This is a genomic window from Litoreibacter ponti (genome assembly GCF_003054285.1).
Taxonomy (GTDB): Bacteria; Pseudomonadota; Alphaproteobacteria; order Rhodobacterales; family Rhodobacteraceae; genus Litoreibacter; species Litoreibacter ponti.
In genome coordinates, this window is record NZ_QBKS01000003.1 from 1 (window position 1) to 54,077 (window position 54,077).

Here is a 54,077-nt window from a genome sequence, read left to right on the forward strand (position 1 = left end):
TCGACAGCGTTGAACCATCCGCCTGCAGCGAATGTCCGGTAAGCGGGCTGCGACCGCAGTATCTCGAAGGAAGGTCGAAGGTCCGCTAAGGGCCGTCACGCACTACTGAAAGTTGGTCTGCCTGAGGAGATGCCGCGCCGCCTCGGACGACCGCAGAGAGCCCAAACCGTCGAATGCTGCAAAATGAACCAATGTCGGCTTCGACATTGGACGCCGTTACCTAGCCCATAACCAAGGCCTTGGCTCGGTGCTAGCCGACACTCTTTACCTGCAATTAAAACGTTGTCGTTACCCATGAGCGCAATGGCGACGTTCAATTACTCTGGATATGATGACGATCAGGTCACCTGGCCGGGCGGAAGCCCGTCCAACGGTGATACGATCACCTTTACCATCCCCACAGATCACACAATTTCGATAACAGACGATGATTCGAGCCTTCAGGACGGAACCGACGACCGGGATGATGAGGATTCTAACCAGACAGTGGTCGTCACCGACGAATTCGGCAATCCCGAAGCATCCGGTCAGGTTCAGCCGCGCGATCAGATCACCCTGACCGACGGCACCAATACCTACCGCATGACAGAAATCTTCATCGCGTCCAGCAACTCCTATTACTACATTTTCCATGATCCGGCTCCAGAACTGGGCGTTGAATATACGGTCACAAGTGTCACCACTCCGAATTCGACCAGCTACAGCAGCTTTTCCAACGAGGGCGTCGTTTGCTTTGCGGCGGGAACGCTGATCTTGACGCCACAGGGAGAGACACCCGTCGAAAACCTGCGTAAAGGCGATCTAGTCAACACGACGGCTCACGTTCCCAGCATTTCCGGACAAACACAAACCAATAGAAATCAAGGCTGCTACGCTGGGACAAGGCTGCCCGAAACGCACTCTGTGCGTTTCACCGCAACACCGTGTGCTTGTCGCCGATCCGGCGTTGACCAAGGCGTTGGGTTTGCCTGAAGCGCTTGTCGCCGCCAAAGGCCTTTTGAAATTGCGCGGTGTACGGCAAAGATTGGGGTGCCGAGACGTCGAATATACACACCTGGTTTTCGACCAGCATGAGATCATTTTTGCGGAAGGGTGCCCTACAGAGAGTTTTTTCCCGGGACCCGTCGCGGTGAACAGCGTCGACTTTGGCATACAGCAGGAATTACGAGAGATTTTCCCAAGACTTTCTGCGGCTTCTGACGCGAAGAAATTCGAAAATGCCCGCACTTGTGTTGGAGTTTCAAAAGGTCAAAGGCTCCTTCAACGCTCGAAGTTTTCGCCGAAGATCCCAAACTGAAAGCCGCCATTGGCGCAGCCGCAGCGAAATGGTGCTTCGTCCCGCAATTCTCCCATTCGTAGACTTCGAGACTTCGCGCTTACAGCGAATGACCGCTAGGCGGGCTGCGAGTGCAGTATCCTGATCGGTCGGCCAACGGCAGGTAAGGGCCGTGAAAAAACGCGTGTAGAATGGTTAAAACAGCAACAGCCACTTGAGATAGGAAAACGACTACGAGTATTTCTGAAGCAAATATGTGGTATTGGCTTACAATAGTAGCACGCCGGTGATTTGCGTGTGAAGCGCTACTCACGTAGCCTCTTTTGACGCATACGCCTTTATGGGCAAAGGATGATCAGCCTGCTTTCAAAGGCCTGCTTCTCGTTGAATTGGAAACACGCATCGTCGCGAATTAATTTCGGCGTACCGCGCACAACATGCACCCGGCCAGTGCTGTATGGATATTGATGTATGCAATCTCGTTGTTCGCCAGAATGCGCTCGATTTCGACGCCGACGTCCTCCCCGTTGGACAAGGTGTTCATCGCGTAGTCCATAAGCCCGTTCGCGTGAAAGGCGCGCAGGGCTACGAACCTGTTTCTTACTATTTCGGGCACGCTTTTCCCGCCGACGTGACGCGTGCAATCGCTCTTGCACAGGAACACAGCCGTTGGCTGGGCATAGACGCTGTCGGGCAGGGGGAGCCGGTAAGAAAAGAGCAAGGCACCATCCTCTTTACCCGCTTCTTTCAGGCAGTGGCGGCAGGGATACGAACCACCATCCTGAAAAATCAGAATTCTGTTTCCCATCTCATCTTGCCGGTTCTGGCGGTGCCAATTTGCCACCGACGATGGCATTGCTTCGAACTGGTAGCGCATCGAAGTCCTCCGTTCTTTGCCGAGAATAGAGTTCAAGGGCGTCTCGTTCGACCCGGTTCCTGCTGTTTGTGGTGTTGCCACGACGGGCGGCAAGATTTTACCCTAGGGGGGCTTCGTTCAGTCGATTGATTGCGACTTTGCCGGCCTCGACAATCTGCGTCGCTTCTGCGTCGGACTGAGCCAGCCGGGCAAGTGTTATCGTCCCCACCAAAAGCGCCAGGGTTGCAACGCCATCATCTGCGGTCTTGTCCTCTGTACTGTTGAGCATGGCAGAGATCCGCTTGATCGCATCTGATGCTTCCGACCGAACACAATCTCCGAGCCGTGTCACCTCTGATCCGTTCGCGGCGAACGGGCAGCCTTGCCCGGGGTCTGCCACATGACCGGTTGAGAGATATTTTGCGATGTAGTCTGCGCGCTTTTCACCTGCGGTCCCCCCTTCCGCCTTGTACAAAAGCTCATCGGCAGACCGCTCAAACGCTGCGGCGACAAGGTCTTCCTTCGAAGCGAAGTGGCGATAGAATCCGCCCTGCGTAAGTCCCGCTGCTTGCATTACGTCCGATACGCTGGTGGCGCTGATGCCGTTCTTCCGAAACAGCCGCGCTGCCGCATCTATGATCCGTTCATGGCTCTTTTGTTTTTCGGCTTCCGACATTCTCGGCATGCACCTGCCTCCCGGGGATTGACATTATAGAGGTCGTATAACATCTATAAATTAAGAGTACAATCATACGCTAAAATATGAGGATGAAAGAGATGACAGAGACGCAGCGCGCCGATCTTCAAGAAAAAGCGTGCGGCCTTGGACCACCGTAGGGGGCGGTGTCAGGGGTCCTGACAGTTCCACACAACGCGTCGGGCGTTTCCGGGGCATCCCAACATCCGCTCAACAGCGGTTCCAACTTCGACGTCAAACTTCGAATTTATCCACCACAACCTGAGAGAAGAGACATGACAGACTTTCTAATTTTCTACGTGCGCACCTTTGCTGTCGCACTGCCGCTGATTGCATTTGCAATCATGATGATCGGCGTAAGCCGGGCAAACCTCACGGCTGGGCAGACCGGTGTGACGGTCACAGTGGCGGCGTTCCTGTTCGGGCTTTGGTTCGCCATCGTGGTGCCGCCCTCTGAATCCAACGTGCTGAACGTACCGCCGACCCTTCAGGACCCGCCAATCGTGCTTGCGTTCCTGTTCGGTGGCGCTGTGATTGTCTGGGGGCTCGCTTGGATCACACCGCTGGGACGACGCATTACGATGGCCACGCCGATGGCCGCGCTCGCCGCCTTTCAAATCCCCCGCATCATGGGCGGCGTCTTTCTGATCGGGTGGCTCGGGGGAAGCATTCCGGCAGAATTCGCGCTGCCCGCAGGGCTGGGCGACATATGGGCCGGCCTCGCGGGATGGCAGGCCAGCAAAGCCTTGGCGAACGACGCACCGAACGCCAGAAAACTGCTGATGCGGGCTAACATCATCGGGATATTGGACTTCGTCTTCGCCGTGGCGCTTGGGATCATGACCTCGGAAGGCTTCGCCCATCTGCTGTCCCATGATGCGCCGAACATCGTCAACGACCATCCCCTGGCGCTGTTCCCGGCGTTCTTTGTCCCGATCTTTCTTGGGTTCCACTTCCTTTCGATCAGCAAACTCCGGGCGGAGCGGCGGTCCGAACGGATGACTGTGGCCTCACAGGTGTCCTGACCCGGGGCGGGCAGGGCCATCAGGCCGAAAACGCAGGTGCGCGCAAACGCGGGCACCTGCCAGCCGCTGACAATCTTCAAGTTGAACAAGCAGGAGGCTCAGATGTCCTTCGACCATCCTTTCGGACAATTCCACCAGCGCAAGCTTGTGGCCACGACATCGACCATCCTGCTTTTGGCTGGGATGGCCGCAGTCGGGCAGTTTGCATCCAACATCTACACGCCATCTTTGCCCAGCGTGGCCCATGACCTCGGGGTGTCGCCTGGCGCAAGTCAGGCGACGCTCGCGGTGTTCCTTTGCGCATTTGCCATTATGCAGCTAGTGATCGGTCCGCTGTCGGACCGATACGGGCGCAAGCCCATTTTGATGATTGGCCTGACCGTTTTTTTGCTCGGAACCTTCCTGTGCAATACTGCGGTCGATTACTCGAACCTGCTCATTGGCAGGATCGTGCAGGGATCTGGTGCCGCCGCGGGGATCGTGGTGTCCCGGGCCACAACGCGCGACAGTTTCGAAGGGGTCGAACTGGCCCGTGTCCTAGCGGCTGTCACGATTGCTTTCGCGCTGGTTCCCGGGCTCACGCCGCTGATAGGCGGTGTGGTCGAACAGATGCTCGGATGGCGGGCAGCGTTCTCGATCACCGGCGCGCTGGGTCTGGCTCTTGTGGTGATCGTCTCGCGGGCGCTGCCGGAAACCTTGGCGACCCGTCGGCATGTGGCACCGCGCTCGGAAGTTGCGGAATACGCCGCCATCCTGCGCGATCCTGTCTTCTGGCCAAACGCATTGGCCGTCGCCTGCGCTTTTGCTTCGATGTCAGCTTTCTTTTCGGGTGCCCCGGCGGTTTTGATCGGGACCTTGGGGATTTCTCCGATTGAGTTTGGCCTCTATTCGCCCATCGCTGTTTCAGGATTTGTCATCGGTGGGATCATAACAAGGAAAGTCGCCGCCACCGCTGAACCACGATCGATGTCTTTGCTCGGGATGAGCATCATGCTGGCAGGGGCTGTCCTGCTTTTCGCGCCGCCTGCGTTTGGGATGTTGAACAAGTTCCTGATCAACGGCGCGATGGTGGTACATGTCACGGGGCTGGGGATAATGTTGCCCGCATCCATCGCGGCCGCCCTCCAGCGGTTCCCGCAAAAGGCGGGCGTGGCGGCGGCGATGCAGGGGTTCCTGCAAATGTCGGGGGGTGCGCTCGGGGCGGCCAGCGCTGCTGGATTGGCAAGCATTCTGGCGGACCTGTCTTTCCCGACTGTCATGCTTTGCGCCACGATACTCAGCTGGCTGACCGCAGTACGGCTCATTCCCAATGTGCGCCAGATGTCGGCAGCTTCGCGATATGACTCAGCGACCTAACCCATATGATGAAGTTGTTCGCGGGCGTCGACCCTGCGTCATCTGTGCCCAAGCAGTTCATCAGGCAGCGTCTCGAGAAACCGTTCAAAGGGCCTCTGCGTCCCGGTCCCCCGCGACAAAACCAGACTGCCATGCAGCAGTATGACCGCGCGTTCGGCCCGGTCCCTTGCGTCGGCCTCCTCAAACTCCCGTTCCTCAGCGAGGGCGGCAAGCGCATCAATCAGGGCATCGAAGATCCTTTTGATCGGTTCCGCAAAGGGACTGTCATGATCGCGGGCAGAACTTAGCATGTTCAGAATGCAGGCTTGTTTGCCACTTGAGTAAAGCTCATCCAGCTTCCGGATCAGTGATTGCAAACGTTGATCTACCGAACCGTCGCACTTCAGCGGCTCAAAGATGTTTTCCCTCAGCCAGCTTTCGGTGGCGGCAAGGACTTCCTGTGCCATCTGCTCTTTCCCGCCGGGAAACCGATGGTAAAGGCTGGCGCGCTGAAGGCCGGTTTCCTGCGACAGGGATGACAGCGTCGCCCCTTCGTAGCCTGTGTCACGAAAGACGCGCGACAGGGCTTCAATCAGGTCCTTTTCCCCAATGCTTGATCGTCGTCCCACGTTCAGATCCTCCAGATCACCATGACGTTACCGAACGAACGGTAAAATATAGTTGCCAGCAATTCATGCCCTCGTTATCCAATTTTCGAACGATCGTTCGGTAAACACAAGCCAAAACTGGAATACCTCATGTCAAAAACTGCAATCGTTATCTATTCAGACCCAAAGGCAAACTCCGAAGAGGCGCTTGGCCGTGTCTTCAACGCGATGTTTCTGGCCTATGAACTCAAGGAAAAGAAACAGGACGTCGCCCTTATCTTTCAGGGCACCGGCGTGCGCTGGGTGCGCGAGCTGGTCACGCCCGACCACCCTGCCAACGCTCTCTACACTGCGGTCGCGGACACGGTAGTGGGGGCCTGCCAAGGATGCGCCGATGTCTTTGGTGCGACGGAAGACGTTCAATCCACAGACGTTGCCCTCGTCGCTGAAAAAGCGATCCCGGGAACCTCAGGCGTCATCGACCTGTCTCGCTATCTTGATGAAGGATACCGGCTCGTCACTTTTTGAGCACGCCAAAACCCCAGTGCACCGCCAGTCAGGCGGTGCACTGACCCATACTCACAAAGGGCAGGTGAAAGATGTTTCATTCTGGCGAACTGGCAATTCAGCAAACGGTTGGCGTCCGCGAGGTTGCTGCCGCAAATTCAAAATTGATATGGCCGTCGATCCCGGATCGCGTCACCCCCTTCGTCGCAGCACAGTCGTACTGCGTCGTCGGTGGCACCTCCGCTAGTGGCGATATCTGGGCGGAGTTTGTTGTGGGGACCGCTGGCTTCGCGACTGTCGGCCGGGGCGGTACATCGCTCACGTTACCCCTCGGCCAGGGTGGGCTGCTGGATCGGCAACTCGACCTGAGTATCGGAAACCACGTTGGTCTGCTTTTCATTGACCTTTCGACCCGCAAGCGGTTGCGGGTCAATGGCCGCATTGCCGCGACGTCGAGCCAAGAACTGACCTTGTCTGTCGACCAAGCCTATCCCAACTGCCCCAAATACATTCAGGCATGGCGTTTGACGACAACGGACGCGCCAACAGACCCGCACCGCGTTGAGACCGGTACAACTCTGCCGAAGTATGCTTGGGATTGGATCACCAAGGCCGACATGTTTTTCGTGGCCAGCACCGCGGCAGATGGGTCGGCGGATGTCTCTCATCGCGGTGGCAATCCCGGTTTCATCCGGACGCAGGGTCAGACACTTCTCATCCCGGACTACCACGGGAACTCGATGTTCAGCACGCTGGGAAACTTCCTGCTCCATTCAGGCGCGGGCCTCGTCTTCGTCGACTTCGAAACGAACCGGATGCTTCAACTGACCGGTGATGTCGAACTCGACCTGGATGCCAGGGGCGACATGCCAGCCTCGGTGGATACGGGCCGGTGGTGGACGTTCCGCCCCAGAAAATATGTGGTTTCATTAATGGGGTCATCCTTTTCAGCCGAATTCATCGACGCATCTCCCTTCAATCCAGCCGTCTTTGAAGCCCCCGTGAAATGAGGCTCTCAAGGGATGAAAGAAGACAAACCACCATATCAATTCGGGACAGCGACAAATGGGCTCCACTCACCAAACCATGCGGCGTGCGACAACAAGAAAGGTAGACAGATGACCAAACCTGAACAGCCTAGAATAACCGGCACCTGCCTGTGCGGAGCCGTCTCCTTCGAAGTCGCCAGCGCGTTCGACAAGCTGTTTTTTTGCAGCTGTGATCAGTGTCGCCAAATTACGGGATCGGCGTTTGCATCCAACCTGTTCGTTGGTGCCGAAGGGTTTGTCTGGCTCACCGGCACGGCAGAGATCGTCAGATATCAGGTGCCTGCGCGCGACATTTCCAAGTCGTTTTGCCGGGTCTGCGGGTCAGGTGTACCCTGGGCCAGCAGTGACGGGACCAAAATGATCGTGCCAGCCGGCATCCTGAAAGAACCTGCCCAAGTTGCCGAACGGATCAGAATATTCGCCTCTGAACTGCCAAAGTGGGCGTCGGATTTGGAGCACGTCCCGATGCATGCCAAGTTCCCGAGGCCTACAGGATCATAGTGTGCGGATAGAACCGGGTATCAACACGCGATCAACACCCATGCTCGGCCACAACGACCCCGATCCGCCCCATACATGCGCATGCGTTCTGCAGGTCAGGTTGCCTTGTCAGCCCATTGCGGTCCCTCAAAAAGGGCCCTGTCAGCGCGGGCACCTTCAATCATCGCATCGAACACGGCCCTGACACGCCGATTGCGCCGCATGTCATTGTGGCAAACGATCCATAGATCCCCGAGCGGGGCATCAAGCGGCCCGCCAACACGGCGCAGGCCCGGCCAGACTTCTCCCAGGATCATCGGCAGCGCAGCGGCGTGGCCCCCCTGTGCGCACATGGCTGCACGCAGGATCAGGGAACTTGCAAAAAATTGCGGACCCTCGGTGGCATTCGGGTCAAACGCGGTTGACCCGAAATGCTCCGCCAGGTGGGGATCGCCTGCGTGACCGATATATGTCCCAAGCTGAAGTTGTTCATCGCGACGGCTTTGGTCCGCGACATACGTCGCCCACCGGATCGTCGCAATCTTGCGCCCATAAAGCGCATTCGAACACAGCCTCTTGGGCCGGAGCGCGACGTCTGCCTCGTGGCGCGACAGGTCCAGCATCCTGTCACTGCTCACCACCTGCACTTTCAAATTCGGATGATCCTGCCCCATCGACATCACGTGACGTGCGACGAAAAATGACGACAGGACTTCGCTCGTCGTTATCTTGACAGACCCCGACAGGGTCTGACTTTTGCCGAAAAGCTGGCGGGCAAGAATGGCAGTCTCCTGCTCCATCTTCTCAGCAGCGTTCACGATTGCCGCACCTTCCTCTGTTGGGCTGTACTGCCCGCCATCCCGCTGAAATACGGGCATGTTGAGCTTGCCCTCAATGGCGGCCAGGCGGCGAAAGACGGTGGATGACGTCACCTTCAAATGTTGTGCCGCTTCGGGAATTCGCCCAAACCGAGCGACGTGCAGCAAGAGGTGGTACTCGTCCCAATCAAGCATCTGCATTCTCATTCTTGCGATTCAGAGTCACAAAAGTGATCGTGTACTCACGATAATGCAAGAGCTACCTCTGCGACCAGCAACAACAGGATAGCTTAACATGTCGAAAATCCTCATCGCTGGGGGCGGATTTGCCGGTCTCTGGGCCGCAATGGCCGCCGCTGCCACACGGTACCGCCAAAACGCAGACAACATCGCGATTACGCTCGTTTCGAAGGACCCGGACCTGTGCATCCGTCCGCGGCTCTATGAAGGGGCCCGACCCGAAATGCTGGTTCCCTTGCAGCCTCTGCTAGAGACGATCGGCGTCAGGTTCGAACACATCGGGATTGCCGACGTCACCCCCACCGCGGTGCGCACTGAACAGGCTGCCACTATGGATTTTGATCGATTGATCCTCGCGATGGGCAGCCATGTCGCGATCCCCCCCATACCCGGCGCGGCGGAATACGGGTTTAACGTGGATGCGTACCAGCAGACAGCGCGCCTGGATGCGCATGTGTCCAAGCTCGGCAAGACAGCGCCTGGCGCACCCACGCTTGTCGTCATCGGGGCGAGCTTCAGCGGCCTAGAAATCGCGACATCCCTGCGCGACCGGTTGGGATCTGACGCTGCGATCTATCTGATTGATCAACAAGACGTCGCAGGCCAATCGCTTGGGGCCAACCTGACCCAAGACATCAAGTCTGCGCTCGAAAAGGCCAACATTCAGTTCTTGGGCGGCGAGTCCGTGACCAACGTCTCTGCAGAACAGGTCGTACTGCGGTCAGGTCGGAAAATCGATGCACAAACCGCTATTTTCGCGACCGGCCTGCGGCCTTCCCCCTTGGCCAAGGACATTGGCATTCACGCAAGCGACGGACGGCTTCGGCTTGACCAAAATCTGCAGGTGATCGGTGAAACAGGTCTGTTTGCCGCTGGTGACATCGGGGTCGCCGCTGCGCATGACGCGCACAATACGCTGATGTCGTGCCAACATGCGATGCCCATGGGCATAGCGGCTGGCCAGAACGCCGTGCTCGATCTGCTTGGAAAAGACCTGCGGCCCTATGCGCAGCCCGACTACGCTACCTGTCTGAGCCTGGGCGCGTCAAACGCCCTGTTCACCCAAGACTGGGACAGGACCATCGCCATGTCGGGCGTGGAAGGTGCCGCCATGAAGGCGCAGATCAATGAATCATGGATCTACCCGCCCAGTCCCGATCTCGGACGCGACGCAATCTTTGAAGCGATTTTACCGACGCAGGCATGATGCCGAAGACAACCGCGACTTCCATCAATCAAACATCACTCAATGAGGTCTGACATGAAACATACACAAACAATTCTCATCACCGGCGCAAGTCGCGGAATCGGGCGCCTGACGTCGCTAGCGCTGGCTGCAAGCGGCCATAAGGTCTATGCCGGAATGCGTGACATTTCGGGCCGCAACGAAGACGCGGCGTCCAACATGCGGGCCAAGGCACAGATGGAGGGTCTCAATCTGATCCCGCTTGAACTCGACGTAACTGACGAGCAAGCCTGCCAAACAGCCATCGACGAGATCGAGGCGAATGGACCTCTTGATGTGCTGATCAATAATGCTGGCGTGATGCCTGTTGGTCTGACCGAGGCATTCACCATGGACCAGGCAAAGGATGTCTTTGACGTGAACGTCTATGGCATCATGCGATTGACGCGGGCCGCACTGCCAGGCATGCGCGCCAGGAAATCCGGTTTGGTGATCAACCTCAGCTCATCTGCAGGTCGATTCGGGATGCCTTATTTCGGTATCTACTGCGCCAGCAAGTGGGCAGTCGAGGCTTATGGCGAAGCGCTCCACAACGAGCTTGAGACCTTTGGCATCGACTGTGTTCTGATTGAGCCAAGCGGACACGGTACCGATCTGGTGAGCACGGCACCCGCGCCTCAGGATACTAAGCGTCTGGACGCCTATGGCGATCTTGCAGCAGGTCGGGACCGCCTTCTAGGCATGTTCGGGCATATGTTTGAAACAGATCTGAGCGGGACGGATGCCAACAACGTGGCAGCATCGATCAGCCGGTTGATCGAGATGTCGGGCGCCCGGCCGATACGCGTCCAGGTTGGACATGACATGGGAGTGAGCGCGGTCAACGAAGCTGTCGCCCCGATTCAGGCCAAGTTGATCGAGATGCTGAAACCAGTCTATCGCGGTGAGGCCGCAGGTGGGTGAAAGGGGGCGGCCTGTTTTTGTTCGCGACTATCAGACCAAAGCCGCAGCATCTCGACGAGGCACGCGCGGCACTCGACGACCTGATCCCCGATACTCCGGAGGAGCCACGCTGTCTTATGTTTGCTTCGTTCGAGAGTATCTCGGAAGACGGCGTCCTGCTTCTGTTTGAGAATTTCAGGGATCAAGCCGAATTGCGCGCGCATTATGCCCTCGAAGTATCTTTTCACTAACCCCAAGCTTGTGGCGTTGCAGCGAATGTCTAGTTCTGCGGATCGCACCGCAGCGATGGTAACACCGGCTGAACGGCAGGTCTGGGCCGTTTCGGTCACTGTGTTGCCAAGCCTTTTCCGGACCTTAGTGTTTGATCTGCGCGGGGCTGGAGGCGTTGATCAATTCTGCCTTGCGATAGCTGGCAGGCGTCGTGCCGAGCCATCGCTTGAAGGCACGTGTGAAGGAACTTTGCTCCGAAAAGCCGATGAGAAACGCAACCTCGGCCAGCGAATACTGCTCATCGCGCAGCAAGCCTTCGGCCAGCTCACGGCGGGTTTCCTCGGTGAGGGACTGGAAACTCAAACCGTGTTCCGAGAGGCGGCGATGGAAGGAGCGGGCGCTCATGCCAAGGCCTTTGGCAATGTCGGCCACCCGCGGCGTGCCCTCGCTCAGGGCCTGCGCAATCGCGTTTCTTGCCTCGCCAACAACCGTGGGTGGTGTCTTGATCCTCGTCAACTCGGTGTCGAGGTCTGACATCAGGTATCTTGAGATACCTTCGTCGCCGAGGATGTTTGGCCGCTCCATGGCCTCATGGGAGATCAGGACTGCATCAAGATCAGCCTCAAAATGGACCGGGCATCCAAACCACGCCTCATGGTAGGCCTTGGACCTGGGTCCCTTGTGCTGAATGAGAACTTCGATGGGGCTGAAAGGGACCGGACAGACCTGCCGCGACAACGAGACCGCGCTGGCGAGGGTCGCCTCGTTAGAAAGGCGCAGCCCCAAACGCCGTGCACCCTCTCTGTGCAGGATAAAGAGAATGCCGCGGGGTTCCTCTCGAAGCTCGTAGGTCACGACACCCGTCCAGACCCGGGCATAGCGTTCAATCCGTAAGCAGGACGCCTTCAGGAAAGGCGCTGCTTTCCATGCAAGGCCAAGCGCTCCGTAGTCATCGCATCGCATGGATGCGCCGACATGGACCGGAAGCTCGGTCACGTCGATCTCTTCCGCCATGGCTTCGAGCATCTCGTAATAGGTCGTTGCGGGGATCATGACTTTCGGGTCCCAAGGCGCGTCAGGGTCAATACCTGCGCGTTCCAGTGTCGCTCTCTGGTCGATGCCTGTCCCGGCGGCAGCGACCATCTTCCGCGCGAAGAGCGTGGTTACATAGGCCATGATCGGGGTCCGTGCGTTGCGCCAAAAATGTGCATGATCCGATGATAGCTTCCCCAAACCGGTATGTCACAGGACGCTGTTGGCACGATCGGTCAAAACCCTGGCAGCGGCGATCAATACTGCGACGCGTGGGGCCGACTACCCCTTGAGCATCGCATTCAAAGAGGAGTTACCCCATGCAATCCCAACCCATCCTTGTCGCAGGCGCCACTGGAAAGACCGGATCACGCGTCGTCGCGAAACTTGAAAAAATGGGCGTCCCTGTTCGGCGCGGTTCCCGCAACTCGGCAATCCCGTTTGATTGGGAAATCCCGGCCACTTGGGCGCCCGCCTTGAGCGGTGTGTCGAAGGCCTATGTCACATTTTTCCCCGACTTGGCCTTCCCGGGCGCTGTCGAGAAACTCGAAGCCTTCACCAAAGTGGCAGCGGCCAGCGGTCTTGAACACGTTGTGCTTCTCTCTGGCCGCGGTGAGCACCATGCGCGTCTCGGCGAAGAGGTCGTGCAGGGCTCTGGCATACCCTTCACCCTGGTGCGTTCCGCGTGGTTCGCGCAGAACTTCAGCGAAGGCTATCTGCGTGATCCGATCCTCGCAGGGATTCTGCCCATGCCAGGTGGCGATATCGCCGAGCCGATCATCGACATCGATGACATTGCAGATGTCGTTGTCGCTGCACTCACAGAGGACGGGCACACCGGTGAATTTTACGAGGTGACTGGTCCGCGCATGATGAGTTTCGCAGAGATGGCAAAGGTGCTGTCGGCCACAACAGGTCGCCCGATCCAGCATCTGCCGATCACGTTTGAAGAGTTCCACACCAATGTTGCCGCTTCGGGGGGTGACTTCGTCGCCGACGTCTTCACGGCGATTGCGCGCGAGACGCTCGATGGGCGCAACGCGCATGTGACCGATGGCGTGGAGCGCGCGCTTGGTCGCGCGCCGCGCGACTTTGTCGATTTCGCAGCTGCGGCCGCCGCCCTTGGGGTCTGGAACGCCGCGGCCTGATTGGCTCTCTCATCCGAAAGGAACCTATTATGTCCATCACTGTTCTCGAAAAAATCGCCCTCGGAGTCTCGGGTCTGACGGCTGTCGGCATCGGTGCCTTCATTCTGGCCGCGCCGCATGCGTTCTTTGCCAGCTACGGCATCACTGTCGGCGATGACGCGAGCCTCTTGAGCGAACTGCGCGCGCCAGCGGCAGGCCTCGCCTCATTCGGTGTCCTGATGTTGGCCGGGATCTGGCGCTCCGCGATGACACCCCTGGCCAAGGCTGCGGCATTGATCGTCTTCCTCGCCTTCCCGGCGGGCCGGATCATCGGGTTGGTCATCGACGGTTTGCCTTCGGGCCCCATCGTCGGTGCGCTCTTCTTCGAGTTGGCCGTTGCGGGGCTGTGCGTTGTCGCGTTCAGCCGTCGCGCGAACCCAGCACGCGGGCCACTTCCCGACATTTAAGCCTGACACTGAAGCTCGGCGGTGGCGCGTCATCAGTGCCTGCCACCGCCCTCACTTAAAAATAGGAGAAATATCATGTCATCCTTCGTTTTCGTTCTGCTGCAGCTTTCCATTCTCGCCTACGCGATCGTTGGTGGTGTGTTCCTGGCCTTTTCTGACTTCATCATGCGCTCGCTCTCCCGCACCGGCGGAAATGGTGGCGTTGAAGCCATGCAAGTCATCAATCGCGAGGTGTTTCGCTGGGTGTTCATGACGCTTTTTCTCGGTATGGCCGCCGTGTCGGTATTCGTCGTCGTCTACAGCGCGATGAACCTTGCCGGTGCACCGGGAACGCTCATCCTGCTCGGCGCACTGGTCTACCTGTTCGGGTGCTTCGCTGTTACGGTATTCTTTAATGTCCCGATGAACGAGGCGCTTGCAGGTATGGAGCTGTCGGCAGACGCGACCCGCGACTACTGGACCGGCACCTACCTGCCGCGCTGGACCATGTGGAACACGGTCCGCACGCTGGCCTGTGCATTGGCCGCCGCGATGATGCTCTTTGGGCTTGTCTGGCTTGCGCAGTCGCAAACGAAACTGGTGTGATGCGGGCGGTTGCTCCCATAGTGGGGCGACCGTTTGGATAGTTTGAACACTGGAGATCAGGTATGGCGCAAACGTCCCCCATGCTCCACATGGTCTGCGGAAAAATCGCGGCCGGGAAATCGACGCTGTGCGCAAAGCTTGGTGCGTCCGCTGGCCCGATTGTCATTTCTGAGGATGACTGGCTGGGTGCGTTGTTCGCCGACCAGATGAAGGACGGAGCCGACTTCATGCGATGCTCGGCCAAGTTGCGGACGGCAATGGTGCCGCACGTGTCGGCCTTGTTGACTGCAGGTCTAACGGTGGTTTTGGACTTCGCGGCCAACACTGTGGCGCAGCGGAAATGGATGCTGGATGTCGCGCGCGCCAGTCACGCGGGGCATCAATTGCACTACCTTGATGTGTCTGACGCCGTCTGTCTGGAACGCCTTCGCGCCCGCAATGCCGAGGGACATCATGCCTTCGCGGCGACCGAGGCACAATTCCGACGGTTCACGGCGCTCTTTGTGCCGCCAACTGAGGATGAGGGTCTCAACATCGTCCATCATTGAACGGACATTCCCGGTTTGATCCTTTGCAAGTAGGGCGGAGATTATGTCGAAGCCAACGGTAGCTTAGACCGGTTGCATCGCAGAATGGTGCAGCTCAATCGATTGCTAGGCGTGGGTCGTCAACGTCGAGGGCCGATGCCCCGGCTTGGCAGATGCTGGATAGCTTTATATGTCGGCTCTGAGCCCAACCTGCTCATTCGTCAGGTTGCAGCGAACGTCTGGTTCCGGGGCTTGTCATTCATCGCAGCTTGTGGATTGCTGCAAGCTTGAGAAATTTTGGAGAAAACAGAATGATCGATCCCACCGTACTGCTAACCTATTCGTTGATCGTTCTTGGCTTTGTTTTCATTCCCGGACCCGCGACTCTCTTGACGGTTGCGCGAGCGACCACCTCTGGAACGAAAGTCGGTATTGCAACGGGTGCTGGTATCACAGCAGGAGATTTCCTCCACACCATCATGGCGGTGGTCGGTATCTCCGCCATCATCGCAGCGTCTGCGACGCTTTTTACAATAGTGAAATTTCTTGGGGCCGCGTATCTGGTTTACCTTGGATTGAAGGCGATCTTTGAGAAAAATTCGGTCGATCTTGCCCAGGGTCGCGTTCCTATCACAGCACCTCACGCCTTCAGACAGGCGATTCTTGCCGAAGTACTGAACCCTAAGACCGCGCTGTTCTTCCTTGCGTTTCTGCCTCAGTTTGTCGCCCCTGAAAGAGGCTTTGTGGTCGCGCAGCTTACCGTTCTTGGGATCGTATTCGCGCTGATCGGCTTCTTCAGCACAATTGTCTACTCAGTCGCGGCAGGTGGCCTGGGCAACTTCCTCCGCCGCAATCCGACTGTTCTCAAGTGGCAGGGCAAGGTTGTTGGTAGCATCTTCTGCGCTCTTGGCGTTCGGCTCGCGCTTCAGGAACGATAACAGGCATTCCCGCTGCGGCAGTTTTGTACGCGATACCTGCAACCAAATCCGTAAGAATGTTACACCCGCAGCGGATCGCATCTTCAATGCTTACGAACAGTCACCCGAGTCCGGCCCGTCATAGCTCACTTGCAAAAACAGCAGCCGCGCGGACCCCGTCTATGAGGCGAATTCCGAACGGTTGTGGGCTTTTGTGCTTGATATCGACCATGCCGCCGCATCCAAGCACGACGGATTGCACGCCGTCTTCGCGTGCGGCCTTCCCAATCTCGGCGACGATCTGATCGGTGGCCCTATGGGCGTCTTGCTCCAGCGCGAGAACGGGGACGCCGCTGGCCCGCACCCTGCCAACTTGGCCTGCCAGACCATACGATCTGATATTCGCCTCAAGAACGGGCACGGAGATATCAAGTGTCGTGACGACGGAGAAGCGTTTGCCAGCAACGGCGGCAAGATGGTAGGCCGCTTGCCCGATGCCAATCACCGGGCATTTTGCAAGATCGCGCGCGGCATCAAGAGCCGTGTCGTCGAAGCATCCGATGATTATCGCCGACGCGCCCCGGTCCGAGGCTTTCACGACCAATTCCAGTAGCGGCGCTTCGGCCAGTTTGCCATCTTCTTCGCCTTGAATTGCCGGGGGGCCATCATGGGATGTCCAGCCTTCGAACTCAGCCGTCGGCACCGTTTCCCGGGCGGTGCGCAGCATGGCTTGCGTCATGGAAACCGTACTGTTCGGGTTGATTAGAACGATCATAGCATGCCCTTGCCTGCATCTGATCCTGCGCGCGCTTTGCGACGGGTGCTCCACAGAGCGAGGGATAGGAACAGGCCGATCATCAGCAATGAGAACACAGTCGTGAGAGTGCCCAAGGCATAGAGGACCGGTGTGGTGACGTTGGTCGTCATGCCGAAGATTTCCAGCGGCAGCGTGTTGTAGCTGCCTGCCGTGAGCAGGGTGCGTGCGAATTCGTCGTAGCTCAGCGTGAAGCCGAACAATGCGACGCCAATCAGGGACGGCCCGATGATCGGCAGCACCACATGGCGCAGCGTTTGCCAAGAGGTTGCGCCCAGATCGCGAGCGGCTTCCTCGTAGCTTTTATCAAAGCGATTAAAGACGGCGAACATGATCAAAAGGCCAAAGGGTAAGGTCCAAGTCAGCTGCGACCCGAAGCCGGACGTAGACCAGTGCACCTCCAGCCCCGATTGGGAGAAGATGAGCCCGACGCCCAGCGAGATCAGGATCGAGGGGATGACCAGCGAGGTGATGATCAAATAGAACAGGACACTGGAGCCTCTGAACTTCTTGCGGAACGCAAGCCCGCCCATCACGGATAGCACCACGGTCGTCACCATCACCATCAGCCCCAATGCGAAGCTGCGACGGAAGCTGCCCCAGATGTCACCGACGGCTTGTTGTTCGAAGAGGTCGCGGAACCAGTGCAATGAGGTGCCGCGCATGGGGAATGTCAGTCCGCCGCCGGGGCCTTGGAACGACAGGATCGCAATGGTGATCGTGGGGCCGTAAAGGAACAGCAAGAAAAGCGCAAAGAAGGCGCTGAGGACGTAGAAGGAGCGGGGGCGCGGCTCCATGCTATAGCTCCTTCCGGATGTCGACGAAGCGCAGCATGATGCCGATGACGATCAGTACCGTCAGCAACAGCACCACGGCCGTGGCGGACGCCGACGGATAGGCAAGCAGCGCGATGTCGTTTGAAATCAGACGCCCGACATTGGCCGATTGAGAGCCGGACATGAAGCGCACGGTGATGAAATCGCCCATCACCAGCGTGACCACGAAAATGGTGCCGATCATGATGCCGGGCTTGGTGAGCGGGATGATGACGTTCCACAAGATCTGCGCGCCGGAGGCCCCGGCATCCCGCGCCGCCTCGATCAGGGATTTGTCGATACGCATCATCGTGTTGAAGATCGGGACCACCATGAACAGCGTGTAAAGATGCACGAAGGCCAAGATTACGGCGAAGTCGGAAAACAGCAGCCAGTCCAGCGGCTCGTCAATCACGCCCCATGAGATCAGGGTTGAATTGGCGATGCCGTTTCGGCCCAGAAACGGGATCCAAGAGATCATCCGGATGATGTTGGAAGTCCAGAAGGGGATCGTGCACAGCAGGAACAGAACGATCTGCCATGTCAGGCTGCGCACATGGAAGGCTAGAAAGTAGGCAACAGTGAAGCCGATGCCGAGAGTGAAGACCCAAGTGATAAACGCGTATTTGAAGGTGTTGAAAAAGACGCGATAGGTGACGTTTGACCCGAACAGAAACTCGTAGTTCTCAAAGTCGAAAGCGGGAATGATGGAAAACTCGGTGGCTTGCCAGAAGCTGACCGTGACGATCATCACGATGGGCAGGACCAGAAAGAACACAAGCACCGCCATGATCGGCAGTGCCATGAGCCATCCAATAAAGGTTTTATTTTTCAGCACTTTAGGTCTTTTCAAGTCAGGTTTGGGGCAGGCGCTGAGGCGCCCGCCCCGTGGTCTTTAGGCCGCGATGAACTCGTTCCACTTGCGGACCATGTATTGGTTTTCGTCCATAACCGCGTTCCAACAGGCAACCGCGCCCATGCGGTCCTGGAAGGACCCGCCGTCGCGTGTCTCGCCGGCTTGCGCCAGGGCATCGCCCGTCGGAGAGGTGATGGTATCGGTGGCTGCTTTGCCCTCGAACCAGTAGCCCCATTCGTTTTCGGACATGTAGTTCTTGGAGGTTTCCGGCACGGCGGAATAGTAGCCCTGACGCATCAGGTAGCCGCCGACCCAGCCATCGAGATACCAGTTGATGTATTCGTAGGCCGCGTCACGCTCCAACCCGCTCAGCGACGCTGACAGGCCGATGCCGCCGCCCCAAGAGCGGTAGCCTTCCTCGAGCGGCTGGTAAACGCAAGGTACACCCTTGGACTTCACCGCCGTGATCGCGGGCGACCACATGGACTGGATCACCACCTCGCCAGACGCCATCAGGTTCACGCTCTCGTCGAAGGACTTCCAGAAGGCGCGGAACTGGCCGTTCTTCTTGGCCTCGGTGAAGATGGCCATGGTCAGGTCGATCTCTTCGCGGGTCATGTTGCCCTTGTCGGGGTATTTGTACTCGCCCATGGATTCGACGACCATCGCCATGTCCATGATACCGATCGACGAGATGTCCAAAATCGACGCCTTGCCCTTGAACTCGGGGTTCAGCAGCTCTGACCAGTTGTTGATCGGGCGGCCGATCAGGTCGGGGCGGATGCCCAGCGTGTCGGCGTTGTAGATCGTGGGGATCAGCGTCATCCAGCCGGATTCGTTGTCGACAAAGGTCTTGCCCTCGGGGCCTTCGGTGAAGCCCACGGTGTGCGGAGCCGTGCCTTGGGCGATGGTGCTTTCCGGCGTCAGCTTGCCATTGCGGAAGATGCCCACGATCTTGTCGTAGTTCTTGATCTTGGACGTATCCATCGCCTGCAGGTTGCCGGTCGGCCAGACCTTCTTGCAGATCCAGTATTCGATATCGGCAATGTCAAAGCTGTTGGGCTGCGTGGCCGCACGCTGGGTTACGCTGTCGGAATCGAGCGCCGTCATTTCCAGCGTGAAGCCAAGGTCTTCCTTCACCTTGTTGGCCACGTCATTGAGGTTCGACACGCCGGTGCCGAACTGGCGCAAAGTGACATCTTTGATGTTTTGCGCCCAGATCATCGGCGCGCCGAGCGTCGTTCCTGCGGCAAAGGCTGCGCCGCCCTTCAGAACATTCCGTCTTGAAACTTTGGTCATGTCTTTTCTCTCCATGTCAGATGACTTCTAGGCCGTAAGCTTGTGCAGATTTGCGTCGTCCCAGATCAGACCGACCTGATCGCCTGGGTTGAATGGGTTGTCGAAAAAGGTGCCTTCGGGGATCAGCGCGCTGATCTCCTGATCGCCAGCAATGCGGGCCGAAACGGATACATGCGCGCCCTGGTATTCTACCGCGGATATGTTGCCCTGCAGCTTGCCCGTCTCGCTTTGCAGCACGCCGACAGCGTCGGTTCGAATGGCATAGTGCCCTTCGGGCAGTGCAATCACGTTATGCCCGCCGATGAACTGAGCGACGAAAGCCGTTTTCGGCGCGTTGAACACATCCCGCGCCGTGCCGGCTTGTTCGATGATGGCGTTGTTCATCACGACAATCTCGTCTGCGAGTGCCAATGCCTCGTCCTGGCCGTGGGTCACATGCACAAAGCTGATGCCCAACTCGCGCTGCAGCTTTCGCAACTCCCCGCGCATGCGGATTCGCAGGAACGGGTCAAGGGCGGAAAGCGGCTCGTCCAGCAGCAGGACCTGTGGCCGCGTGATCAAGGCGCGCGCGAGGGCCACACGTTGCTGCTGGCCGCCGGACAGCTGATCCGGCAACCTGTCGCTGAGGGCGCTGAGGTCCACAAGCTCCAGCATTTCACCGGCCTTTTTCAGCCGGTCCGCCTTATCGTCGCCACGCATCTTGAGGCTGAAGGCAACATTGTCGGCAACACTCAGATGCGGAAACAGCGCGTAGTTCTGAAACATCATGGCCGTGCCACGCTTGGCAGGTGGCAGGTCGGAAATGTCAGCACCACCCAGCAGGATGGATCCCTCAGACACAATTTCATGGCCCGCGATCATCCGCAGGGTCGACGACTTCCCGCAGCCCGAAGGCCCCAGCAGGCACGCGTACCCTCCGGGTTGAAACCTGTGGTTTATTGCATCGACCGCAACCGTCGCGCCATACCGCTTGGTCACAGATACCAGCTCAAGTTCTTTGATCGGCGCGTTCATACTTCCCCCGATAGGTCATGCCACTGAAGTCAGCAGGCGGGCAGCAAAGCAATCTCGGCGGGCGTAAGTCAGAGAACCTTTGATGGCTCTGCTCAAAAATTTTGCGCTTCATTCCCCTTGCGGTGAAAAATTGAACACAAAATTGTATACAATACAAGAGTTGGTTGCGTACACATGTAAGGCTTGAGGCCCCTAAATGGCTCTGCCATGTGAGATGCGGAAGGAAGAATATGACCCGAACCGCAGATTCGACACCAGCACCACCCGCAACGAGCGACGGCATTTCGCAGGCGCTGTCTCTGGCCATCCACGAACATAGGATCGCACCGGGCACACGGCTGGGCGAAGACGAGCTGTCCGAGATTTATGGGGTGTCGCGCACGGTGGTGCGTGCGGCCTTGCAGACCCTGTCACATATCAAACTGGTTGATATCAGACGCAATAAAGGCGCTTCCGTTGCATCCCCCTCAATCACCGAAGCGCATGAGGTTTTCGAGGCACGCGAACTGCTTGAACCGCGCACGGCCCGCAGTGCGGCCAAACACGCGACATCGGCCGACATCACGATGCTCGAGCGCCACATCAACGACGAACATGCAGCGCTTGACGCAAATGATCCCGGGCGGGCGCTCTATCTGTCCGGTCTGTTCCACACGGAAATTGCCCGGATCGCCGGGCAAGCAACAATTACCGGGTTCATCGAGACCCTGATCGCGCGGTCCTCGCTGATCATCGCTCTGTATTGGCGCCGCGAAAGCGCCCTGTGTGAAAAACATGCGCACTATGCGCTGTTACAGGCGTTGGCCGATCACAATGAACAACAGGCAGAGGAGTTGATGCGGAGCCATCTGGTCGACCTGCATTCGGCCTTGGATCTGCGCGAACGCAACGCGCACACGCTTTCGCTCAAGGATGCGCTCTCCCCATGACGATCCGCGCGATGACCCTTGAAGATCTGCGGTTGGTTCTGGGCTGGGCAGCGGAGGAGGGGTGGAATCCCGGGCTGGACGATGCGGAGGCTATGCTTGCAGCCGATCCGCAAGGCTTTCTGATCAAAACAGTCGACGGCGAACCTGTCGCCGCGATTTCTGTCGTCAATCACGACCCCCGTTTTGCCTTTCTCGGTCTCTACCTGTGCAAGCCCGATCACCGCGGCCAAGGTCACGGTCTGGAGGTCTGGCGTGCTGGCATTGCACATGCCGGGACCCGCAGCATCGGTCTGGACGGCGTGCCTCAGCAGCAAGAGAATTATGAGAAGTCAGGCTTTGTGAAACATGGCAGCACCGTGCGGTATAAAGGATGGATCAGTACGGCACTGGACCCGAGTGTCCGGCCCGCTTCACCTGATGAGACCGAGGCACTGATCGTCTATGACGCCAGATGTTGCGGCATGGATCGCACTGCATTTTCGACGGCGTGGTTTAGCACCTCGCGAAATCGACAAACTATGGTTGTGACACACGGGGGTGAGATTTCTGGATATGCGACCTTCCGGCGTTGTGGTTTGGGGACCAAAATCGGACCGCTGAACGCGACCTCGCACGCTGATACTCAGGCCTTGCTGGCATCAAATCCATTTGCAAACGGTGACCAGCCGGTCTTTGTCGACGTGCAACAGCAAAGTTCACCGCTTTGCGCACTGCTCCAAGAACGTGGCTTCGAGCCGGTTTTTGAAACTGCCCGAATGTTCAATGGTGCGTGTCCTGAAGCTCATCCAGCAGCGTTCCACGCCATCGCGACCATGGAACTTGGGTAGCGCACCATGACCGTTTTTAGCTGAAGAAAGCAGACACTGGCGCAAGTGACGAGCCGCTTGCAGCGCGAACGCTGGAAAGCACAGCGCATCCAGACCCGATGCCTCTGGTGTGGGGATCAGCAGCTCTGACGCCAACCGACAGGTTCAGCGAGAAGCATGAATGCCCGCCCCATGCGCCCGTCGGAAATCAATGCTATATCGCCCTATTTCTGACCCGTTTGCCCCGTTTTCTAAGAGAACGCTATTCCACGGCAGAGGGCTTCATGCGCATTTCGGTACTTCTCCATCTCATCGTCTCGATCTCACTGCTGACATTGAGCTTCCTGCTGGTGACCGGAAAAGTGTCTACGAGCGGTCTCTACCGTGCATATCAACAGGTCTCTTCTGGTGTTGTCGGCCGCAGCGCGGTCCCGGACCACAGCGTCACGGCGACGGCAAGCATCAGTCCGCTCGAGGGATACACTTATGCGGGGCAACTCGATGCCCGGATCACCTTTACTGGTGCGAGCGGGGTCGAGACGGTTTTCGATCTTCACTATCCCTCCGACTACAATGCTTTTCACGACGGATTTGGTCCGCTTTGGCTGGCCAACTGGCGCTCCGATGCCCCGAACAATCCACAGGTGACCCCTGTTCTCGGCAACAGCTGCTTGCAGACCATAAATGGGGAAAATCTGGCGCCGAGCCTGCGATACCAGACTGGCTATAAGGAATACATCGTTTGCCGCGTGCTTGACGAGGAGGGTCAAGATGCACCGCGCGTGTATGATATCTCGAAGGCCACGCCTGCGGTCATCGGCGTGATCTGGGCCAACCGAAACCATCAACCGATCGACTATCCCCGCGAGCGTTGTGTCGCCGAAGCGCGCATTTGGTCTACAGAGGTGGCCAAGCCTGGCGATCGCTTCATGGCGTGTGTCTTCGTCGTTGACGAAGAGCCACAACAGATCGAGATTTTTGCCTTCGAGCTGACCGAACGCAGCATGGTCGAGGTTGGGGGAGACGGCGAGGCGTGGTCACGGGTGGCCGTGGCAACGCGTGAGGCTTCGCGCCTCGTGCAATATCGCTTGATGCAGGGATGGCTCGACGATCCGCAGGCCCATGATGCCGCGGTAGAGCGGGCCTATGCCCATATTGCTGCAAATCTCGATCAAGCGGTCCCGACACGCCTTTCCCGGTTCGAAAGTGTGGAACTGCGGGACGGTATCATTGATCTCACGTTCAGCGCAAAAAATTCTGCGGAGATGTTCCGCGTCCGAGACAATTCGCCCAATGGCGAGGAACGTCAGCTCTATCAAAACGTCCGAAACATGCTGTGCGGATCCGATGAACGCGCCGCGTTGCTCGCGTTTCAGGAAAATGAGATCACATTTGTCTACGAAGTGAATGGCAGCAACGGGCAGCCAATCACACCGTACGGTTGGTTTACAAACCTGCCCTGCTAGGGGCGCTATACTTCCTTCACCAACTCATGAAATGGCAGCCGTGCGCGTGGGCTCAAAAGACCGTCAGGCGTTCCTTTCCCCGCACCGATCACCATCGTGACTTCCGCAGATGAACTCAGGCCTAGCAAGGTGCTGATACCGGGCTTGTCGACCCCGCTCATCGGGCAGGATTCGTACCCATGCGCGGCCAGGGACAGCATCAGGTTCTCGGCGGCAAGGCTCGCTTGAATGTGGCCGTAAATGCGGTGGTCCGCCCGCGTGACCGGCTCGTGCACAACCGGCTCGCTGCGGCCCCGATACCAAAACATCAGCCTGCGTTTGAGATTGTGGAACCCAAAGCGATCCGTCTTCATCAGCATGGGAACGATGTTTTCATAGTAGTCCCGGACCGGCCCCTTGAAGGGCTTACGGCCACCGTCTGTCATGATGTCGGACATTTTCTTCAGGTGCGATTGCCATAGATCGACCCGCGAGACTACGACGATCAGCTCTCCTGCCGTCACTGCCCCCGGCTGATCAAGACAAAGCTCTGACAGGCGCGTTCTCTTTTGCGCATCCCGGACCCAATAGAACTCGTAGCACTGAAGATTTGAGGCGCTCGGGGCCAGGATCGCGTCATCGAAACAGTCTCGCATCACCTCATCGGGTATCGGTTCGCCATCGAATTTGCGAATGGCGCGACGACCCTGAACGGTCTTCTTGAATCCGGGGAGCGCGGTTGTCTTGAACGACGGGTTGGGCCGTTCGTCCTGCGCAACAACCACATGTTCGAGATTGCCCATTTCACTGAGCGGGTTCGGCGTGCCGGGCATTGAAATCCCTCCATCCAAATGGGCGGTTTAAGCCCGGATACCGCCTGACCACCGTGGAGGCATTGATCTTGCTCAATGGGAACGTCCCCCGGTCTGCTAGTCAAAGCCGGTCCTGAAGCAACGGAGACGAGGGGGCTATGGAGCATTCAGACGAATACCAATCAGCAAAGAACCGGGTTGAAGCCAAGATGAGTTTCTACACGCATTATTCGGTATATGCCGCGGTCATTTTGCTACTTGCGATCATCAATTTCATGACGTCCTCCGGCGCCATCTGGTTCCACTGGCCGATGCTGGGCTGGGGGATTGCCGTGGCCCTTCATGCCGCGTTCGTTTTCGTGTTCCCAAGGCGGTTCGCTGTCACAGAACAGATGATCCAAAAGGAGATCGGCAAGGCGCGAGAGCGGTCCTGAAAGCCGCGCCATCAGAAAAGATCGCCTTTCAATAGCCATCCGCAAAGAGAGCACCCGTTAGGGAGATCGCAAAATGACCGAACCAAAACGCAATCACTGGGACGCCATCGTAGTCGGCTCCGGCATGGGCGGTATGACGGCCGCGGCCGCGCTTTCAAAAATGGGGCACAAGGTTCTGCTTCTGGAGCAGTACAAGACCTTGGGCGGTCTCACGCACAGCTTCTCGCGTGATGGCTTCTCCTGGGACGCAGGCATCCACTATCTGGGCTGCCTTGCGCCGGACGACCGGGAGCGCGCGATGCTCGATTGGCTGACGGACGAGCCAATGGCCTTCGAACCGATGGGGACGGTCTATGACAACCTGCATCTTGGCGATGCCCCACCGCTTGCCCTGTCGCGCCCCTTCGAGGCACAGGAACGCGACCTGAAGGATCGTTTTCCCGAGGAGGCGGAAGCCATCGAGGCGTGGATCGAAGCACTTCGGGAAGGACGGGAAACGATGTACACACTGGCGTCCACGCGCGCCATGCCAGAGTTCGTCGGCGATATGATCGACTGGTGGAACCACCGGGCGATCGACACATGGTGCAAACGCACGACCAAGGAGGTCGCCGAAAGCCTCACACAAAACCCGGACCTCATCGCGGCCTTTACCGCACAATGGGGAGATTTCGGCGGGCGCCCCCACAAGGCAAGCTTTGCCATGCATGCCCTGATCCTTGGATGCTACTTGCAAAGCGGCGCGTGGTATCCGGAGGGCGGCGGCAAGGCGTTTGCCGACCACCTGATCCCGACAATCACCGATGCGGGTGGGGAGGCGCGTACCGGCGTGAGGGTCGAAACACTTCTGACCGAAGGCGACAAGGTTATCGGAGTGCGCACATCCGAGGGGGACGACATTCAATCCGACGTGGTTATCTCCAACATCGGCGCGCGCGAGACGGTCAACACATTGCTGCCGATAGGATTTGGCGACATGGACTGGATCGAAGAAATTCTGGAGCTGCCTCCCTCCATCGCCCATTTCAGCCTGTTCTTGGGATTTGAAGGCGACATCACGGGGGCGGGCGCCACACGGTCCAACCATTGGGTCTACCCGGGCCGTGAGGTAGACGCCATTTGGGACGACGCGCCAGACGGCGATCCGCCCGGGTTCTTTGTCTCATTCGCTTCCCTGAAGGACCCGATGCATGACCCGGGGCCAGACCAAAAACATGCGGGCGAAGTCATTGCCTGGACCGATTGGAGTGCCGTTGCGAAATGGGCCGGCTTGCCTTCAGGCGAGCGGGGTGCGGACTACCAAGCCTTCAAACAAAAGGTGGAAGACAAGATGTTCGCGCTATTTGCCGCGAAATTTCCCGATCTGGCCGAACTTGTCGTCCTGAAGGAGCTTTCGACGCCGTTGGCCACCGAAGCGATCACCGGTCATCACGAGGGCCGCTTTTATGGGCTGGACGGAACGCCGGAGCGGGTGTTGAGCGATGCGCTGCGGGCGAAGACCCCGATCGATGGGCTCTTTCTGTCCGGGCAGGATGTGGTCAGCCAGGGCATTCAGGGCGCGCTCTGGGGCGGCATCCTTTGTGCGGCCAGCGTCGACCCCAATGTGTTCAAGATGATGAGAGGGTAGGCTTATTCTGCCGGGAGTGGCCTTCCATCGCGCTTGGCCTTTTGGATTTCATCGTACCGCGTCTCGTATTGCTCAAGCTCGGTGCCCATGAACCTGTCCCAGAACCGGAAATGGACCCCGTAGTTCCCCCGGAACTTGGTGTGGTGCAGGTTGTGATAAGTGCTGGACGTCAGAAAGCGCAGAAGGCTTTTGTTCAGCCCGCGCGGGTAAACCTCGTAGCCCAGATGCGACTTGAGGTTGTCCAGAAATCCGTAGATCTGCAGCACTGCCAGCGCGGGCGCATAGAGTGGAAACACCAGCGAAACCGGCACAATCCAGAGCGTCAGCAGCACCGGCTCCGCCCAGTGAAACGACAGGGATGTCAGCGGGTTCACATCGAGGCTTTTGTGGTGCTCATGGTGAATGCGATGATAGAGGGCCGGGTGATGCAGGGCGCGGTGCACCCAGTAGAACCAGGCGTCGTCAAACAGCAGCAAGACGGGGAAGGTCAAAACCGCGACACTCCAATGGTGATCGGAAACATCAAGATAGATGCCGGTGAGCCCCTGCGTTCCGTAATAGGTCAGGACCGCCGCGAATACCGCGTTGACGAAGAGCACATAGAGGCTGTTTTTCAACTCACGGCGGAACTGGGCCGCGTTTGCGCGGCGAACCAGTTGGATGCGCCAGGCCTTCAGGCGATCGGCGAGCAGATACCAGAAGACGTAATATGCCAATGCGATCAGCGGCACATTGATGGCAACCGCCGCCAGAAAGCTTTCGGGCACGCGGGCAGCGATTTGGGAGAGCGTTTCAATTATCGGGTGCATGAGCTTGGACCTCGAGGCAGATCAACGGGTCAGGATCAGCACGGCGCCGTCAGCAGCCTGTGCGCGGTAGCCACCTTCGATGGGCTGGATCGCCATGCATCGCTCGCCGCTCCCGCGAAGCCCGTTGAGACACAGTGCACCGTCAACGTCGCGCCAGGAGACCTTGCGCGATCTCATTCCCATTTTCATCTGCCCGGTCCCGTCGGGGGCAAGTGTCATCTGCATGGACCGGCCCTGTCCGTTATTGGCGTTCCAGGGTTTGCCGTCCGCAATGCGCGCGACATCGGCATAGGCAGGTGCCGCGAGCGATATGCAAATGAAGGCAACGGCCAACTGTACTGTGAGGGAAGCTTTCATGTCGTGGTCCTTTCTGGTGGTTTCAGGGAGACACACTCACTCGTCAAAACATCAAAGCGCGCGTCGCGTAGACGCCGGACAGGAAGGCGATGATCAAAAGCGCAGCGATGACCCATCGCTCAGGCTTGCTCAGGCGCGGAGATGGAGGGCGCTCGTCGCTCAAGCCGGCGCGCCTTCGGGTGCGAAGGTCAACGTGGCTTTCAGACCGTTTGGAGCGTTCGCGGACAACTCAAGGGAGCCCGATTGACGGGTCATCAACTCGCCTGCGATCGCAAGGCCAAGCCCGAAACCGCCCTTGTCGGCGTTGTCCCCTGACGCGACCGCCGGAAGCCGATTGAACGGCTGCTGCACGAACGCCATGAGATCTTGCGGAATACCGGGGCCTTTGTCGGCGATGACTACTTTTGCCCGGCCAGATGCCACGTCGGTCCCGACAATTACCGTGGCTTCGCCCGCATGCTTGGCGGCGTTGCTGAGCAGGTTGTCGAGGACGCGCATGGTCAACGTGATGTCGCAGCAGACCACAACCCTGTCCGAGCGGAGCAGCGAGACGCGATGGCCCTGATCAAGGAACCCGTCCACCACGGTTTGACACAGAGCGGTCAGGTCGGTCCTTTCGAGCGACACCGTGTGGTGAGCGCTGCGCATGAAGCTCAGCGCATCGTCGATCATCTTCTCTAGCGTTGAAAGGTCCCGCTCGAACGCATGGCCCTCACCGGCGAGATCGATGGTTTCAAGGCGCAACCGCAACCGGGTCAGCGGCGTGCGCATATCGTGGCTGATGGAAGCAAGTGTTCGCGACCGGTCGTCGATGAGCTGACGCAATTCCTGCTGCATCTTGTTGAAGGCGATGATCGCCTGCCGCACCTCCAGCGCGCCTTCCTCCGGGATGCTTGGCGCGGAGATGTCGCGCGCGAAGGTGTTTGTCGCGGCCGACAGCCGCACAATGGGCGCGACCAGCCACCCGCCTGCCCAGATCGACAGAAGCATCAGGGGCAACGCCAGCAGGCTCAGAGCCAGCAGGCTGGCCACCCTGGGCATCGTGCGCGCGATCAGGTCGGGCTGCGGGGTGAAGACCAGCCAGCGACCATCCGCGAGCGGGCTGGCAAGACCAAAGGGCTGTACGCGCGGCGCGGGTGGCCAACCTGCATCTTCGGCCAGCGTGAAGGGGATCACTGTGTCCGCGATGCCGGTCGGAATTGTCTGCGCAATCAGGCGGTCGACCTCGGGCAGGGGGGCTCCGTCAGGGGCACTGGCGGCGAGGGAGAACCGGGGGTCGATCTGAACGAGCCTTTCAAAACCGGGCGCACCGTCATCCACCAATTGCAGGGCCACGAGCATCGGGTCCGACAAGTCGCGGATGACCTCTGACCGGCGATCCGGCTCGCTGGACAGATGGAGCATAAAGCCCAGCGTCACGGCATGAGCGAGCACCTGAGTGCCCACCAGAAGCACGATGATTTGCGTCCTGATCCCCAGGGACGCCCTGAAGCTGTGCAGTCGGCCGATCATCGTATGACCTCCTGCACCTTGAGCGCGAAGACATAGCCACCGTTGCGCACGGTCTTGATGATCTCGGGGCGCGCTGGATCATGTTCGATCTTTTGCCGGATGCGGCTGATCAGCGTGTCGATGCTGCGATCGTAGGGCTCGACCTGACGCTGCTGGGTGATCAAGACCAGTTTGTCGCGGCTTAGCACCTGACCCGCCTGTTCGCACAACACGCGCACCAGATCGAACTCGGCGCTGGTCAGCAAGACGAGGGAGCCGTTCGGGTCCACAAGCCGGCGCGACAAAGTATCAAGCTGCCAGCCGTCAAACTCCAAAAGGACGTCGCGGTTGTGCGTCGGGAACTGTTGGGCCCGGCGCAGCACCGCTTCGATCCGGGCCAGCAATTCCTGGGTGTTAAAGGGTTTGGCCAGATAGTCGTCAGCGCCCAGTTTCAAGGCGTTTACCTTGTCGCCGACCTCTGCCAGGGCGGTGAGCATGATGATTGGCATGCTATGCGTGGTGCGGACCTGATCGATGATATCAAAGCCGTTGTCGCCCGGCAGCATGACATCAAGCACGATAAGGTCGGGCGGCGCTGCGGCAAGTTGCGCGCGAACCGCATCGGAGGTCATCACGGCAGAGGCACAATAGCCCGCGGCCCCAAGGGCGTTGGTGACCATTTCGGCGATATCCTCGTCATCCTCGACGAGCAGGATCTGCTTTCGCTCAGAAGTCATAACCGGTTGATGTCCTGGTCCGGGAGCTCGTGTGGCTTTGTTCATTGGACCACACTCACTGCGTTCAATCACGAAGGGTTCTGTGACGAATTGTGGCTCTCGTTGCGGCGCGCATGCGGCTGCACCACAACGTCTGCGCCCCCGCGGCCATCGCTCTTACGGCTCGACAAGTTGCAGGGGCGACGACGACTGCATGACGTCCTTGACCACACGGCCTTCCTCCAGCGTGATGATCCGGTCTGCCAGTTCAAGGATGCGGTTGTCATGGGTCACCATGACAGTTGTCGTGTTGCGTTGAATGCCGAGCGCCTTGAGCATTTCGACCACGGTTCGCCCGGACTCCTTGTCGAGCGCCGCCGTCGGCTCGTCGGCAAAGATCACCTTGGGGTTCGAGACCAAAGCCCGCGCCACCGCAACCCGCTGCTTTTGCCCACCAGACAGATTGCCGGGCAAATAGTCGAGCCGGTCCGCCAGCCCAAGCAGCGACAGCATGTGATGCGCCGCGGCCAGTTGCTTGCCGGGGTCACCGCGGCCGTGCACCTGCAGGCCCATCAAGACATTTTGCGTGGCGGTCAGGCTTTCATGCAGATTATGGGCCTGAAAGATGAACCCCAGCTGGCGACGCAACGCCACGAACTGCGCCTCCGTCGCGCCGTTCAGCTCCGTTCCGAGCAGCCTGACGCTGCCATCGTGAACCTCTCGCAGGCAGCCCATAAGCGTCAGTACCGTGGTCTTGCCGGACCCGGACGGGCCCATCAACACGGTCAGCTTTCCCGGCGCGATTTCGAGGTTTACGTCCCAGATGGCCTGTTTGCGCGCTTCTCCTGTGCCAAAGAAGTGGTTGAGGCCGGATGCGATGATGGGTGATGTCTCGGCCATCAAAACAGGTCCGCTGGATCCGCGCCCGCCAGACGACGGGTCGCAATGGCGCCAGATAGGGAACAGGCCACGACGGTTCCCACGAACACGCTTATGATGCGCGCGCCGTCCATCTCCACCGGCAAGCCGGTGGCGGCGCTCATCCCCATATACAACAGGACCGAGACCGCCAGCCCGGGTACGAAGCCGAAGATCGCGAGCACCAGCGCCTCCTCGAAGACGATGCCCAGAAAGAAGGGCTGACCGTACCCCATCGCCTTGAATGTCGCGTATTCGCTGAGATGATCGGCGACATCGGTGGACAGCACCTGATAGACGATCACGATGCCCACGATGATGCCGATCAGCACCCCGAAGCCAAAGATGATACCTGTGGGCCGCTCTGTGGTCTGATAGGCGAGGTCGGCGCTTGCGGCGGCCTCCAGCGATTGGACCTTGACCGCATCTGCTGGCAGGACCTTGCGCAGGGATGCGACCACGTCTTCGACCGCCGCGCCCTCGCTGACGTTCAGCAATATGTGGTTGGGCGCGCCACTGCTGCGGTTTGGAAAGAAGCGCAGGAAGGTTTGGTCCGACACAAAAAGCGTCCCGTCCGCCGAAAAGCCGCCGCCCATCTCAAGCGTGCCGACGGCGGTCAGTGTCTGGCCTTTGATTTCGAACGGAAACGGGTTGCCTGCGCGCAAGCTGTCGAACGCCCCCTTCGACACCCCGCGCGTGGCGGTGTCGATCAGAGCGGTGTTTTCGGGGATCAGCAGGTCGAACTGTGCCGCGATGTCCGGTGTCACGAAGGCCGCGCCCTGGTTGGTCAGGCCGAACGTCTGCAGCGTCGCGGTGCTGCCGCCCGCGAGTTGGAACTCGAGATTTCCGATGTAGAGTTCGGTACCGGAGGCGACACCTGCCACACCAAGCGACTGGAACAGGCGGCTGCGGGCGACGTTGCTGCCATCAGTCAACGTATTTGCATCCTCGGAGGACACCATGATGTCCGCCTCGAAAAACCCGTAGGGTGCAATGGTCGAGCTGTTCAACGCGCCAAGGATGCCCAGCTGCATGAACACAAGCAGCGTGGCAAAAGCGACCCCGGCAATGGCGGCTGCAAAGCGGGTTTTGCTATGCGACAACTGCAGCCACCCGATGGGCAATCGCCCAAATAGACTTTGCAGCAGGCGGCTCATTGGGACCTGGTCGTATCGATCCGCACGATGGTCTCGAGGTTGGTGTAGCGCCGCGCCTTTTCCGACGAGGGCGCGTCGAGCCTAACGATCACATCGACGACCCGTGCGTCGGTATTGGCGGCCGGGTCGTCGGAGGTGATTGATTGCCGGCCAATCTCCAGCCCTATGGCTTGCACGGAGCCCGTCAGTGCGTCGCCGAGAGCCGCGGCGGTCACGGTTACAGGATCGCCAATGGAGACGCGGCCGATCAGGGTCTGATAGACTTCGGCCTCAACGGTCATTTGCCGGATGTCGCCAAGATCGAGGATGCCGTCATTGCCGGGCCGCTCGCCCACCTGCGCGTTGATGTCCAGCACGGTGCCGTCTTGCGGCGCGCGGACTATGCTGCGTTCGAGATCCCGCTCTGCCCGGGCCAGATCCACGCGCGCAGCCTCAAGATTGGCTTCTGCCACGGCAATGTCTGCCTGGACTGTGCCCGACAGCGCATTGTAGCGCGATAGTGTGGCTCGGTAGCGCTCGACGTCGCGGGCGGCCTCGGTGGCGCGGGCGACAACCTCGTCGAAGTCGGCGCGGGTCGTTACGCCGCGATCAAGCAGGGATGTTGCGCGGGCCAGCTCAATCTCGGTTTGATTGGCGGTTGCTTCGGCCCGCTCCAGATTGGCCGCGGCCTCGGCCCGGCTTGCCCGCACGGTTTCACGAGATTGCATCAAGGTGGCCTCCCGCACCTTGATGGTGGCCTCTGCCACCTCGATGGCACTTTCAAGTTCAATGCGATTGTCGAGAATGGCAAGTGTATCGCCCCGTTCGACCATGTCTCCGACACCGACCTCAAGCGCGTAGATCCTTGCGTCGCCCGCGCCGTATGGCGTCGCTATGTTGATCACGTCGCCCGCTGGAATGATGCGCCCCAATGCAACGATGTCGCCCTCGCTGACAACGGCGACTTCTTCTTGGGTGCGGACCTGCTCCAGCGCGACGGCGATAGGGGTCTCGGTGCCTGCGCCGGGCTCGAGCCCAGTTGTCGCGAAAAATGCCCGCAGGGCAGGGGGCTGAAAATACATCCCCAAAATCCCCCCGACAAACATCGAGAAAATCACCAATGGCACGATGCGAAAGCCCAGTTTGCGCAGCGTTGGTTTCGGGGATGCCGCTGGTGACGATGCCTCGAGCCCATTGTCAGCGAGTGGAAGGTCGGGGGATTGGGCTTGTTCGACAATAGCCATAGTATCAACCTGTGAGACTAGTTAATGACACATATGTCACTAACGTGGGTAGGTTTCAATGAGAGACACAAAATGACACAAACCAAGCGACGCCGTCGCAAGGACGCGCGTCCCAGCGATATCATAAATGCTGCAGTTCAGGAGTTCGGCGAAAAAGGCTATTCGGCGACGTCCGTTGGATCGATCGCGGCCCGCGCTCAGATCGCGCGTTCAACGTTCTATTTGTATTTCGACGATAAAGAGGCGTTGATCCAAGAGGCGTTTCGCGTTCGCGTGGGGGCGGTCGTGGCAGAAGCGCATTCCTCGACCCAAGCGGAAGATTTGCCCTTCGCGGAGCTCTTTTCGCAAGTCTTGACCTCGGTTTACGCCCGGTTGGTCGGCCAGGACACCGTCGTGCTGCTGCGTGTTCTGATCGCTGAAGGTCGTCAGTTTCCAGAGCTGACCCGGTTTTACCATGACACGATCTTGAGCGCCGCACAGACGATGCTGTCCCAGCTGATAGCGCGCGGCATCGCTCAGGGCGAGGTCCGCTCTGATGCGTTGGACTACGACGTCAAAATTCTCATGGCGCCGGTCATCATGGCCGCCATCTGGCGGCTCACCTTCGAAGATATCGAGACGTTGGACATGCCACGTTTCGTCGACGGCCACGTCAGCCTGCTGACATCTGGATTATTGGTTAGGTGAGGATACAGCTCGGGTTTTTCGTCGATCTCGAATAGGGAAAAGTAACTGCCCTTGACTGGACTGAGCAATTCGATCTGAAACCCAGACCCCAGGCGGTCGTATTCAGCAAATACCAGGATAAAACTCGTTTTTCCAGGCATACCTTGAGGTGATTTGCACCGACGCCGCGAAAATCAATTCGTCCTGTGGGATCAGACCGAAACTGTCAGGGCAGGGGCGCGTGCCAGACCGTTCGGTAATCTTGAAGAATACCAAAATCTGGTATAGATGGGTAACAGGAGGCGCGAGATGGCTAAGAATACGTCAATATCCCTTGGTGAACACTTCGCAGGTTTCATTGAAGGTCAGGTGGACAACGGGCGTTATGGCTCCGCAAGCGAAGTCGTAAGGGCCGGCCTGCGCCTTCTTGAAGAAAAGGAAGCGAGGATCGAGGCGCTGAAAGCGGCGCTTATTGAGGGAGAAAAATCGGGCGAACCGCGCGCATTTGACCGCGATGCGTTTCAGGCAAGGATGCGTCAGACGCATCAATCCTGATGACATCGCCTTATCTGCTCTCGCCGCGGGCGGAAAACGATCTCGAAGAGATCTGGTTGTACACGGCGAAAGAGTGGTCGCTGGCGCAAGCCGAAAAGTACACCGACGATATCATCAATGCTTTCGAAACCCTGGCAAGCGACGCCAAGTCGGGATTCCCGGTCGCGGTCCGAAAGGGCTATCTCAGAGCTCCTGTCGGTCGGCACATGATCTATGCCCAACGCCGATCCACCGGCCTCGTCATAGTTCGGATTCTTCACCAAAGCATGGACGTGGATCGCCATCTGTAGGGTCGATTAAACGCAACTTTGAAGGTGTCGGGGGCAGAGCCACGAGATTTCTCGTTCAATGCTCGGCATCTGCTTCGGCGCAGTGCAAAACACTGTTTTATCGACAGTTTACGCGATGAATGGGATGCGCCCTCTGCCCAGAAAAAAACGCGTCATAATCAACATTATGTAAAGCTTATAAGGGCTAGCCCGCAGCTTTGATACAGGTCAGTTGGGATAGGCAGATCCGTGTTTAGAGATGGTATTGGAAATCTCGCGAGGCACAGAGTCCCATGCAGTTCAGAAATCTCGTTATCGCAGGCATTGGCGCGGCGGTTCTCACCTCTTGCACGCAGGCGTCGACGAGGCGTGATGTTTCGATCTCGCGCGGGAAAACCGTCTATGCCAAGGAATGCGCGCAGTGCCATGGCGCGCGGGGCGAAGGCGGCGGGCCCGCATCACTGGGCCTAGGGCTCCCGCCGCCTGACCTAGTCGGATTGCGCGCTCGTAATGATGGGTATTTCCCGCGCGAGTTTGTGCGGCGCTTCGTTCTCGGACTGCTGGAAACCGACGATCCGATGGCCGCGATGCCCGAATTCGGCACGACCGGCTTTCGCCATGTCTATCCCGATGGCGGGTTCGAAGGCAAAGGAGTGGAGGCCGATCTCGAAGCTCTGCTCGATTACCTCGAGACTGTTCAGGAGTAGTCGGGATTTGTGTTTGCCACACCCGCAGGCTTTACCCGGCTTTCGCACATCGTTTGCAGAGCGGCGCGTAGGGGACGGCCTCGAGGCGCGCGTCCGAGATGGGCTCTTCGCAGCTTGCGCATATCCCGTAAGAGCCGTCGGCAATGCGCTTCAAAGCCAACCTGAGCAGCCCGATTTCCTTTTGCGCCGCAGCGCCAAGGCTTTCCAGAACCTCGTCATCTTCAAGGTCGATGGCCTGCTCGTTCAGATCCGCCGATTTCGGCTCGGCCAGTTCGTGATCGACCTCGTGCACACGCGCATCGAGCTCTTGAAGGCGATCCGTGATCAGCTTTTTGAAACGGGGAAGATCTGTCATCTGGGTCCTCAATCGGTTGCTGTTGGATAGGATAGCGGTCCACGCGGTCGGACGAATTGATCCCGGTCAAGACCGGCGCGTGCGCGTGGGGAAATTAAACGCCTCCACCAGAAATGCGGTGAACAGGCCGAATGTCAGCAAGCCATGGGTGGCTGTCATGCCCGCCAGCAATCGCCAACCGGGCTCCAGCACCACGTCGCCGTAGCCAACCGTCGTGAAGGACGCGATGGCGAAATAAAGCGCGGGCTCGAGACCGTCGAAAAGGTCAAGCGAGAGATAGAGCGCCGCCCATCCCCAAACCGACGAGGTCAGCACCAGCAAGATCCACAGCGCCGCGATCGTCAGATCGAAGAAGAGCGGCAGCCGCGCATAGCCGAACGCCTTGGTATGATCGAGCCAGCGCAACATGCGCGAGGCAACGCTGAACAGCGCGATCGAGATGCCCAGCGAGCCGATCATCATGGCCGACCCCACAAACAGAGCGAAAAACATGCGCGGGCTCTACCCGGCCGGTTGCGCGCGGAGCCGTGCCCGGTTCGTCACGAACCGCGTCAGAACCATGCCCGCGATCAGGGCCGCACAGAATATACTCACCCGGCTGTCCAGCGTGCCCAAGGCGGGCAGCGCGCCACCGGGACAGAAGCCCGCGATGCCCCAGCCCACGCCGAAAATACCGGCCCCCGTGAACAGTTTCGCGTCCAGCTGGCGGTTCGTGGGGATGTCGAAGACCGGCTCGTAAACCGGATTGGGCCTGCGCAGCACCAAGCGGTACCCAACATACGTGACGATGACGGCACCGCCCATCACGAAGGCAAGGCTGGGATCCCAGCTGCCCGCGATGTCGAAGAAGTTGATCACCTTGGCGGGGTTCGCCATGCCCGACATCGCGATGCCGGTGCCAAACAGCGCGCCGATCAGGAAGGTTACAAGGGTGCGCATGGCCTAGCCTCCCAATATATGGCGGACGAGGTAGACCGTCAGCCCGGTTGTCAGCATGAAGGTCGCGGTCGCCGCGAAAGAGCGGGGCGAGAGGCGCGCCATCCCGCAGACCCCGTGGCCCGAGGTGCAGCCGCTGCCCAGTGTGACGCCGATGCCTACGAGGACCCCGCCGACCACGAGAAGCGGCATAGAAGACGGGACCTCGATCGCGGGGAGCGTGCCGGTCAGCATCAGATAGACCCAAGGCCCGGTGAACATGCCCGCCAGCATCGCGATGCGCCATGTCCAGTCGTAGCGGCTGGCAGGCCAGATCGCGCCAGCAAGGATGCCCGTCGCCCCCAGTATCCGCCCGCGCAACAACATCAGGCAGACCGCAGCGAGGCCGATCAGAACGCCCCCCGCAAGGGACGAAAGCGGTGTGAAAGAGGTCTCCATGGCCTAGAGCTTGCAGGTTGACAAGCCGACGACGCGGTAGAGGGGACAGAACCCCAGAACCGCCGTTAGAGCCAGGATCAGGCCGATTGCCATGCTGCCGTAGGCCAGCGCGGCGCTGGACCAGATCGGCGGGATGTTGAGCAGGGGCAGGAAGATCAGCGCGATGCCAAGGATGGCTCTGATCAGGCGGTCGGGATTTCCGAGATTTGCAGTCATGTCCAGATCCTTTCTTCGGTTTTGGCGCGATGGTTCAGAGATCGTCGTCAGGGGGCGTCCGCCAAACGTCCGATGGCGGAGGCATCGCGCAGCTCGATATTGCCACGGCTGAGGGTCACCCATCCGCGGCGTTCAAATTCCTTCAACTGGCGCGAGATCACTTCGCGCGCGGTGCCAAGTTCCACCGCCAGTTGCTGATGCGTCAGGTGCAGCGTGCCTTGCGCGTCCTTCAACTCGAGAAGCTTTTGCGCCACGCGGATGTCCATCCGTTTGAACGCGATCTCCTCGATGACCATGAACAGGTCGGTGATCCGTTTCGAATACGCCTCGAACACGAAAGCGCGGAACTCCTTGGAGACAGACATCAATTCGTCGAACGCGTCGCGCGGGATCAGGATCGCTTCGACATCCGTTTCCGCGATGCCTTCGGCGGAATAGTCCTCGAACGCCAACAGGCAGGCCGTCGTCAGCACACAGCTTTCGCCCGCATGCACGCGGTAAAGCACGATCTCGCGCCCTGCTTCGGACAGCTGCTGCACCCGCACCGTTCCGGAAACGAGCAGCAACAGGTTTTCCGCCGGATTTCCGGGGCCGAAGATCACCGTCCCCTTCTTCACGGTCGCAGACACCGCGCTGCGATCAAGCAGGTCGGTGACGGCCGCGGACAGGCCCGCAAGCCCGGGGAATGTCTGCCGCCATGTGAGGTCTTTGAGCATGTTGTCTTCCTTGTCGAGCATGTCTTAGCGCGCGGGCCACGGGCGTTCCTTGATCTTTGTCAAAGAGACGGCATGCAATCGTCGCGCGGATTTGAGGAGGATCAATTCCCGCACCCTCGCCCGCCGTTAAGGAGGTGTCAGCAGGAGAACGCCGTGGCCGAAATCATCTTCAAAACCCAAGGCATCACCAAGGTCTACGACACCGGCGAGGTCAAGGTCTTTGCCCTCGCAGGCGTCGACCTGGAGCTTTTCAAAGGCGAGTTGACCGTGCTGCTGGGCCCGTCCGGTAGCGGGAAGTCGACACTTTTGAACATCCTGGGCGGTCTGGATCACTGCACGGACGGGCGGGTCTGGTTCGACGGGATCGAGCTGACAGATATGTCCGACAGGAGCCTTACGGCCTATCGCCGCGATCACGTGGGCTTCGTGTTCCAGTTCTACAATCTTGTGCCCAGCCTGACCGCGCGCGAGAACGTGCAGCTGGTCACCGACGTGGCGCCCGACCCTATGCCCGCGGAAGAGGCGCTTGAACTGGTGGGTCTGGGCAAGCGGATGGACCACTTCCCGTCAGAGCTGTCGGGCGGCGAGCAGCAGCGCGTAGCCATCGCGCGCGCCATCGCCAAACGTCCGGAGATTTTGCTGTGTGACGAGCCCACCGGCGCGCTCGACAGCACCACCGGGGTGCAGGTGCTCGAAGTGCTGCGCGATATCAATGAGCGATTCGGCACAACGACCGTAGTGATCACCCATAACGCTGAAATTCAGCGCATGGCGCATCGGGTGATCTTCTTTCAGGACGGCAAAATCAGTGAGACCCGCGTCAACGAAACGCGCCTCGCCCCGTCCGAGATCGTTTGGTGAGCGGGATGCAGGCAATCGACCGCAAACTTCTACGCGACTTCAAGCGGCTCTGGATACAGGCGGTGGCGATTGCGCTGGTGCTGGCCTGTGGTGTGGCGATCCTTTTGACCTCCGTGGGCATGTATAACGCGCTGTCAGAAACCCGCGCGGCCTACTATGAACGCAACCGTTTTGCCGATGTCTTTGCCACCGCGACGCGTGCGCCGCTGTCGCTGCTGTCCGAGATCGCTGACATCGAAGGCGTGCTGAGCGTCGAGGCGCGGATCTCAGGCGATGCGATCCTTGATATCCCGGGGCGGACCCGGACGTCGGTGGGTCACATCCTGTCCTATCCCGAAAACTCCGATCCGGTGCTGAATGTGCCGCTGCTGGTCTCTGGCCGCTTCCCCGATCCGCGCAGCACCAGCGAGGTCGTGGTGAATGCGCCGTTCGCCGAGGCCCATGGCTTCGTCGAGGGGGACCGGTTCAGCGCCAATCTGCGCGGCCACAAGCGCGAGCTGACGATTGTCGGCACCGTTCTATCGCCGGAATTCATCTACACCATCGGGCCCGGCGCCATGATGCCCGACAATGCCGCCTTCGGGATCATCTGGATGCCGGAACGCGCCGCCGCGGCCGCCTATGACATGACCGGGGCGTTCAACGATCTGTCGCTTTCCCTGACGGCGGGATTGCAGACCGCACCCGTGATCGACGCGCTCGACACGCTCCTCGAGCCGTTCGGCGGGCTTGGGGCCTACGATCGCACTACACACCAGTCGGACGCTTTCCTGGACGCCGAGATCAGTCAGCTGAGGGGCATGGCTGCGATCCTGCCGCCGATCTTCTTCGGGATTTCCGCCTTTCTGGTCAGCATGGTGATGGGCCGGATCATCGCGTTGGAGCGCAGCGAGATCGGCCTGCTCAAGGCCATCGGCTATTCAAATATCGAGGTCTGCCTGCACTACCTGATGCTCGCCGGGCTGATCGCGGTGGTGGGCGTCGCTGTCGGCTGGGTCGCTGGCACGATCCTCGCGCGCGATACTGCGACGCAATATGCGGGGTTCTTCAATTTCCCATACGTGATTTTCCGCGTGTCCTATTGGGTCTATGCCGCCGCCGGGTTGGCTGGGCTTTTGACCACCAGCCTTGGGGCCACCCAGACCGCCCTGAAGGCCGCACGGCTGGCGCCCGCCATCGCGATGCAGCCCCCTGCCCCGCCCCGCTTCAAGCGCTCTTTCATCGACGAGGCGATGGCACGCGCGCGGCTGGCGCAATCCACGGTAATGATCTTGCGCTCGCTGTTGCGCTGGCCAGTGCGAAGCTTTCTGACCTCGCTCGGGTTGGCATTCGCCGTGGCCTCCATCGTCGCGGCGACCTTCATCAACGACGCCCTCGACGAGATCGTCGATCTGGCGTTCTACCAGACCAACCGGCAGGACGCGATGCTGCTCTTTGCCCGGGACGTGCCGGAGGCGGCCGTCGAAGACGTGCGCCACCTGCCCGGCGTGCTGCAGGCCGAAAGTCAGCAATTTCACGTGGCCATCCTGCGCCATGGCCACCTGAGCAAGCGCGTGGCGGTCGAGTCGCGCAGGCCTGGCAATGATCTCAGCCGCGTGCTGGACGCCGACAGCCGCCTTCTGGACGTTCCCGCCGGGGGGATCGTGCTGTCGGAACGGCTGGCGGGGCATCTTGATGTGCAAGCCGGCGAGCGCATCGAGGTCGAGTTCCTCAGCGGACGGCGCGAGACGGTCGAGCTGAACGTGAGCGGCCTTGTGGAGCTGCATCTGGGTCTTGGGGCCTACATGGATTTTGAAACGATGAACGCGATGTTTCGGCAGGCTCCGCGCGTGTCGACCGTCAATGTCACGCTCGATACTCAGCAAAGCGAGGCGCTGCACGCGGCGATTAAGCAAACGCCGCAAATCACCGGCATCGTCGAGATGAACGAGAACCGCAAATCGTTCCAGGACACGATCGAGCGAAACATCGTCGTGATGAACACCCTCTATATCGGCATCGCCGTGCTGATCACCATCGGCGTGACCTACAACGCCGCGCGCATCCAGTTGTCCGAGCGCGCGCGCGAGCTGGCAAGCCTGCGCATCCTTGGGTTCGGGCGGGGCGAGGTGTCCTATATTCTGATGGGAGAAATGATGCTGATCGCCCTGCTCGCGCAGCCCATTGGGTGGCTGATCGGGGCGTGGATCGCGCAGCTGACGACCAACAGTTTCTCCAGCGATCTATACGCGATCCCGCTGGTCCTGAACCCCGCAACATTCGCACTCGCCAGCCTTGTCGTGCTGGTGGCCGCCTTCGTCTCCGTGATGATCGTGCGCCGCAGGCTCGACCGTCTTGATCTGGTGTCCGTCATGAAAACGAGGGAATGATACGATGTCCTATTCGACCCGCACGCTTGTTCTGTCCGGCCTTGGCGTAGCCATTCTGGCAGGGCTTTCCTATGTCAGCTTCCGCACCGATCCCGTGCCCGTCGATCTGGCCTTGGTCACGCAGGGCCCGATGGAGGTGACGATCAACGCCGATGGCCACAGCCAGGTGCGCGATCTGTTCGAGGTCGCAGCGCCGATCTCTGGCACCGCCCTGCGCTCTCCGGTCGCCGAAGGGGATTCGGTGCGGGCGGGCGAGACGGTCGTCGCGGTTGTGCGGCCCGCCTCCTCGGCGCTGCTGGATGCGCGCTCGCAATTGCAGGCGGAGGCGGCGCTGCACGAAGCGCTCGCCTCGCGCCATGTAGCCCAGGCCGACCTGAAGCAGGCCGAAGAAACGGCCCGCTTCGCGCAATCGCAGTTTGACCGAACACAGGCGCTGGTCACCCGCGGCGTCGCGTCGATGACGCGGCTGGAGGACGACACGCAGCGGCTCGCAGTCGCGCGCGCAAGCATCGAGGCCGCCAAGGCGCGGCTTGAGATGGCCGATGGCGCGATCGAGCGTGCCCGGGCGACGCTGCTTCAGCCCGACCGGACGGAGGAAGCCGCCGAAAGCTGCTGCATCGAGCTGAAGGCGCCCAGCGATGGGGTTGTCCTGTCGGTCGCCGCGATCAGCGAGCGGCCCGTCGCGATCGGCGCGCCGCTGGTCAGCATCGGCGATCCCACCAAGCTGGAGCTGGTCGCGGACATCTTGTCCAATGATGCGGTGCGCCTGCGCCCCGGCGCATTGGCCTATGTCGAACGCTGGGGCGGCTCCGAGGTGTTGCAGGCGAGGCTGGACCGGATCGACCCGAAAGCCCGCACCAAGGTCTCCGCGCTTGGGATCGAGGAGCAGCGGGTCGATGCCTATTTCGAGCTGGTCACGCCCGCGGGCGCGCGGCCCAACCTGAGCGATGGATTCTCGGTCTTTCTGCGCATTGTGGAGTGGGGCGCGGAAGATGCGCTGCAGATCCCCCTCAGTGCCCTGTTCCGCGTCGGAGAGGACTGGGCGGTCTTCGTCGCGGAGGATGGCTTGGCCGAGCAGCGGATCGTGACGATTGGTCAGCGCAATGACCGGATGGTCGAAATCCTGAGCGGTCTGACCCCCGGTGAACAGGTCGTGACCCACCCAAGCGACGAGATATCGAGCGGAGTATCCCTGATCGAAAGGTCTTCGATATGAGAAAGGATGGCAACGCCTCACCCGGCCTTGATGCGCAATGGCATGCGGCTTTGGGCCAGCTGACCGGCGGGCTCTCCCCGGCTGCGCTGGCGACGGCTTACATGGATTGGTGGCTGCATCTGATCGGCTCTCCGGAAAAGCAGGCCGAGCTGATGAAGCGCGCGTTGGATCGCCCGGACGCCGACGATCAGACAGACCCGCGGTTCGCCGATCCCGCGTGGCGCGCGTACCCGTTCAATGTCATGGCGCAGGGCTTTCTGGCGGCGCAGGACTGGTGGGATGCGGCGACGACCGATGTGCATGGAGTCGATCCGAAACACGCCAACATTGTCAATTTCGCGGCCCGCCAGTGGCTCGATATGCTTTCGCCCGCCAATTATGCCGCCACCAACCCGCAGGTCCGCGACCGCACGCGGGAAGAACGCGGGATGAACCTGCTGCGCGGCGCGCGCTACTGGATCGAGGATTTCAACCGCCTGCTGGCGCGGAAGCCGCGCACATCGCATCGTTATGCGGTCGGCACCGATCTGGCGCCCACGCCCGGCGACGTGGTGATGCGCAACAAGCTGGTGGAGCTGATCCGGTATCGCCCCACCACGGCCAAGGTCCATCCAGAGCCGATCCTGATCGTGCCCGCCTGGATCATGAAGTTCTACATCCTCGATCTGACGGCCCAACGCTCGCTGGTAGCCTACCTGCGCGATCAGGGGTTCGAGGTTTTCATCCTGTCGTGGAAAAACCCCGACGCATCGGACGCGGAGCTGTCCATTCAGGACTACATAGACCTAGGCGTGCGCGCGGCGGTCCAGCACATCAAGCAAAGCGGGCACCGCAAGCTGCACGCGGCGGGCTATTGCCTGGGCGGGACGCTGCTGTCGATTGCGTCTGCCGCGATGGCGCGTGACGGGGATGACTGCCTTGCCAGCGTCAGTCTTCTGGCCGCGCAGGTCGACTTCTCCGAGCCCGGCGAGCTGGGGCTATTCATCAACGAAAGCCAGGTCGCGTTTCTCGAGGATATCATGGCAACGCGCGGATATCTGAAGGCCGATCAGATGGCGGGGGCGTTCCAGCTGCTGCGCTCCAACGACCTGATCTGGAGCCGTGTGGTCCGCCATTATCTGCTGGGCGAACGGACCCCGGACAACCCGTTGCTGGCCTGGAATGCCGACGCGACGCGGATGCCCGCGCGCATGCACACGGAATACCTGCGGCAGCTGTTTCTGAAGAACGATCTGGCGAAGGGTCGCTTCAAGGTGGACGGGAAAGCCGTCGCGCTGAGCGACATTCGGCCCGATATCTACTGCGTCGCGACCGAGCAGGATCATGTCTCGCCCTGGACCTCGGTCTACCGGTTGGCGCTGTTGACCGACACGGATGTGACCTTTGTTCTGACGAATGGCGGGCATAACGGCGGGATCCTGTCGGAGCCGGGCCACAAGGGCAGGCATTTCCGCTGCGGTCACAAATCGGAGGGCGACGGGCATGTCACGGCGCCCGCATGGTTCGACCGTCATGCCCCGCAGGACGGGTCGTGGTGGCCCCACTGGGCGGAATGGCTCAAGCGCCACAGCAGCGCAAAAGTGAAAATCGCGGCCCCAGATGTCACTCTGGATGCCGCGCCGGGTCGCTATGTCTTGGGCTAGTCAGCCTTTTTAGGTGCAAAAGCGTCGCTGCCCATCTCGATGAGCTTGCCGGTCTCCGCCTGATACTGATCAATCGCTTTCTGGATGAAATCCGCCTGAATATGCTGCAAGTCGGTCACGTTCCGGCAATGCAGGATTTCGTGCTGGGTTTTCACGTCCTCCTTGATCCGCTCGGCCACGAAGTGGGCCAATTCGGCGCTCATGTCACTGACCGCCTCGATCCAGGCGGTGCCCACCCCCAGTATGTTGCCAAGCCCGGCCTCCTGTAGCTGGGCGGCCGCGTTGATGGACGCATCTTTGGCCTTTGATGTGTCCGCGCTCGTTGACTTCTCTGCCATCTCTGGTCCTCCGGTGTGTGCTGATATGCGCGGATGATAAATCACGTGACAGGGCTGTCTTTGACATGGCTCAATCCCTCGTGCCGCCAGTCGCTGATATCTGCAGATGAACCCCTCGCGCATAAGGTGCACCATGGCTGACACAAGTCTCCAAACGGGCCTGACGGCCACTGATGTCGCAGCCGCGCGCCGCACGCATGGCTGGAACGAGCTGCCCAAGGCCAAACAGGCCGGGCCGCTGCGCGTGTTGCTGCGCCAGTTCTCCAGCTTTCTTGTCCTAATCTTAATCATCGCCGCCGCCGTGGCGCTTGCCCTTGGCGAACGGATCGATGCGCTGACGATCGGTTTGGTCGTGCTGCTGAACGCAGGCCTCGGGTTCGTTCAGGAATGGAAGGCCGAAACCGCACTGAGCGCCCTGCGCGAGATGCTGTCGCCCCAGGCGCTTGTGTTGCGCGACGGGCGCGAACAGGTGATCGCGGCCAGAGACATTGTGCCAGGCGACATCCTGATCCTCGCACCGGGCACCAAGATCTCCGCCGATGCCACCCTGCGCCGCGCGGCGGAGCTTTCGGTCGACGAGAGCGTTCTGACCGGGGAATCCGTGCCGATTGCCAAGGAAGAAGAGATGGAGGTTTTCGCAGGCACCTCCGTCACATCAGGCCGTGCCGAGGCGCAGGTGACGGCGACGGGTGCGGCGACCGAGTTTGGCAAGATCGCGCATCTCACCGGGTCAGTCGGGACCAAGACAACCAATCTGCAAAACAAGCTGGGTCATCTTGCGCGCCAGCTCGGGATCGCCGCGCTTCTGGTGGCGGCGGGCGTTGCGGGGCTGGGTATTCTTTTGGGGCGAGATCTGAATGAGATGGTGATGACCGGGCTGTCCCTGTCGGTCGCCATGGTCCCCGAAGGACTGCCCGCCGTCGTGACAATCACGCTGGCGCTCGGTGCCACCGCGATGGTGCGCCAGAACGCACTGGCCCGGCGGCTGCAAGCGGTAGAGACGCTGGGCGCCGCGTCGGTGATCTGCACGGACAAGACCGGCACGCTCACCGAGAACAAGATGACGGCGACGCGGATCTGGACCCTTGATCGCCAGTATGAGGTGACCGGCACCGGGTACGATCCCGCCGGGCACATCGCGTGGCAGGGCCAGCGGGTGCGGGCTGCAGACGACGCGGTTCTCGGGGCGGTGCTGAAGACCGGGCTTTATTGTAGCCACGCGCATCTCACGCGCGACGGAGACACGTGGCACATGGTCGGCGCGCCGACCGAAGGGGCGCTGATCACGCTGGGCTACAAGGGTTGGTGCGACCTGCCAGAGGAGCGCAATCTGCTGGCGGAGCTTCCCTTCAGCAGCGCGCGCAAGCGGATGTCGGTGCTGTATCAATCCGAAACCACCGCCGAAATCCTGACCAAAGGTGCCCCGGAGCGGGTGCTGGAGGTCTGCACCCACATCATGACGCAGGACGGCATCCGCCCGCTCACGGATACGGAGCGCGGCAGCGTCGAAGACGCCTATACGCAGCTGGCCGAAAAAGGGCTGCGGGTCATGGGGTTTGCGAGCCGCTCCGCGACCGATCACCAGATTTCAGAGAAAGACATGACCTTTCTCGGGCTGGTCGGGCTCATCGATCCGCCGCGCGCCGAAGTGCGCGATGCGATTGCGATGGCAAGGTCCGCGGGCATCCGGGTCGTAATGATCACCGGCGACAGCCCGATCACCGCCAAGGCGATCGCCGGGCAGCTTTCGCTGAGTATCACGCAGCAATTGACCGGTGCGGAGCTTGATGCGCTGGACGAGGCACAGCTGGAGGCGGTTCTGCAGGGCGACATCCTGTTCGCGCGCACCAAGCCCGAACAGAAGATGCGTATCGTCTCGGCGCTTCAGGCGCAGGGGCAGATCGTGGCGATGACCGGCGACGGTGTGAACGACGCCCCTGCCCTGAAGCAGGCCGATATCGGTGTGTCCATGGGGATCAGGGGCACGGATGTGGCGCGGGATGCGTCCGATCTGGTGCTTCTCGACGACAACTTCGCCACCATCGTGCGCGCCATTGGCGAGGGGCGGCGGCAATTCGCCAATGTGCAGAAATTCGTGCGCTACCTTTTGTCCTCGAACGCGGGCGAGGTCATCGCGCTGGTGATCAACATCGCCGTTGGCGGCCCGTTGGTCTTTCTGGCCACGCAGATCCTCTGGATGAACCTCGTGACCGATGGCGTCACCGCCGTCGCACTGGGGCTGGAGAAATCCGAACCGGACCAGATGCAGGCGCCGCCGCGGGACAAGGAAACTCCGATCCTCGGGGTAAGCGGGATTGTGACCATCCTGGTGCTGGGCAGCTATACCGGGCTCGCCAGTCTTTGGATCTTTTTCCATCTGATGGATCAGGGCGTCGAGCTTGCCCGCACCACGGCCTTCACCGCCATGGTCGTCTTCGAGAAGGTCAGCGTCTTCGCGTTCCGGTCGCTGCACCTGACCTGTTGGCGCATCGGCTGGTTCAGCAATCCGTTTCTGCTGGGCGCGTTGGTCGTGACGCTTGGCGCGCAGGTGCTGGCGGTCTACTGGCCGCCCTTGCAGGTGTTGCTGCATACGGTTCCCATCGGCTTGAATGAATGGATGTTCATCGGTGCCTTTGCGCTGCCGATCCTCGTGGCGCCGGAGGTCCTGAAAGCCCTGCGCCCGGCCCCGCTACCGCGCGACGTAATAGGCGCCGAGGCTGCCTAGGAAGGTCAAGAGGACCAGTATGGAATCCAGCCCGAACTCTCCCAGGCGTGGCTTGCGGCGAACGATCAGGCCCGTGAGATAGATCGCCGTCACCGCCAGCCCGAAGGCCAAGGCGAGGCTGACGGTCCGTGATGTATCCTGCAGGATCGGCCCGGCCCGAAACAGAATGTCCGCCGGGAAGACGAGCACCAGCATGATCAGATTGCTGCCGAAGATATTGGAGATCGCCATCGTATAGGCCCCGATGCGCACGGCGGCGATGCTGGTGGTAAGCTCGGGCAAGGAGGTCGCGGCGGCCAGAAGCGTGACGCCGATGAACCCGGTGCCCAACCCCGATTGGTCCGCAATCCGCTGCGCAAACAGCACCAGCAGCAATCCGAACACCAAAATGGCAAGGCAGGCGGCACCAGCCTGCCAGATCAACGCGGCATTGCCAGAACGGCCGAGCCCTGTGGGCGCGGGAAAGGCCAGCGGGTCCGGGTCGGGCAGATCGACCGGCACCCAGTCGCTGCTGTCATCGTAGCGGCGCAGCAGCCAGATCGCGCCGCCATAGATCACCGCGATGGCTACGCTGCCCAGACCGACGCCCGCCACCACGAAGGTCTCGCCAAGATTGGTGATGATCAGGGTCACCGAGAGCAGCAGCACCAGCAGCGTCGCCTCCAAAGCGTGGTTGGCCTTGCGGGGGTAGTTCGTGATCGGGCCACGCGACCAGAAATCCGACATCGCCAGAATTGCGGTCTGCAGCGCGATGCCGCCGAAAAGGTTGTTCAAAACGAGATCGCGCGCTTGCTGCGCGGCGGCGCTGAGCGTCGTGGCCACTTCGGGCAATGACGTCGCCAGAGACAGTAAAAGCAGCCCCACCAGGGACTTCGCCAGCTTGTAGCGGTCCGCCAGTGCATCGGCGAGATAGGCCAGCCGCGCCCCTGCGATCCAGACAGAAAGGGCGCAGGCGGCGAAGACGATCAGGCTCTGAAAGAGTGTGGTAGAGGGAACGTCCATCGCCACGGCATAGCTGGAATGCGCTTTCGCGCTTTGACTTCGCTCAATTGGGCCCCGTGCCCTGCCGCTATTTTCGCGCCATGAGCATTGAACACGGGCACAGCCCAGAAGAGATCACCCGACGCCTGTCGGGCGGCCAGCCCTACAGCCCGCTGAAGGATATGATTTACGGCGGCATTGATGGGGCGGTTACGACCTTTGCCATCGTCGCAGGCGTCGAAGGTGCGGGGCTGTCGCACAGTATTATCGTGGCGCTTGGTCTGGCCAACATTCTGGCCGATGGGTTTTCTATGGCGGCGAGCAACTATTCCGGCACCAAGGCCGAGCTGGACGACCGCAGGCGCATCATCCAGATCGAGGAACGCCACATCGCCACCCATCCTGACGGCGAGCGCGAAGAGCTGCGGCAGATCCTTTCGATGCGCGGCCTGTCCGGCCCTGTGCTGGAGCAGGCGACCGAGGCGATCGCCCAGAACAAAGACAATTGGATCGGCTTGATGCTGACCGATGAATACGGTCTGACGCGGGACGACCCGAAGCCGCTCCGCGCCGCACTCGCGACATTCGCGGCCTTCCTGATGGCGGGCGCGGTGCCTTTGGTGCCTTTTGTCTTCGGATTGCCAAATCCGTTCGCGCTGTCGGTTTATGCCACGCTGCTGACCTTCTTTCTGATCGGCGCGGGCAAGAGCCGCTGGTCGCTGGCGAAATGGTGGCGATCCGGCGCGGAGACGCTTTTGATCGGCGGCACGGCGGCGCTTCTGGCCTACGGCGTCGGGGGCTTGTTCCATCCCGGCTGAGGGTATTTGAGGCAGGTCAATCGCACCCGCGCAGAGGCGGATAAGCTGGGCGCAAAGGTGGATACACTCATGTTCGCAAACTCCGTAAAGCTTTTCTCGATCAACGGTTTCGATATAAAGATCGACCCAAGCTGGCTGATCATCGCGGCGCTGGTCACCTGGAGCTTGTCTCAGCAGTATTTCCCGGACGCGCTGCCCGGCCATTCCGCAAGCGCCTACCTTGCGATGGCAGTGGCGGCGATGCTGGGGCTGTTTGGATCCTTGCTGCTGCATGAATTGGCGCATTCGGTCGTGGCGCGCTCTCTGGGTGTGCCGATCAAGTCGATCACCCTGTTTTTGTTCGGCGGCGTGGCAGAGCTGGAGGATGAGCCGAGCTCCGGCATGACGGAGCTGTGGATCGCCATTGCGGGCCCGCTGATGTCGTTTGTGCTGGCCTTCGGGTTCTGGGCTCTTGCCGATGCGGCCAGCCTGTTGGGGATCGCGCCCAGTACGGTGTCGGTGCTGTCTTATCTGGCGGTGATCAATCTGGTGCTGGCCGTGTTCAATATGGTTCCCGCCTTCCCGCTCGACGGGGGTCGCGTGCTGCGGGCGTATCTGTGGCACCGATCCGGCGACGTGCTGGCGGCGACCCGCACGGCGGCGCGCTCTGGCACCGTTGTGGGGTATTGCCTGATGGCGCTTGGCGTCGCGTCCTTGTTTCAGGGCGCCGTCGTCTCTGGCCTGTGGCAGGTGATGATCGGTGGTTTCGTCTTGATGGCCGCCCGGGCGGCCTACGCCGCGCAGCTTGCGAAATCGGTGTTCGAGGGACAAACCGTGGCGGCCTTGATGACCCGCGATCCGATCACGGTCGGGCCGGAGATGACCCTGTCCAATTTCGTCAACCAGATCATGCTGCGCCATCGGATCAGCTTCGTGCCGGTCATCGAAGGAAAAGTGCTTCTGGGCCATATCGACCAGTCCGTCCTGTCGGGAATTGACCGTGAAAACTGGGCCAACACCCGCGTCGGCGATGTGTATGTCGGCCTGCAGGACACCGCGATCGTGTCGCCTGAGACCCCGGTGCCGGATCTTCTGGCCCGGATCGGCGACACCGGCGATCGCAAGTTCATGGTCGTGACGGATCACAGCCTGAAGGGCGTAATCACCTTGTCCGATCTGACCCATTGCCTCAACACCAAGGCCGAGGCCCAGGACCTGATCCGGCAGACCGCGGGCCGGTAGCGGCACCAAGGCACACACCATTTCCGCCTTGCGCCGACGCGGGGGCATTTGGCAGGGTCAGCCCGGAGGGACATCAGCCATGGTCGATACCGCAACGGACAGCGCCATCCTGCACGCCATCATGGAGGCGGCGGTGGACGCCATGATCGTGTCCGATCAGTCGGGCACGATCCTGCGGGCCAATGCCGCCGCCGCGCGCATGTTCCAGTTCGACACCGACGAGATGGTCGGCCAAAGCGTCAACATGCTGATGCCCCAGGCGCTGGCCCGGCTGCATGACGGCTTCATGGCCCACCATGTCGAAACCGGCGAGAAGCGGATCATCGGCATCGGGCGCGACGTTGAAGGCCAGCGCAAGGACGGCTCGATCTTCCCGCTGCACTTGTCGGTCGGGCACTCTCAGGTCGGCGGCACCCGCATCTTTATCGGCATCTTGCACGATCTGACCAACCGAAAGGCAACCGAGGACGCGTTGGCGCGCTCGCAGCGGCTCGACGCGATCGGCGCGCTGACGGGTGGTATTGCGCATGATTTCAATAACCTGCTGACGGTGATCGTCGGCAATCTCGAGCTGCTGGAGATGCGCGGCGCTGATGATCGCCAGCTGCCGCTGATCAAGGACGCGCTGGAGACCGCGGAGATGGGCGCGGACCTGACCACACGGCTGATGGTGTTCGCGCGACAGAGCAACCTCAAGCCGGTGAAGTCCGATCTGCGGGAGCTGTGTTCAAACACGCTCGCCCTGCTGAAACGGACCATCGGGGCCACATATCACATCAAGACCGACTTCGCGGAGGAGCTTGATCCGGTAATGGTTGATCCCGTGCAGCTTCAGTCCGCACTGATGAACCTCGCGCTTAATGCGCGCGACGCCATGGGGGCGGGTGGCGAGCTTTTGGTCTCCGTCGCCAATGTGACAATCGACGACACCTATATGGCCCAAGAGACCGATATCGAGCCCGGCGATTACGTGCGGCTGTCGGTCAGCGACAACGGCGCGGGCATGAACCTCGAGGCGCAGCGCCGCGCGTTCGAGCCGTTCTTTACGACAAAGGCCGAAAGCGGCGGAACCGGGCTGGGGCTGGCAATGGTGTATGGCTTCGTGCGGCAGTCCGGCGGCCACGTCACCCTTTACAGCGAGCTGGGCATGGGGACGAGCTTTGGGCTGTATTTCCCGGCGGTCGAGCATGAGCCATCAAGGAATTGGGCGGAGGGCGACGCGAAAGATCGCCCGGCCCCGCCAACAGGCAACGGCGAGACGATCCTGATCGTCGAAGACAATGCGCGTGTGCGTAAGCTTTCGCTTGAGCGCATTCGCGATCTGGGCTTTGAGACGCTGGAGGCGGAGACCGCCGATCAGGCCTATGAGATGCTTCAGAATGGCGTTCAGGTCGATGTGGTGTTCTCTGATCTGGTGATGCCGGGCGCATTGAATGGCTACGACCTTGCCACAAAAATCGTGCGGGAGTTTCCGGCGATCAAGGTCTTGCTGACATCGGGTTATGCCAGCGACGTGGTCACCGGCGCGCTGTCCCATGACGTGCCGTTCGACATTCTGCACAAACCCTACCGTCAGTCCGAGCTGGCGCGGCGGCTTCAGGCGCTCTTGGCCGGGGTGTCGGACGGCTGAAGGGTTTTGACATCACAGGCAAAGGTATAGCCGATCCCGCGCACGGTCTTGATGAGTTTGGGATTTGACGGGTCACGCTCGATCTTTTTGCGCAGGCGGGCCACCTGGTTGTCGATGGTGCGATCCAGCGGGCTCCATTCCGTGCCGCCGGTCAGATCCATCAGCTGATCGCGCGACAGTGCCCGCTTGGGCCGGTTGAGAAACACGGTCAGCAACTTGAAATCGCCACTGGTCAGATCACTGATCGTATTGTCGCGGTCGATGAGTTCCAGCTTGTCGGGAAAGGCCGTCAGCCCGTCGAAGCTGAAACAGACGCTCCCCTGCCCATCGCCGTCCGTCGCGGCCTCCGGCGCGGCTGCGCCCGATCTGCGCAGCACACTTCGGATGCGGGCGATAACCTCGCGCACATGGAAGGGCTTAGTGATGTAGTCATCGGCCCCGACCTCCAGCCCGACAACGCGGTCGATCACGTCATCCTTGCCGGTCACCATGATGATCGGCACCTGCGAGACACCGCGGACCTGGCGCGCGATATCGACGCCATTATCCGCACCTAGATGCAGATCGAGGGTGATCAGATTGACAGGTTTCTCCTCGACGATCCGCATCACTTCGGCGGCGCTCTTGGCTTCCAGCACCTGCGCGCCTTCGTCCTCAAGCACATTGCGCAAGAGAGCTCTGATCTTTGGATCGTCCTCGACGACAAGGATCGTGCGATCTTTCATCCGGGTCTCATTTCTCGTGCTCGCCCGTCACATTGTGGCCGGCCGGACCGGCCGACGCGTTACAAAATGATACAAAAGGACCTGGGAGCACGGTAATTCAGATTACGCAGCCGGATCAAGGTGACCTCAACTCAAACCGGAGGTCTGCCCAAAATGTATGTCACGTCCCCCTGCGAAGTACGCCCCAAACTGCCCGTCGCCCCCCTTGCATCCAGCACCTACCAAGCCACCGAAACGCGCCTGAAACCCGGTGCATACCTGTATTTTGAGGGCGATGAGGTCGAATGGCTCTATCAGGTCACCAGCGGCGTGCTGCGCCTGACCCGGCTGTTGGCGGATGGTCGCCGACAGGTCATTGCCTTCGGCCTTCCTGGCGACACCGTGGGCTTTCCCGCCGCCGGGCTGCACCACACGGATTGCGAAGCCCTGACTGATGTGCGCCTTCAGCCCTTCCGGCGGGCGCATCTGGAAAACGGCGAAGGCGATCCCAAGCTGCACACGGCGCTTTTGCAGGCGGCTTTGCGCGAGATCAGCGCGATGCAGGACCATTTCATGATGCTGGGGCGCAAATCCGCGACTGAAAAGGTGGCCTCGTTCCTGTGTGTGCTGTCCGAGCGCGTGGGCGAGAACCTTGGCGCCTACCGGCAGGTCAAATTGCCGATGAGCCGGTCCGACATTGCCGATTTCCTCGGCCTGACGACGGAGACCGTGAGCCGGACGCTGACCCAGTTGCGCAAGAGCCAGATCATCGCGATCGACAGCATCCACACGGTGATCATTCAGCGCCCCGAAGCGTTGCTGAACCTCGCAGAGGGCAGCAGCGACTGAACCCTGCCTATGACTTCGAAGGCCACGCAGCTTCTGCGTGGCTTTCGTCTGTCTAGGGGTCGGGCCACAGATCCCGAATGGCCTCCGGCAGGCTGGCGCGGATGTCTTCGACCTCCCCCCGGCTGATCCGCGCGTTCAGCAGAGCGAACACGCATGTGATATCCTCGCGGCCCCGGTACTCGGTCGTCTCGCCCATGTGCTGGTCGATATAGGCGATGAAATCGTCCGCCCGCCGTTCCTTGATCGGCGTGGCCTTCGGCACCCAGCCTTCAAAGAAGAAGCCGCGGATCATCACCGGCAGCTGCGCCGACAGCTGCGCCAGCTCGTCCACCAGAAGGTGGTCGCGGATGTGGTGCAGGGTCACCCGCATCAGGCGCAGGACCGAGCGCTTCGAGTACCAGTCAAGCCGCCCGGCCAGCTCGTTGATCCACTCATGG

The 54,077-nt window shown here is 60.2% G+C and carries 61 protein-coding genes (1 of these 61 running past the window's edge); 33 read left to right on the forward strand and 28 right to left on the reverse strand.

Annotated elements, in window-relative coordinates; translation table 11 throughout:
- The first annotated feature begins 294 nt into the window (after window positions 1-294).
- Window positions 295-972, forward strand: coding sequence for a Hint domain-containing protein (locus C8N43_RS18840; protein ID WP_107847405.1), 678 nt, complete (start codon window positions 295-297; stop codon window positions 970-972).
- Entirely contained in the window at window positions 875-1,297 is a 423-nt protein-coding gene (locus C8N43_RS19950; protein WP_425437102.1) for a Hint domain-containing protein, read from the forward strand. The genes C8N43_RS18840 and C8N43_RS19950 overlap by 98 nt, the downstream gene beginning before the upstream one ends.
- A gap of 391 nt (window positions 1,298-1,688) precedes the next feature.
- Here C8N43_RS19950 and C8N43_RS18850 read toward each other — a convergent pair whose 3' ends face one another.
- On the reverse strand, window positions 1,689-2,153 hold the full coding sequence (locus C8N43_RS18850) for a DUF1203 domain-containing protein (protein WP_107847410.1): 465 nt from the start codon (window positions 2,151-2,153) through the stop codon (window positions 1,689-1,691).
- A gap of 97 nt (window positions 2,154-2,250) precedes the next feature.
- Window positions 2,251-2,808, reverse strand: a complete 558-nt coding sequence (locus C8N43_RS18855; RefSeq protein WP_158270022.1) for a TetR/AcrR family transcriptional regulator — start codon at window positions 2,806-2,808, stop codon at window positions 2,251-2,253.
- A 296-nt stretch (window positions 2,809-3,104) separates the two neighbouring features.
- Between C8N43_RS18855 and C8N43_RS18860 the strand changes: the two genes are divergently transcribed.
- On the forward strand, window positions 3,105-3,854 hold the full coding sequence (locus C8N43_RS18860) for a hypothetical protein (protein ID WP_107847414.1): 750 nt from the start codon (window positions 3,105-3,107) through the stop codon (window positions 3,852-3,854).
- A gap of 102 nt (window positions 3,855-3,956) precedes the next feature.
- Window positions 3,957-5,210: a multidrug effflux MFS transporter gene (locus tag C8N43_RS18865; RefSeq protein WP_146174255.1), complete on the forward strand. Its 1,254-nt coding sequence runs from the start codon at window positions 3,957-3,959 to the stop codon at window positions 5,208-5,210.
- A gap of 38 nt (window positions 5,211-5,248) precedes the next feature.
- On the opposite strand, the gene C8N43_RS18870 is transcribed toward C8N43_RS18865, so the two are convergent.
- Entirely contained in the window at window positions 5,249-5,818 is a 570-nt protein-coding gene (locus tag C8N43_RS18870) for a TetR/AcrR family transcriptional regulator (protein ID WP_158270024.1), read from the reverse strand.
- Between the two features lie 129 nt (window positions 5,819-5,947).
- On the opposite strand from C8N43_RS18870, the gene C8N43_RS18875 reads away from it, so the two are divergent.
- From C8N43_RS18875 to C8N43_RS18885, 3 genes are all read left to right on the forward strand, one after another.
- On the forward strand, window positions 5,948-6,325 hold the full coding sequence (locus C8N43_RS18875) for a DsrE family protein (protein WP_107847420.1): 378 nt from the start codon (window positions 5,948-5,950) through the stop codon (window positions 6,323-6,325).
- Window positions 6,326-6,396: 71 nt separating this feature from the next.
- Complete coding sequence (locus C8N43_RS18880) at window positions 6,397-7,314, forward strand: pyridoxamine 5'-phosphate oxidase family protein (RefSeq protein WP_107847422.1); 918 nt, start codon at window positions 6,397-6,399, stop codon at window positions 7,312-7,314.
- A gap of 108 nt (window positions 7,315-7,422) precedes the next feature.
- Entirely contained in the window at window positions 7,423-7,854 is a 432-nt protein-coding gene (locus C8N43_RS18885; RefSeq protein ID WP_158270025.1) for a GFA family protein, read from the forward strand.
- 95 nt (window positions 7,855-7,949) lie between these two features.
- On the opposite strand, the gene C8N43_RS18890 is transcribed toward C8N43_RS18885, so the two are convergent.
- Window positions 7,950-8,846 (reverse strand): LysR family transcriptional regulator, encoded by an 897-nt coding sequence (locus C8N43_RS18890; RefSeq protein ID WP_158270026.1) that lies wholly within the window; start codon window positions 8,844-8,846, stop codon window positions 7,950-7,952.
- A 100-nt stretch (window positions 8,847-8,946) separates the two neighbouring features.
- Here C8N43_RS18890 and C8N43_RS18895 point away from each other — a divergent pair, with 100 nt between their 5' ends.
- From C8N43_RS18895 to C8N43_RS19955, 3 genes are read left to right on the forward strand one after another with little or no spacing between them, the layout of a single operon-like run.
- On the forward strand, window positions 8,947-10,098 hold the full coding sequence (locus C8N43_RS18895; RefSeq protein WP_107847427.1) for an NAD(P)/FAD-dependent oxidoreductase: 1,152 nt from the start codon (window positions 8,947-8,949) through the stop codon (window positions 10,096-10,098).
- Window positions 10,099-10,152: 54 nt separating this feature from the next.
- The gene (locus C8N43_RS18900) at window positions 10,153-11,040 is read left to right on the forward strand and encodes an SDR family oxidoreductase (protein ID WP_107847429.1); all 888 of its coding nucleotides are present in this window, start codon (window positions 10,153-10,155) and stop codon (window positions 11,038-11,040) included.
- Window positions 11,037-11,270 (forward strand): putative quinol monooxygenase, encoded by a 234-nt coding sequence (locus C8N43_RS19955; protein ID WP_107847431.1) that lies wholly within the window; start codon window positions 11,037-11,039, stop codon window positions 11,268-11,270. The genes C8N43_RS18900 and C8N43_RS19955 overlap by 4 nt, the downstream gene beginning before the upstream one ends.
- A gap of 124 nt (window positions 11,271-11,394) precedes the next feature.
- Here the strand turns inward: C8N43_RS19955 and C8N43_RS18910 are convergent, their stop codons facing one another.
- A complete protein-coding gene (locus C8N43_RS18910; protein ID WP_107847433.1) occupies window positions 11,395-12,426 on the reverse strand; it encodes an AraC family transcriptional regulator in 1,032 nt (343 codons plus the stop codon).
- Window positions 12,427-12,602: 176 nt separating this feature from the next.
- Here C8N43_RS18910 and C8N43_RS18915 point away from each other — a divergent pair, with 176 nt between their 5' ends.
- From C8N43_RS18915 to C8N43_RS18935, 5 genes are all read left to right on the forward strand, one after another.
- On the forward strand, window positions 12,603-13,430 hold the full coding sequence (locus tag C8N43_RS18915; protein WP_107847435.1) for a Rossmann-fold NAD(P)-binding domain-containing protein: 828 nt from the start codon (window positions 12,603-12,605) through the stop codon (window positions 13,428-13,430).
- Between the two features lie 29 nt (window positions 13,431-13,459).
- Entirely contained in the window at window positions 13,460-13,876 is a 417-nt protein-coding gene (locus tag C8N43_RS18920; protein ID WP_107847437.1) for a DUF4345 domain-containing protein, read from the forward strand.
- A gap of 75 nt (window positions 13,877-13,951) precedes the next feature.
- The gene (locus tag C8N43_RS18925) at window positions 13,952-14,461 is read left to right on the forward strand and encodes an anthrone oxygenase family protein (protein WP_107847439.1); all 510 of its coding nucleotides are present in this window, start codon (window positions 13,952-13,954) and stop codon (window positions 14,459-14,461) included.
- An 80-nt stretch (window positions 14,462-14,541) separates the two neighbouring features.
- The gene (locus C8N43_RS18930; RefSeq protein WP_245913099.1) at window positions 14,542-15,009 is read left to right on the forward strand and encodes a P-loop nucleotide/nucleoside kinase family protein; all 468 of its coding nucleotides are present in this window, start codon (window positions 14,542-14,544) and stop codon (window positions 15,007-15,009) included.
- Between the two features lie 290 nt (window positions 15,010-15,299).
- Complete coding sequence (locus tag C8N43_RS18935) at window positions 15,300-15,926, forward strand: LysE family translocator (protein WP_107847443.1); 627 nt, start codon at window positions 15,300-15,302, stop codon at window positions 15,924-15,926.
- Between the two features lie 118 nt (window positions 15,927-16,044).
- Here the strand turns inward: C8N43_RS18935 and C8N43_RS18940 are convergent, their stop codons facing one another.
- From C8N43_RS18940 to C8N43_RS18960, 5 genes are all read right to left on the reverse strand, one after another.
- Window positions 16,045-16,680, reverse strand: a complete 636-nt coding sequence (locus tag C8N43_RS18940; protein WP_107847444.1) for an aspartate/glutamate racemase family protein — start codon at window positions 16,678-16,680, stop codon at window positions 16,045-16,047.
- Window positions 16,677-17,516: an ABC transporter permease gene (locus C8N43_RS18945; RefSeq protein WP_107847446.1), complete on the reverse strand. Its 840-nt coding sequence runs from the start codon at window positions 17,514-17,516 to the stop codon at window positions 16,677-16,679. The genes C8N43_RS18940 and C8N43_RS18945 overlap by 4 nt, the downstream gene beginning before the upstream one ends.
- Before the next feature lies 1 nt (window position 17,517).
- The gene (locus tag C8N43_RS18950; RefSeq protein ID WP_107847613.1) at window positions 17,518-18,339 is read right to left on the reverse strand and encodes an ABC transporter permease; all 822 of its coding nucleotides are present in this window, start codon (window positions 18,337-18,339) and stop codon (window positions 17,518-17,520) included.
- A gap of 90 nt (window positions 18,340-18,429) precedes the next feature.
- Complete coding sequence (locus tag C8N43_RS18955; protein WP_107847448.1) at window positions 18,430-19,689, reverse strand: ABC transporter substrate-binding protein; 1,260 nt, start codon at window positions 19,687-19,689, stop codon at window positions 18,430-18,432.
- A gap of 27 nt (window positions 19,690-19,716) precedes the next feature.
- Window positions 19,717-20,703 (reverse strand): ABC transporter ATP-binding protein, encoded by a 987-nt coding sequence (locus C8N43_RS18960; protein WP_107847450.1) that lies wholly within the window; start codon window positions 20,701-20,703, stop codon window positions 19,717-19,719.
- 230 nt (window positions 20,704-20,933) lie between these two features.
- On the opposite strand from C8N43_RS18960, the gene C8N43_RS18965 reads away from it, so the two are divergent.
- From C8N43_RS18965 to C8N43_RS18975, 3 genes are all read left to right on the forward strand, one after another.
- Window positions 20,934-21,632: a GntR family transcriptional regulator gene (locus tag C8N43_RS18965; RefSeq protein WP_107847451.1), complete on the forward strand. Its 699-nt coding sequence runs from the start codon at window positions 20,934-20,936 to the stop codon at window positions 21,630-21,632.
- Window positions 21,629-22,459 (forward strand): GNAT family N-acetyltransferase, encoded by an 831-nt coding sequence (locus tag C8N43_RS18970; protein ID WP_107847453.1) that lies wholly within the window; start codon window positions 21,629-21,631, stop codon window positions 22,457-22,459. The genes C8N43_RS18965 and C8N43_RS18970 overlap by 4 nt, the downstream gene beginning before the upstream one ends.
- Window positions 22,460-22,677: 218 nt before the next feature.
- Window positions 22,678-23,904, forward strand: a complete 1,227-nt coding sequence (locus C8N43_RS18975) for a hypothetical protein (RefSeq protein ID WP_158270028.1) — start codon at window positions 22,678-22,680, stop codon at window positions 23,902-23,904.
- A gap of 5 nt (window positions 23,905-23,909) precedes the next feature.
- Here the strand turns inward: C8N43_RS18975 and C8N43_RS18980 are convergent, their stop codons facing one another.
- Entirely contained in the window at window positions 23,910-24,716 is an 807-nt protein-coding gene (locus C8N43_RS18980) for a nitroreductase family protein (RefSeq protein WP_107847457.1), read from the reverse strand.
- A gap of 137 nt (window positions 24,717-24,853) precedes the next feature.
- Between C8N43_RS18980 and C8N43_RS18985 the strand changes: the two genes are divergently transcribed.
- Together C8N43_RS18985 and C8N43_RS18990 are read left to right on the forward strand one after the other, a co-directional pair.
- The gene (locus tag C8N43_RS18985) at window positions 24,854-25,129 is read left to right on the forward strand and encodes a 2TM domain-containing protein (RefSeq protein ID WP_107847459.1); all 276 of its coding nucleotides are present in this window, start codon (window positions 24,854-24,856) and stop codon (window positions 25,127-25,129) included.
- Window positions 25,130-25,202: 73 nt separating this feature from the next.
- Entirely contained in the window at window positions 25,203-26,756 is a 1,554-nt protein-coding gene (locus C8N43_RS18990; protein ID WP_107847461.1) for a phytoene desaturase family protein, read from the forward strand.
- A gap of 2 nt (window positions 26,757-26,758) precedes the next feature.
- On the opposite strand, the gene C8N43_RS18995 is transcribed toward C8N43_RS18990, so the two are convergent.
- The 7 genes from C8N43_RS18995 to C8N43_RS19025 all read right to left on the reverse strand — a co-directional run bounded on the left by C8N43_RS18995 (window position 26,759) and on the right by C8N43_RS19025 (window position 33,265).
- On the reverse strand, window positions 26,759-27,565 hold the full coding sequence (locus C8N43_RS18995) for a sterol desaturase family protein (protein ID WP_107847463.1): 807 nt from the start codon (window positions 27,563-27,565) through the stop codon (window positions 26,759-26,761).
- Window positions 27,566-27,586: 21 nt separating this feature from the next.
- Window positions 27,587-27,922 (reverse strand): hypothetical protein, encoded by a 336-nt coding sequence (locus tag C8N43_RS19000; protein WP_107847465.1) that lies wholly within the window; start codon window positions 27,920-27,922, stop codon window positions 27,587-27,589.
- Window positions 27,923-28,081: 159 nt separating this feature from the next.
- Entirely contained in the window at window positions 28,082-29,434 is a 1,353-nt protein-coding gene (locus C8N43_RS19005) for a HAMP domain-containing sensor histidine kinase (RefSeq protein WP_107847467.1), read from the reverse strand.
- Window positions 29,431-30,150: a response regulator transcription factor gene (locus tag C8N43_RS19010; protein WP_107847469.1), complete on the reverse strand. Its 720-nt coding sequence runs from the start codon at window positions 30,148-30,150 to the stop codon at window positions 29,431-29,433. Before C8N43_RS19010 ends, C8N43_RS19005 begins: the two co-directional genes overlap by 4 nt.
- Before the next feature lie 156 nt (window positions 30,151-30,306).
- Entirely contained in the window at window positions 30,307-31,029 is a 723-nt protein-coding gene (locus tag C8N43_RS19015) for an ATP-binding cassette domain-containing protein (protein WP_107847471.1), read from the reverse strand.
- Complete coding sequence (gene devC, locus C8N43_RS19020) at window positions 31,029-32,204, reverse strand: ABC transporter permease DevC (protein ID WP_107847474.1); 1,176 nt, start codon at window positions 32,202-32,204, stop codon at window positions 31,029-31,031. Before devC ends, C8N43_RS19015 begins: the two co-directional genes overlap by 1 nt.
- Window positions 32,201-33,265: an HlyD family efflux transporter periplasmic adaptor subunit gene (locus C8N43_RS19025; RefSeq protein ID WP_158270029.1), complete on the reverse strand. Its 1,065-nt coding sequence runs from the start codon at window positions 33,263-33,265 to the stop codon at window positions 32,201-32,203. Before C8N43_RS19025 ends, devC begins: the two co-directional genes overlap by 4 nt.
- Before the next feature lie 234 nt (window positions 33,266-33,499).
- Between C8N43_RS19025 and C8N43_RS19030 the strand changes: the two genes are divergently transcribed.
- The 4 genes from C8N43_RS19030 (at window position 33,500) to C8N43_RS19045 (ending at window position 35,624) form a co-directional block, all read left to right on the forward strand.
- Entirely contained in the window at window positions 33,500-34,114 is a 615-nt protein-coding gene (locus C8N43_RS19030) for a TetR/AcrR family transcriptional regulator (RefSeq protein ID WP_158270030.1), read from the forward strand.
- A 288-nt stretch (window positions 34,115-34,402) separates the two neighbouring features.
- Window positions 34,403-34,648 carry a type II toxin-antitoxin system ParD family antitoxin gene (locus C8N43_RS19035; protein WP_107847480.1) on the forward strand — a complete coding sequence of 82 codons (246 nt, stop codon included), beginning with the start codon at window positions 34,403-34,405 and terminating at the stop codon, window positions 34,646-34,648.
- Window positions 34,648-34,938: a type II toxin-antitoxin system RelE/ParE family toxin gene (locus C8N43_RS19040; protein ID WP_107847482.1), complete on the forward strand. Its 291-nt coding sequence runs from the start codon at window positions 34,648-34,650 to the stop codon at window positions 34,936-34,938. The genes C8N43_RS19035 and C8N43_RS19040 overlap by 1 nt, the downstream gene beginning before the upstream one ends.
- A 272-nt stretch (window positions 34,939-35,210) precedes the next feature.
- The gene (locus C8N43_RS19045) at window positions 35,211-35,624 is read left to right on the forward strand and encodes a c-type cytochrome (RefSeq protein WP_107847483.1); all 414 of its coding nucleotides are present in this window, start codon (window positions 35,211-35,213) and stop codon (window positions 35,622-35,624) included.
- A 31-nt stretch (window positions 35,625-35,655) separates the two neighbouring features.
- Here the strand turns inward: C8N43_RS19045 and C8N43_RS19050 are convergent, their stop codons facing one another.
- The 6 genes from C8N43_RS19050 to C8N43_RS19070 all read right to left on the reverse strand — a co-directional run bounded on the left by C8N43_RS19050 (window position 35,656) and on the right by C8N43_RS19070 (window position 38,285).
- Window positions 35,656-35,979: a TraR/DksA family transcriptional regulator gene (locus C8N43_RS19050; RefSeq protein WP_107847485.1), complete on the reverse strand. Its 324-nt coding sequence runs from the start codon at window positions 35,977-35,979 to the stop codon at window positions 35,656-35,658.
- Between the two features lie 66 nt (window positions 35,980-36,045).
- Window positions 36,046-36,471 carry an ion channel gene (locus tag C8N43_RS19055; RefSeq protein ID WP_107847487.1) on the reverse strand — a complete coding sequence of 142 codons (426 nt, stop codon included), beginning with the start codon at window positions 36,469-36,471 and terminating at the stop codon, window positions 36,046-36,048.
- 9 nt (window positions 36,472-36,480) lie between these two features.
- Complete coding sequence (locus tag C8N43_RS19060; RefSeq protein WP_107847489.1) at window positions 36,481-36,918, reverse strand: DUF6691 family protein; 438 nt, start codon at window positions 36,916-36,918, stop codon at window positions 36,481-36,483.
- A gap of 3 nt (window positions 36,919-36,921) precedes the next feature.
- On the reverse strand, window positions 36,922-37,353 hold the full coding sequence (locus C8N43_RS19065) for a YeeE/YedE family protein (RefSeq protein ID WP_211308633.1): 432 nt from the start codon (window positions 37,351-37,353) through the stop codon (window positions 36,922-36,924).
- Window positions 37,354-37,356: 3 nt separating this feature from the next.
- Complete coding sequence (locus tag C8N43_RS19760; RefSeq protein WP_211308634.1) at window positions 37,357-37,569, reverse strand: YgaP family membrane protein; 213 nt, start codon at window positions 37,567-37,569, stop codon at window positions 37,357-37,359.
- 47 nt (window positions 37,570-37,616) lie between these two features.
- Window positions 37,617-38,285, reverse strand: coding sequence for a Crp/Fnr family transcriptional regulator (locus C8N43_RS19070; RefSeq protein ID WP_107847615.1), 669 nt, complete (start codon window positions 38,283-38,285; stop codon window positions 37,617-37,619).
- 153 nt (window positions 38,286-38,438) lie between these two features.
- On the opposite strand from C8N43_RS19070, the gene C8N43_RS19075 reads away from it, so the two are divergent.
- Genes C8N43_RS19075 through C8N43_RS19090 form a run of 4 tightly spaced genes read left to right on the forward strand, consistent with a single transcriptional unit; the run spans window position 38,439 to window position 44,374 of the window.
- A complete protein-coding gene (locus C8N43_RS19075) occupies window positions 38,439-39,146 on the forward strand; it encodes an ABC transporter ATP-binding protein (RefSeq protein ID WP_107847491.1) in 708 nt (235 codons plus the stop codon).
- A 5-nt stretch (window positions 39,147-39,151) separates the two neighbouring features.
- Window positions 39,152-41,515, forward strand: coding sequence for an ABC transporter permease (locus C8N43_RS19080; protein WP_107847492.1), 2,364 nt, complete (start codon window positions 39,152-39,154; stop codon window positions 41,513-41,515).
- 4 nt (window positions 41,516-41,519) lie between these two features.
- On the forward strand, window positions 41,520-42,731 hold the full coding sequence (locus tag C8N43_RS19085; protein WP_107847494.1) for an efflux RND transporter periplasmic adaptor subunit: 1,212 nt from the start codon (window positions 41,520-41,522) through the stop codon (window positions 42,729-42,731).
- Window positions 42,728-44,374 (forward strand): PHA/PHB synthase family protein, encoded by a 1,647-nt coding sequence (locus C8N43_RS19090; RefSeq protein ID WP_107847496.1) that lies wholly within the window; start codon window positions 42,728-42,730, stop codon window positions 44,372-44,374. The genes C8N43_RS19085 and C8N43_RS19090 overlap by 4 nt, the downstream gene beginning before the upstream one ends.
- Here the strand turns inward: C8N43_RS19090 and C8N43_RS19095 are convergent.
- Window positions 44,371-44,712: a phasin family protein gene (locus tag C8N43_RS19095; RefSeq protein WP_158270031.1), complete on the reverse strand. Its 342-nt coding sequence runs from the start codon at window positions 44,710-44,712 to the stop codon at window positions 44,371-44,373. The two genes, C8N43_RS19090 and C8N43_RS19095, sit on opposite strands and share 4 nt — an antisense overlap.
- A 133-nt stretch (window positions 44,713-44,845) precedes the next feature.
- Here C8N43_RS19095 and C8N43_RS19100 point away from each other — a divergent pair, with 133 nt between their 5' ends.
- Window positions 44,846-47,437, forward strand: coding sequence for a cation-translocating P-type ATPase (locus C8N43_RS19100; RefSeq protein WP_107847500.1), 2,592 nt, complete (start codon window positions 44,846-44,848; stop codon window positions 47,435-47,437).
- Here the strand turns inward: C8N43_RS19100 and C8N43_RS19105 are convergent.
- A complete protein-coding gene (locus C8N43_RS19105) occupies window positions 47,402-48,439 on the reverse strand; it encodes a sodium:calcium antiporter (RefSeq protein ID WP_107847502.1) in 1,038 nt (345 codons plus the stop codon). The two genes, C8N43_RS19100 and C8N43_RS19105, sit on opposite strands and share 36 nt — an antisense overlap.
- Window positions 48,440-48,519: 80 nt before the next feature.
- Here C8N43_RS19105 and C8N43_RS19110 point away from each other — a divergent pair, with 80 nt between their 5' ends.
- The 3 genes from C8N43_RS19110 (at window position 48,520) to C8N43_RS19120 (ending at window position 52,087) form a co-directional block, all read left to right on the forward strand.
- Window positions 48,520-49,236 carry a VIT1/CCC1 transporter family protein gene (locus tag C8N43_RS19110; RefSeq protein ID WP_107847617.1) on the forward strand — a complete coding sequence of 239 codons (717 nt, stop codon included), beginning with the start codon at window positions 48,520-48,522 and terminating at the stop codon, window positions 49,234-49,236.
- Window positions 49,237-49,305: 69 nt separating this feature from the next.
- On the forward strand, window positions 49,306-50,457 hold the full coding sequence (locus C8N43_RS19115) for a site-2 protease family protein (RefSeq protein WP_107847504.1): 1,152 nt from the start codon (window positions 49,306-49,308) through the stop codon (window positions 50,455-50,457).
- 79 nt (window positions 50,458-50,536) lie between these two features.
- Window positions 50,537-52,087 (forward strand): PAS domain S-box protein, encoded by a 1,551-nt coding sequence (locus C8N43_RS19120; protein ID WP_107847505.1) that lies wholly within the window; start codon window positions 50,537-50,539, stop codon window positions 52,085-52,087.
- Here C8N43_RS19120 and C8N43_RS19125 read toward each other — a convergent pair.
- Window positions 52,054-52,812, reverse strand: a complete 759-nt coding sequence (locus C8N43_RS19125; protein ID WP_107847507.1) for a response regulator — start codon at window positions 52,810-52,812, stop codon at window positions 52,054-52,056. The two genes, C8N43_RS19120 and C8N43_RS19125, sit on opposite strands and share 34 nt — an antisense overlap.
- A gap of 153 nt (window positions 52,813-52,965) precedes the next feature.
- Between C8N43_RS19125 and C8N43_RS19130 the strand changes: the two genes are divergently transcribed.
- A complete protein-coding gene (locus C8N43_RS19130; protein WP_107847509.1) occupies window positions 52,966-53,640 on the forward strand; it encodes a helix-turn-helix domain-containing protein in 675 nt (224 codons plus the stop codon).
- Window positions 53,641-53,692: 52 nt separating this feature from the next.
- Here the strand turns inward: C8N43_RS19130 and C8N43_RS19135 are convergent, their stop codons facing one another.
- On the reverse strand, window positions 53,693-54,077 hold the 3' portion of the coding sequence (locus C8N43_RS19135) for a DUF2267 domain-containing protein (RefSeq protein ID WP_107847512.1). Its footprint extends 47 nt past the window's final position; the window shows 385 of its 432 coding nt (coding positions 48-432); the start codon falls outside the window, past its right edge; it ends in the stop codon at window positions 53,693-53,695.

Coding starts and splice junctions, on each gene's coding strand:
- C8N43_RS18935 (WP_107847443.1), top strand. CDS start 15,300: ATGATCGATCCCACCGTACTGCTAACCTATTCGTTGATCGTTCTTGGC.
- C8N43_RS18885 (WP_158270025.1), top strand. CDS start 7,423: ATGACCAAACCTGAACAGCCTAGAATAACCGGCACCTGCCTGTGCGGA.
- C8N43_RS19110 (WP_107847617.1), top strand. CDS start 48,520: ATGAGCATTGAACACGGGCACAGCCCAGAAGAGATCACCCGACGCCTG.
- C8N43_RS19005 (WP_107847467.1), bottom strand. CDS start 29,434: ATGATCGGCCGACTGCACAGCTTCAGGGCGTCCCTGGGGATCAGGACG.
- C8N43_RS19015 (WP_107847471.1), bottom strand. CDS start 31,029: ATGGCCGAGACATCACCCATCATCGCATCCGGCCTCAACCACTTCTTT.
- C8N43_RS19045 (WP_107847483.1), top strand. CDS start 35,211: ATGCAGTTCAGAAATCTCGTTATCGCAGGCATTGGCGCGGCGGTTCTC.
- C8N43_RS19760 (WP_211308634.1), bottom strand. CDS start 37,569: ATGACTGCAAATCTCGGAAATCCCGACCGCCTGATCAGAGCCATCCTT.
- C8N43_RS18850 (WP_107847410.1), bottom strand. CDS start 2,153: ATGCGCTACCAGTTCGAAGCAATGCCATCGTCGGTGGCAAATTGGCAC.
- C8N43_RS19065 (WP_211308633.1), bottom strand. CDS start 37,353: ATGGAGACCTCTTTCACACCGCTTTCGTCCCTTGCGGGGGGCGTTCTG.
- C8N43_RS18910 (WP_107847433.1), bottom strand. CDS start 12,426: ATGGCCTATGTAACCACGCTCTTCGCGCGGAAGATGGTCGCTGCCGCC.
- C8N43_RS18895 (WP_107847427.1), top strand. CDS start 8,947: ATGTCGAAAATCCTCATCGCTGGGGGCGGATTTGCCGGTCTCTGGGCC.
- C8N43_RS19060 (WP_107847489.1), bottom strand. CDS start 36,918: ATGCGCACCCTTGTAACCTTCCTGATCGGCGCGCTGTTTGGCACCGGC.
- C8N43_RS19105 (WP_107847502.1), bottom strand. CDS start 48,439: ATGGACGTTCCCTCTACCACACTCTTTCAGAGCCTGATCGTCTTCGCC.
- C8N43_RS18985 (WP_107847459.1), top strand. CDS start 24,854: ATGGAGCATTCAGACGAATACCAATCAGCAAAGAACCGGGTTGAAGCC.
- C8N43_RS18925 (WP_107847439.1), top strand. CDS start 13,952: ATGTCATCCTTCGTTTTCGTTCTGCTGCAGCTTTCCATTCTCGCCTAC.
- C8N43_RS19125 (WP_107847507.1), bottom strand. CDS start 52,812: ATGAAAGATCGCACGATCCTTGTCGTCGAGGACGATCCAAAGATCAGA.
- C8N43_RS19120 (WP_107847505.1), top strand. CDS start 50,537: ATGGTCGATACCGCAACGGACAGCGCCATCCTGCACGCCATCATGGAG.
- C8N43_RS18940 (WP_107847444.1), bottom strand. CDS start 16,680: ATGATCGTTCTAATCAACCCGAACAGTACGGTTTCCATGACGCAAGCC.
- C8N43_RS18980 (WP_107847457.1), bottom strand. CDS start 24,716: ATGCCCGGCACGCCGAACCCGCTCAGTGAAATGGGCAATCTCGAACAT.
- C8N43_RS19100 (WP_107847500.1), top strand. CDS start 44,846: ATGGCTGACACAAGTCTCCAAACGGGCCTGACGGCCACTGATGTCGCA.
- C8N43_RS18855 (WP_158270022.1), bottom strand. CDS start 2,808: ATGTCGGAAGCCGAAAAACAAAAGAGCCATGAACGGATCATAGATGCG.
- C8N43_RS18840 (WP_107847405.1), top strand. CDS start 295: ATGAGCGCAATGGCGACGTTCAATTACTCTGGATATGATGACGATCAG.
- C8N43_RS19040 (WP_107847482.1), top strand. CDS start 34,648: ATGACATCGCCTTATCTGCTCTCGCCGCGGGCGGAAAACGATCTCGAA.
- C8N43_RS18950 (WP_107847613.1), bottom strand. CDS start 18,339: ATGGCACTGCCGATCATGGCGGTGCTTGTGTTCTTTCTGGTCCTGCCC.
- C8N43_RS19070 (WP_107847615.1), bottom strand. CDS start 38,285: ATGCTCAAAGACCTCACATGGCGGCAGACATTCCCCGGGCTTGCGGGC.
- devC (WP_107847474.1), bottom strand. CDS start 32,204: ATGAGCCGCCTGCTGCAAAGTCTATTTGGGCGATTGCCCATCGGGTGG.
- C8N43_RS19090 (WP_107847496.1), top strand. CDS start 42,728: ATGAGAAAGGATGGCAACGCCTCACCCGGCCTTGATGCGCAATGGCAT.
- C8N43_RS19115 (WP_107847504.1), top strand. CDS start 49,306: ATGTTCGCAAACTCCGTAAAGCTTTTCTCGATCAACGGTTTCGATATA.
- C8N43_RS19055 (WP_107847487.1), bottom strand. CDS start 36,471: ATGTTTTTCGCTCTGTTTGTGGGGTCGGCCATGATGATCGGCTCGCTG.
- C8N43_RS18995 (WP_107847463.1), bottom strand. CDS start 27,565: ATGCACCCGATAATTGAAACGCTCTCCCAAATCGCTGCCCGCGTGCCC.
- C8N43_RS18920 (WP_107847437.1), top strand. CDS start 13,460: ATGTCCATCACTGTTCTCGAAAAAATCGCCCTCGGAGTCTCGGGTCTG.
- C8N43_RS19050 (WP_107847485.1), bottom strand. CDS start 35,979: ATGACAGATCTTCCCCGTTTCAAAAAGCTGATCACGGATCGCCTTCAA.
- C8N43_RS18930 (WP_245913099.1), top strand. CDS start 14,542: ATGCTCCACATGGTCTGCGGAAAAATCGCGGCCGGGAAATCGACGCTG.
- C8N43_RS18865 (WP_146174255.1), top strand. CDS start 3,957: ATGTCCTTCGACCATCCTTTCGGACAATTCCACCAGCGCAAGCTTGTG.
- C8N43_RS18860 (WP_107847414.1), top strand. CDS start 3,105: ATGACAGACTTTCTAATTTTCTACGTGCGCACCTTTGCTGTCGCACTG.
- C8N43_RS18955 (WP_107847448.1), bottom strand. CDS start 19,689: ATGACCAAAGTTTCAAGACGGAATGTTCTGAAGGGCGGCGCAGCCTTT.
- C8N43_RS18970 (WP_107847453.1), top strand. CDS start 21,629: ATGACGATCCGCGCGATGACCCTTGAAGATCTGCGGTTGGTTCTGGGC.
- C8N43_RS19035 (WP_107847480.1), top strand. CDS start 34,403: ATGGCTAAGAATACGTCAATATCCCTTGGTGAACACTTCGCAGGTTTC.
- C8N43_RS19010 (WP_107847469.1), bottom strand. CDS start 30,150: ATGACTTCTGAGCGAAAGCAGATCCTGCTCGTCGAGGATGACGAGGAT.
- C8N43_RS18945 (WP_107847446.1), bottom strand. CDS start 17,516: ATGGAGCCGCGCCCCCGCTCCTTCTACGTCCTCAGCGCCTTCTTTGCG.
- C8N43_RS18875 (WP_107847420.1), top strand. CDS start 5,948: ATGTCAAAAACTGCAATCGTTATCTATTCAGACCCAAAGGCAAACTCC.
- C8N43_RS19085 (WP_107847494.1), top strand. CDS start 41,520: ATGTCCTATTCGACCCGCACGCTTGTTCTGTCCGGCCTTGGCGTAGCC.
- C8N43_RS19025 (WP_158270029.1), bottom strand. CDS start 33,265: ATGTATTTTCAGCCCCCTGCCCTGCGGGCATTTTTCGCGACAACTGGG.
- C8N43_RS19080 (WP_107847492.1), top strand. CDS start 39,152: ATGCAGGCAATCGACCGCAAACTTCTACGCGACTTCAAGCGGCTCTGG.
- C8N43_RS18960 (WP_107847450.1), bottom strand. CDS start 20,703: ATGAACGCGCCGATCAAAGAACTTGAGCTGGTATCTGTGACCAAGCGG.
- C8N43_RS18880 (WP_107847422.1), top strand. CDS start 6,397: ATGTTTCATTCTGGCGAACTGGCAATTCAGCAAACGGTTGGCGTCCGC.
- C8N43_RS18965 (WP_107847451.1), top strand. CDS start 20,934: ATGACCCGAACCGCAGATTCGACACCAGCACCACCCGCAACGAGCGAC.
- C8N43_RS18915 (WP_107847435.1), top strand. CDS start 12,603: ATGCAATCCCAACCCATCCTTGTCGCAGGCGCCACTGGAAAGACCGGA.
- C8N43_RS19095 (WP_158270031.1), bottom strand. CDS start 44,712: ATGGCAGAGAAGTCAACGAGCGCGGACACATCAAAGGCCAAAGATGCG.
- C8N43_RS19130 (WP_107847509.1), top strand. CDS start 52,966: ATGTATGTCACGTCCCCCTGCGAAGTACGCCCCAAACTGCCCGTCGCC.
- C8N43_RS19000 (WP_107847465.1), bottom strand. CDS start 27,922: ATGAAAGCTTCCCTCACAGTACAGTTGGCCGTTGCCTTCATTTGCATA.
- C8N43_RS18890 (WP_158270026.1), bottom strand. CDS start 8,846: ATGCTTGATTGGGACGAGTACCACCTCTTGCTGCACGTCGCTCGGTTT.
- C8N43_RS18990 (WP_107847461.1), top strand. CDS start 25,203: ATGACCGAACCAAAACGCAATCACTGGGACGCCATCGTAGTCGGCTCC.
- C8N43_RS19030 (WP_158270030.1), top strand. CDS start 33,500: ATGACACAAACCAAGCGACGCCGTCGCAAGGACGCGCGTCCCAGCGAT.
- C8N43_RS18900 (WP_107847429.1), top strand. CDS start 10,153: ATGAAACATACACAAACAATTCTCATCACCGGCGCAAGTCGCGGAATC.